Source organism: Cellulomonas sp. NS3 (assembly GCF_024757985.1).
In the GTDB taxonomy this organism is placed as follows: domain Bacteria; phylum Actinomycetota; class Actinomycetes; order Actinomycetales; family Cellulomonadaceae; genus Cellulomonas_A.
On the sequence record NZ_CP103289.1, the window covers coordinates 2,277,512 to 2,333,691 of the forward strand.

The 56,180-nt window shown below is 75.5% G+C and carries 54 protein-coding genes (2 of these 54 running past the window's edge); 19 read left to right on the plus strand and 35 right to left on the minus strand.

What is annotated here, in order from left to right; translation table 11 throughout:
• The 3 genes from NXY84_RS10395 to NXY84_RS10405 form a co-directional block, all read left to right on the plus strand.
• Nucleotides 1–241, plus strand: the end of a protein-coding gene (locus NXY84_RS10395) for an AraC family transcriptional regulator (protein ID WP_258726994.1). It extends 503 nt beyond the left edge of the window; 241 of the gene's 744 nt are visible here — the last part of the coding sequence; its start codon lies beyond the left edge, outside the window; its stop codon occupies nt 239–241.
• A 75-nt stretch (nt 242–316) separates the two neighbouring features.
• Complete coding sequence (locus NXY84_RS10400; protein ID WP_258726995.1) at nt 317–709, plus strand: MerR family transcriptional regulator; 393 nt, start codon at nt 317–319, stop codon at nt 707–709.
• Nucleotides 706–1,716, plus strand: coding sequence for an aldo/keto reductase (locus NXY84_RS10405; RefSeq protein WP_258726996.1), 1,011 nt, complete (start codon nt 706–708; stop codon nt 1,714–1,716). The genes NXY84_RS10400 and NXY84_RS10405 overlap by 4 nt, the downstream gene beginning before the upstream one ends.
• 91 nt (nt 1,717–1,807) lie before the next feature.
• Here the strand turns inward: NXY84_RS10405 and NXY84_RS10410 are convergent, their stop codons facing one another.
• From NXY84_RS10410 to NXY84_RS10430, 5 genes are all read right to left on the minus strand, one after another.
• The gene (locus NXY84_RS10410; protein WP_258726997.1) at nt 1,808–3,949 is read right to left on the minus strand and encodes a 3-hydroxyacyl-CoA dehydrogenase NAD-binding domain-containing protein; all 2,142 of its coding nucleotides are present in this window, start codon (nt 3,947–3,949) and stop codon (nt 1,808–1,810) included.
• A complete protein-coding gene (locus NXY84_RS10415) occupies nt 3,946–5,202 on the minus strand; it encodes a thiolase family protein (RefSeq protein WP_258726998.1) in 1,257 nt (418 codons plus the stop codon). The genes NXY84_RS10410 and NXY84_RS10415 overlap by 4 nt, the downstream gene beginning before the upstream one ends.
• Nucleotides 5,203–5,330: 128 nt before the next feature.
• Complete coding sequence (locus NXY84_RS10420) at nt 5,331–6,617, minus strand: HRDC domain-containing protein (protein ID WP_258726999.1); 1,287 nt, start codon at nt 6,615–6,617, stop codon at nt 5,331–5,333.
• A gap of 121 nt (nt 6,618–6,738) precedes the next feature.
• A complete protein-coding gene (locus NXY84_RS10425) occupies nt 6,739–7,284 on the minus strand; it encodes a helix-turn-helix transcriptional regulator (protein ID WP_258727000.1) in 546 nt (181 codons plus the stop codon).
• Between the two features lie 99 nt (nt 7,285–7,383).
• Complete coding sequence (locus NXY84_RS10430; RefSeq protein ID WP_034627900.1) at nt 7,384–7,968, minus strand: DUF3000 domain-containing protein; 585 nt, start codon at nt 7,966–7,968, stop codon at nt 7,384–7,386.
• Nucleotides 7,969–8,130: 162 nt separating this feature from the next.
• Here NXY84_RS10430 and gndA point away from each other — a divergent pair, with 162 nt between their 5' ends.
• Together gndA and NXY84_RS10440 are read left to right on the plus strand one after the other, a co-directional pair.
• Nucleotides 8,131–9,573, plus strand: coding sequence for an NADP-dependent phosphogluconate dehydrogenase (gene gndA, locus NXY84_RS10435; protein WP_258727001.1), 1,443 nt, complete (start codon nt 8,131–8,133; stop codon nt 9,571–9,573).
• Entirely contained in the window at nt 9,570–10,856 is a 1,287-nt protein-coding gene (locus NXY84_RS10440) for a hypothetical protein (RefSeq protein WP_258727002.1), read from the plus strand. The genes gndA and NXY84_RS10440 overlap by 4 nt, the downstream gene beginning before the upstream one ends.
• A 145-nt stretch (nt 10,857–11,001) precedes the next feature.
• On the opposite strand, the gene NXY84_RS10445 is transcribed toward NXY84_RS10440, so the two are convergent.
• Genes NXY84_RS10445 through NXY84_RS10495 form a run of 11 tightly spaced genes read right to left on the minus strand, consistent with a single transcriptional unit; the run spans nt 11,002 to nt 21,340 of the window.
• The gene (locus NXY84_RS10445) at nt 11,002–11,487 is read right to left on the minus strand and encodes a hypothetical protein (RefSeq protein ID WP_258727003.1); all 486 of its coding nucleotides are present in this window, start codon (nt 11,485–11,487) and stop codon (nt 11,002–11,004) included.
• Entirely contained in the window at nt 11,484–12,293 is an 810-nt protein-coding gene (locus NXY84_RS10450; RefSeq protein WP_258727004.1) for a dihydrofolate reductase family protein, read from the minus strand. The genes NXY84_RS10445 and NXY84_RS10450 overlap by 4 nt, the downstream gene beginning before the upstream one ends.
• Before the next feature lie 4 nt (nt 12,294–12,297).
• Complete coding sequence (cobA, locus tag NXY84_RS10455) at nt 12,298–13,626, minus strand: uroporphyrinogen-III C-methyltransferase (RefSeq protein WP_258727005.1); 1,329 nt, start codon at nt 13,624–13,626, stop codon at nt 12,298–12,300.
• 14 nt (nt 13,627–13,640) lie between these two features.
• A complete protein-coding gene (locus NXY84_RS10460; RefSeq protein WP_258727006.1) occupies nt 13,641–14,537 on the minus strand; it encodes an ABC transporter permease in 897 nt (298 codons plus the stop codon).
• Nucleotides 14,527–15,339 carry an ABC transporter ATP-binding protein gene (locus NXY84_RS10465; protein WP_258727007.1) on the minus strand — a complete coding sequence of 271 codons (813 nt, stop codon included), beginning with the start codon at nt 15,337–15,339 and terminating at the stop codon, nt 14,527–14,529. Before NXY84_RS10465 ends, NXY84_RS10460 begins: the two co-directional genes overlap by 11 nt.
• A 2-nt stretch (nt 15,340–15,341) precedes the next feature.
• Nucleotides 15,342–16,451 carry an ABC transporter substrate-binding protein gene (locus NXY84_RS10470; RefSeq protein WP_258727008.1) on the minus strand — a complete coding sequence of 370 codons (1,110 nt, stop codon included), beginning with the start codon at nt 16,449–16,451 and terminating at the stop codon, nt 15,342–15,344.
• Between the two features lie 45 nt (nt 16,452–16,496).
• Entirely contained in the window at nt 16,497–17,870 is a 1,374-nt protein-coding gene (locus NXY84_RS10475) for a sulfate adenylyltransferase subunit 1 (protein ID WP_258727009.1), read from the minus strand.
• Nucleotides 17,871–17,881: 11 nt separating this feature from the next.
• Complete coding sequence (gene cysD, locus NXY84_RS10480; protein ID WP_258727010.1) at nt 17,882–18,829, minus strand: sulfate adenylyltransferase subunit CysD; 948 nt, start codon at nt 18,827–18,829, stop codon at nt 17,882–17,884.
• On the minus strand, nt 18,826–19,530 hold the full coding sequence (locus tag NXY84_RS10485; RefSeq protein ID WP_258727011.1) for a phosphoadenylyl-sulfate reductase: 705 nt from the start codon (nt 19,528–19,530) through the stop codon (nt 18,826–18,828). The genes cysD and NXY84_RS10485 overlap by 4 nt, the downstream gene beginning before the upstream one ends.
• Nucleotides 19,527–19,685, minus strand: a complete 159-nt coding sequence (locus NXY84_RS10490) for a hypothetical protein (RefSeq protein WP_258727012.1) — start codon at nt 19,683–19,685, stop codon at nt 19,527–19,529. The genes NXY84_RS10485 and NXY84_RS10490 overlap by 4 nt, the downstream gene beginning before the upstream one ends.
• Complete coding sequence (locus tag NXY84_RS10495; RefSeq protein ID WP_258727013.1) at nt 19,682–21,340, minus strand: nitrite/sulfite reductase; 1,659 nt, start codon at nt 21,338–21,340, stop codon at nt 19,682–19,684. The genes NXY84_RS10490 and NXY84_RS10495 overlap by 4 nt, the downstream gene beginning before the upstream one ends.
• Nucleotides 21,341–21,726: 386 nt before the next feature.
• On the opposite strand from NXY84_RS10495, the gene zapE reads away from it, so the two are divergent.
• Nucleotides 21,727–22,803, plus strand: coding sequence for a cell division protein ZapE (gene zapE, locus NXY84_RS10500; protein ID WP_258727014.1), 1,077 nt, complete (start codon nt 21,727–21,729; stop codon nt 22,801–22,803).
• A 57-nt stretch (nt 22,804–22,860) separates the two neighbouring features.
• On the plus strand, nt 22,861–23,883 hold the full coding sequence (locus NXY84_RS10505) for a GNAT family N-acetyltransferase (RefSeq protein ID WP_258727015.1): 1,023 nt from the start codon (nt 22,861–22,863) through the stop codon (nt 23,881–23,883).
• 29 nt (nt 23,884–23,912) lie between these two features.
• Here the strand turns inward: NXY84_RS10505 and treZ are convergent, their stop codons facing one another.
• The 5 genes from treZ to NXY84_RS10530 form a co-directional block, all read right to left on the minus strand.
• Nucleotides 23,913–25,766 carry a malto-oligosyltrehalose trehalohydrolase gene (gene treZ, locus NXY84_RS10510; protein WP_258727016.1) on the minus strand — a complete coding sequence of 618 codons (1,854 nt, stop codon included), beginning with the start codon at nt 25,764–25,766 and terminating at the stop codon, nt 23,913–23,915.
• Entirely contained in the window at nt 25,763–28,282 is a 2,520-nt protein-coding gene (gene treY, locus NXY84_RS10515; RefSeq protein WP_258727017.1) for a malto-oligosyltrehalose synthase, read from the minus strand. Before treY ends, treZ begins: the two co-directional genes overlap by 4 nt.
• Complete coding sequence (gene glgX, locus NXY84_RS10520) at nt 28,279–30,444, minus strand: glycogen debranching protein GlgX (RefSeq protein ID WP_258727018.1); 2,166 nt, start codon at nt 30,442–30,444, stop codon at nt 28,279–28,281. The genes treY and glgX overlap by 4 nt, the downstream gene beginning before the upstream one ends.
• Before the next feature lie 73 nt (nt 30,445–30,517).
• Nucleotides 30,518–31,432 (minus strand): D-hexose-6-phosphate mutarotase, encoded by a 915-nt coding sequence (locus NXY84_RS10525; RefSeq protein ID WP_258727019.1) that lies wholly within the window; start codon nt 31,430–31,432, stop codon nt 30,518–30,520.
• An 8-nt stretch (nt 31,433–31,440) separates the two neighbouring features.
• On the minus strand, nt 31,441–31,707 hold the full coding sequence (locus NXY84_RS10530; protein WP_258727020.1) for a hypothetical protein: 267 nt from the start codon (nt 31,705–31,707) through the stop codon (nt 31,441–31,443).
• Between the two features lie 287 nt (nt 31,708–31,994).
• Here NXY84_RS10530 and NXY84_RS10535 point away from each other — a divergent pair, with 287 nt between their 5' ends.
• Nucleotides 31,995–32,168 carry a CsbD family protein gene (locus NXY84_RS10535; protein WP_258727021.1) on the plus strand — a complete coding sequence of 58 codons (174 nt, stop codon included), beginning with the start codon at nt 31,995–31,997 and terminating at the stop codon, nt 32,166–32,168.
• A gap of 120 nt (nt 32,169–32,288) precedes the next feature.
• On the opposite strand, the gene NXY84_RS10540 is transcribed toward NXY84_RS10535, so the two are convergent.
• Nucleotides 32,289–33,032 carry a hypothetical protein gene (locus NXY84_RS10540; protein WP_258727022.1) on the minus strand — a complete coding sequence of 248 codons (744 nt, stop codon included), beginning with the start codon at nt 33,030–33,032 and terminating at the stop codon, nt 32,289–32,291.
• Between the two features lie 318 nt (nt 33,033–33,350).
• On the opposite strand from NXY84_RS10540, the gene NXY84_RS10545 reads away from it, so the two are divergent.
• Nucleotides 33,351–33,893 (plus strand): SRPBCC family protein, encoded by a 543-nt coding sequence (locus NXY84_RS10545; RefSeq protein ID WP_258727023.1) that lies wholly within the window; start codon nt 33,351–33,353, stop codon nt 33,891–33,893.
• Here NXY84_RS10545 and NXY84_RS10550 read toward each other — a convergent pair.
• Nucleotides 33,836–34,183 (minus strand): hypothetical protein, encoded by a 348-nt coding sequence (locus NXY84_RS10550; protein ID WP_258727024.1) that lies wholly within the window; start codon nt 34,181–34,183, stop codon nt 33,836–33,838. The two genes, NXY84_RS10545 and NXY84_RS10550, sit on opposite strands and share 58 nt — an antisense overlap.
• Here NXY84_RS10550 and NXY84_RS10555 point away from each other — a divergent pair.
• The 4 genes from NXY84_RS10555 to NXY84_RS10570 all read left to right on the plus strand — a co-directional run bounded on the left by NXY84_RS10555 (nt 34,176) and on the right by NXY84_RS10570 (nt 38,170).
• Nucleotides 34,176–35,330: a zinc-dependent alcohol dehydrogenase gene (locus NXY84_RS10555; protein ID WP_258727025.1), complete on the plus strand. Its 1,155-nt coding sequence runs from the start codon at nt 34,176–34,178 to the stop codon at nt 35,328–35,330. The genes NXY84_RS10550 and NXY84_RS10555 overlap by 8 nt on opposite strands.
• Nucleotides 35,327–35,950, plus strand: a complete 624-nt coding sequence (locus NXY84_RS10560) for an SRPBCC family protein (protein WP_258727026.1) — start codon at nt 35,327–35,329, stop codon at nt 35,948–35,950. Before NXY84_RS10555 ends, NXY84_RS10560 begins: the two co-directional genes overlap by 4 nt.
• Nucleotides 35,951–36,078: 128 nt before the next feature.
• Nucleotides 36,079–37,092: an iron-containing redox enzyme family protein gene (locus NXY84_RS10565; RefSeq protein ID WP_258727027.1), complete on the plus strand. Its 1,014-nt coding sequence runs from the start codon at nt 36,079–36,081 to the stop codon at nt 37,090–37,092.
• 10 nt (nt 37,093–37,102) lie between these two features.
• Nucleotides 37,103–38,170, plus strand: a complete 1,068-nt coding sequence (locus tag NXY84_RS10570) for a glycosyltransferase (protein ID WP_258727028.1) — start codon at nt 37,103–37,105, stop codon at nt 38,168–38,170.
• Here NXY84_RS10570 and NXY84_RS10575 read toward each other — a convergent pair.
• A complete protein-coding gene (locus NXY84_RS10575) occupies nt 38,157–39,422 on the minus strand; it encodes a sensor domain-containing phosphodiesterase (protein ID WP_258727029.1) in 1,266 nt (421 codons plus the stop codon). The two genes, NXY84_RS10570 and NXY84_RS10575, sit on opposite strands and share 14 nt — an antisense overlap.
• A 92-nt stretch (nt 39,423–39,514) precedes the next feature.
• Between NXY84_RS10575 and NXY84_RS10580 the strand changes: the two genes are divergently transcribed.
• From NXY84_RS10580 to NXY84_RS10595, 4 genes are all read left to right on the plus strand, one after another.
• Nucleotides 39,515–39,745, plus strand: a complete 231-nt coding sequence (locus NXY84_RS10580) for a CDGSH iron-sulfur domain-containing protein (RefSeq protein WP_258727030.1) — start codon at nt 39,515–39,517, stop codon at nt 39,743–39,745.
• A gap of 167 nt (nt 39,746–39,912) precedes the next feature.
• On the plus strand, nt 39,913–40,161 hold the full coding sequence (locus tag NXY84_RS10585; protein WP_183294897.1) for an acyl carrier protein: 249 nt from the start codon (nt 39,913–39,915) through the stop codon (nt 40,159–40,161).
• A gap of 3 nt (nt 40,162–40,164) precedes the next feature.
• A complete protein-coding gene (locus NXY84_RS10590; protein ID WP_141372558.1) occupies nt 40,165–41,049 on the plus strand; it encodes a manganese catalase family protein in 885 nt (294 codons plus the stop codon).
• A 163-nt stretch (nt 41,050–41,212) separates the two neighbouring features.
• Complete coding sequence (locus NXY84_RS10595) at nt 41,213–41,932, plus strand: GAF and ANTAR domain-containing protein (protein WP_258727031.1); 720 nt, start codon at nt 41,213–41,215, stop codon at nt 41,930–41,932.
• 191 nt (nt 41,933–42,123) lie between these two features.
• On the opposite strand, the gene NXY84_RS10600 is transcribed toward NXY84_RS10595, so the two are convergent.
• Nucleotides 42,124–42,882, minus strand: a complete 759-nt coding sequence (locus NXY84_RS10600) for a GAF and ANTAR domain-containing protein (protein WP_258727032.1) — start codon at nt 42,880–42,882, stop codon at nt 42,124–42,126.
• A gap of 251 nt (nt 42,883–43,133) precedes the next feature.
• Here NXY84_RS10600 and NXY84_RS10605 point away from each other — a divergent pair, with 251 nt between their 5' ends.
• A complete protein-coding gene (locus NXY84_RS10605; protein ID WP_258727033.1) occupies nt 43,134–44,051 on the plus strand; it encodes a glycosyltransferase in 918 nt (305 codons plus the stop codon).
• Nucleotides 44,048–45,034: a UDP-glucuronic acid decarboxylase family protein gene (locus tag NXY84_RS10610; RefSeq protein ID WP_258727034.1), complete on the plus strand. Its 987-nt coding sequence runs from the start codon at nt 44,048–44,050 to the stop codon at nt 45,032–45,034. Before NXY84_RS10605 ends, NXY84_RS10610 begins: the two co-directional genes overlap by 4 nt.
• 150 nt (nt 45,035–45,184) lie before the next feature.
• On the opposite strand, the gene NXY84_RS10615 is transcribed toward NXY84_RS10610, so the two are convergent.
• The 10 genes from NXY84_RS10615 to NXY84_RS10665 form a co-directional block, all read right to left on the minus strand.
• Nucleotides 45,185–46,243 (minus strand): glycosyltransferase family 9 protein, encoded by a 1,059-nt coding sequence (locus NXY84_RS10615; protein WP_258727035.1) that lies wholly within the window; start codon nt 46,241–46,243, stop codon nt 45,185–45,187.
• Complete coding sequence (locus NXY84_RS10620) at nt 46,240–46,968, minus strand: SDR family oxidoreductase (protein ID WP_258727036.1); 729 nt, start codon at nt 46,966–46,968, stop codon at nt 46,240–46,242. Before NXY84_RS10620 ends, NXY84_RS10615 begins: the two co-directional genes overlap by 4 nt.
• Before the next feature lie 9 nt (nt 46,969–46,977).
• Nucleotides 46,978–48,402 carry a PfkB family carbohydrate kinase gene (locus NXY84_RS10625; RefSeq protein WP_258727037.1) on the minus strand — a complete coding sequence of 475 codons (1,425 nt, stop codon included), beginning with the start codon at nt 48,400–48,402 and terminating at the stop codon, nt 46,978–46,980.
• On the minus strand, nt 48,399–49,112 hold the full coding sequence (locus NXY84_RS10630) for a D-sedoheptulose-7-phosphate isomerase (RefSeq protein WP_258727038.1): 714 nt from the start codon (nt 49,110–49,112) through the stop codon (nt 48,399–48,401). Before NXY84_RS10630 ends, NXY84_RS10625 begins: the two co-directional genes overlap by 4 nt.
• Entirely contained in the window at nt 49,109–50,344 is a 1,236-nt protein-coding gene (locus NXY84_RS10635) for a glycosyltransferase (RefSeq protein WP_258727039.1), read from the minus strand. The genes NXY84_RS10630 and NXY84_RS10635 overlap by 4 nt, the downstream gene beginning before the upstream one ends.
• Nucleotides 50,341–51,300 (minus strand): glycosyltransferase, encoded by a 960-nt coding sequence (locus NXY84_RS10640; protein ID WP_258727040.1) that lies wholly within the window; start codon nt 51,298–51,300, stop codon nt 50,341–50,343. Before NXY84_RS10640 ends, NXY84_RS10635 begins: the two co-directional genes overlap by 4 nt.
• On the minus strand, nt 51,297–52,421 hold the full coding sequence (locus NXY84_RS10645) for a glycosyltransferase family 9 protein (RefSeq protein ID WP_258727041.1): 1,125 nt from the start codon (nt 52,419–52,421) through the stop codon (nt 51,297–51,299). The genes NXY84_RS10640 and NXY84_RS10645 overlap by 4 nt, the downstream gene beginning before the upstream one ends.
• A complete protein-coding gene (locus NXY84_RS21745; RefSeq protein ID WP_309485080.1) occupies nt 52,418–54,088 on the minus strand; it encodes an HAD-IIIA family hydrolase in 1,671 nt (556 codons plus the stop codon). Before NXY84_RS21745 ends, NXY84_RS10645 begins: the two co-directional genes overlap by 4 nt.
• Nucleotides 54,085–55,761 (minus strand): carbamoyltransferase family protein, encoded by a 1,677-nt coding sequence (locus NXY84_RS10660; protein WP_258727042.1) that lies wholly within the window; start codon nt 55,759–55,761, stop codon nt 54,085–54,087. Before NXY84_RS10660 ends, NXY84_RS21745 begins: the two co-directional genes overlap by 4 nt.
• 349 nt (nt 55,762–56,110) lie before the next feature.
• Nucleotides 56,111–56,180, minus strand: partial view of a GAF and ANTAR domain-containing protein gene (locus tag NXY84_RS10665; protein WP_258727043.1) — the 3' end only. The gene runs 680 nt beyond the window's last position; only the last 70 of its 750 coding nucleotides appear in the window; its start codon lies off the right edge, out of view; the stop codon is at nt 56,111–56,113.

Sequence of the window (56,180 nt, forward strand, 5' to 3'; positions counted from 1 at the left end):
GCACCTGTCGCTGAGCACGCGGCACCTGCAGCGCCTGTTCGCCGAGCACGTCGGTGCCGGCCCCAAATGGGTCATCCGGCTCCATCGGCTCCGCGAGGTCACCGTGCGTCTCGATGCCGGCGCGGAGGTCCGGTGGGCCGCGCTCGCGGGCGAGCTCGGGTACGCGGACCAGGCGCACCTCACCCGGGACTTCCGGGCGATGTTCGGCGAGAGCCCGACGCGGTACGCGCAGCGCTACTGAGCGGGCCGGGCGACCGGAGAGCCGCTCGCCCGACTCCTTGACTTCGAGTGCGCTCGAACTCCTAGCGTGGCCGTCATGACGAACCGTCACACCATCGGCGAGGTCGCCGAGAAGACCGGGGTCACGACGCACACCCTGCGCTACTACGAGCGCATCGGCCTGCTCGCACCCGTCGCCCGCTCGGCGGGGGGCAGGCGCGCCTACGACGACGGGGACGTCGGCTGGGTCCAGCTCCTGACCCTGCTGCGCGCCACCGGCATGGGGATCCGCGACATGCTCGCGTTCGCCGAGCTGACCCGCGCCGGCGAGCACACCATCCCCGACCGCATCGAGGTGCTCCAGCGGCACCGCGACGTGCTCGACGCGCTCCTGCGCCGCCACACCGAGCACCTGCAGCTCATCGACAACAAGCTCACCTACTACCGCGGCGTCGTCGACGCCGCTGCCACGGAGGACGCACACGCATGAGAGCCCTGGAGATCGGCCGCACCGGCGAGAAGGTCAGCGAGCTCGCGCTCGGCGCGATGCTGTTCGGCACCACGACCGACGAGCCCACCGCGCACCGCATGCTCGACCACTTCCTGGGCGCGGGCGGCACGCACGTCGACACCGCGAACTGCTACTCGTGGTGGAGCGGCCCGCAGTACACCGGCGACGAGAGCGAGGAGGTGCTCGGGCGGTGGTTCGCCCGCACGGGACGGCGCGACGACGTCTTCCTCGCGACCAAGGGCAGCGCCCGGATCCGCGACCTCGACGGCGTGTGGCGCGACGGGAGCGACGAGCCCGACAGCGCGCTCGCGCAGTCCCGCTACGAGGGTGCCGGCGCGCAGACGCTGCGGGACGCGCTCGAGGGCAGCCTGCGCCGCCTGCAGACCGACCACGTCGACCTGTACTACGTGCACGTCGACGACCGGTCGACCCCGCTCGAGGAGACGCTCGAGGTCCTGCACTCGTTCGTCGTCGAGGGCAAGGTCCGGCACCTCGGCTGGTCCAACGTCCGCGCCTGGCGCCTCGAGCGGGTCCGGGCCACGGCGGCCGCGAACGGCTGGACGGTCCCGGTCGCGCTCCAGCAGCAGCACACCTACCTGCACCGGACCGCGGGCCTCGACCACGGGTCGATCGTCGACGACGAGCAGCTCGACTACCTGCGCGCGAACGACGACGTGACGCTGTTCGCGTACACCCCGACGCTGCGCGGCTCGTACGACGACGACGCGAAGTGGGCGACGAACTGGCAGCACCGGTTCTTCGACGCGCCGGCGAACGAGGCCCGTCGGGCGCTCGTGCACGAGCTCGCCGCGGAGGTCGGCTGCACGCCGAACCAGCTCGTGCTCGCGTGGATCCTCGCGCAGCGCGCGCCGCGGATGTCGGCGATCACGGGGGTGCGGACCTGGGAGCAGTACGAGCAGAACATCCGCGCCGCCGAGGTCGAGCTCCCGGCCGAGGTGCTGGCGCGGCTGGACGCCCAGCCCTGACCGCGGGGGCGTCCCGCACGGGACGCCGACCGTCCCCGGGCGAGGGGGCGGAGGGTGGGCGGCGAGCGCCGTCGCCCACCCTCCGGCCGGCTCAGACCGAGGACGCCACCTGCGCCGGCACGTCCGCGCGACCCGGCGGCAGGAACCGGCGGCCCGCCGCACGCTCGGACCAGCCCGTGCGGTCGAGGTACGGCGTGATCCCGCCGAGGTGGAACGGCCAGCCCGCGCCGAGGACCATGCAGAGGTCGATCTGCTCGGGCGTCGCCACGACGCCCTCGTCGAGCATGAGCCCGATCTCCTGCGCGAGGCCCGCGAGCACCGCGTCGCGCACGCCCTGCTCGTCGAGCGCACCCTCGGCGCCGACCGCCGGGAACGCGTCCTGGATCGCCGGGTCGACCGCGTGCTCGCTGCCCCGGCCGTCGGGCTCGGGCACCACGCGACGCCCCGCCTCGGCGAGCCGCGAGAGCCCGGGGGACAGCGGGTAGCGGTCGCCGAGGTCGGCGTGCAGGGACTCGAGCACGTGCAGCGCGACCGGCAGCCCGACGAGCTGGATGAGCGCGAACGGCCCCATCGGCAGCCCGAGCGGGCGCAGGGCGACGTCGGCGACCTGCACCGGCGTCCCGCCCTCGACGGCCCCGGCGACCTCCGCGAGCATCCGCAGCAGGAGCCGGTTGACCACGAAGCCCGGGCGGTCGGCGACGCCCACCGCGGTCTTGCCGAGGCCCTGGGCCAGCGCGAACGCCGTCGCGACCGGCTGGTCGGTCGAGGCGCCCGTGCGGACGACCTCGATGAGCGGCATCTGCGCGACGGGGTTGAAGAAGTGGATCCCCACGACCCGCTCGGGGTGGCGCAGGTGCGCCGACATCTCGGTCACCGACAGCGCCGAGGTGTTCGTCGCGAGCACCGCGTCGTCGGCGACGATGTCCTCGAGCTCGGCGAACACGCGCTGCTTGAGGCTCATCACCTCGGTCACGGCCTCGATCACGAGGTCGGCGCCGGCGAGCGTCGACAGGTCGGTGCTCACCGAGATCGACGCGAGCACCCGGTTGGCCTCGTCGGCCGTGATGCGGCCCTTGGCGGCCTGACCCTCGACGAGCCGGCGGATCCCCGCGAGCCCGGCCTCGACGCGCTCGTCGGACACCTCCCGCATGACCACGGGGACGCGTAGGCGCCGGGCGACGAGCACCGCGAGCTGCCCGGCCATGAGCCCGGCGCCGACGATGCCGACCGACCGCACGGGCCGCGCGAGCTCGGGCGCCGGGGCACCCTCGGGCTTGCGGGCGCGCCGGGTCGTGAGGTCGAACGCGTACAGGCCGGCGCGCAGCTCGTCGGACATGATGAGCTCGGCGAGCGCGTCGTCCTCGGCCGTGAACGCCTGGTCCCGGTCCGCGGTGCGGGCCGCCGCCACCAGGTCGAGCGCGCGGTACGGGGACTGCTTCGCGCCGTGCAGACGCGCGTCGAGCTGGGCCCGGGCACCGGCGACGACCGCGTCCCACTCCTCCTGGCTCTCGATCTCGCGCCGCTCGGGCACGACCCGCCCCGCGAGCACGTCGGCGGTCCACGCGAGCGACTGCTCGAGGAAGTCGGCAGCCGCGAACAGCGCGTCGGCGACGCCCAGCTCGAGCGCCTCGGCCGCCTTCGTCATGCGGTTGTTCGCGAGCGGGCGCGTGAGGATCAGCTCGAGCGCGCGCCGGACCCCGACGAGGTGCGGCAGGTGGTAGCAGCCGCCCCAGCCGGGCACGAGCCCCAGGAAGACCTCGGGCAGCGCGAGCGCGGTCACGTCGGACGCGACGGTCCGGTAGGCGCACGCGAGCGCGACCTCGAGCCCGCCGCCGAGCGCCGCGCCGTTGACGTAGGCGAACGTCGGGACGCCCATCTCACCGAGCAGCCGGTACGTCGCGTGGCCGAGCTCGGCGATCATCCGGGCGTCGGCGGGGTCACTCAGGGACGAGACCAGCGTGAGGTCGGCCCCGGCGGCGAGGTAGTACGGCTTGCCGGTCACGGCCACCGCGACGATCTCGCCCGCCGCGGCCCGCGCCTGCTGCGTGCGCAGCGCGGCCTGGAGCTCGGCCAGCCCGCCCGGGCCGAGCGTCGTCGGCTTGGTGTGGTCGAAGCCGTTGTCCAGCGTGACGAGCGCGAGCGTGCCGGCGCCGCGGGGGAGCGTCACGTCGCGCACGAGCGCGTGCGTCACGCGCTCGGGACGGGGGGCGTTCTCGGTCGTGGGGGTGCTCATCGGGCGCTCCCGGAGGTCGTCGCGGCGGCGGGGCGCACGCCGTCGTAGTCGGGGTGGTGCGGGTTCTCCCAGATCACGGTGCCGCCCTGGCCGAGGCCGACGCACATCGTGGTCAGGCCGTAGCGGACGTCGGGCTGCTCCGCGAACTGGCGGGCGAGCTGCGTCATGAGGCGCACGCCCGACGACGCGAGGGGGTGGCCGACGGCGATCGCTCCGCCGTACGGGTTGACGCGCGGGTCGTCGTCGGCGATCCCGAACGCGTCGAGGAACGCCAGCACCTGGACCGCGAATGCCTCGTTGACCTCGAACAGCCCAATGTCGTCGATGGACAGGCCGGCCCGGGCGAGCGCGCGCTGCGTCGCGGGGACCGGGCCGATGCCCATGACGGCCGGGTCGACCCCCGCGTAGGCGAACGAGACCATGCGCATGCGGGCGGCGAGCCCGAGCTCCTCGGCGGTGTCCTCCGCCGCCAGCAGGCACGAGGCGGCGCCGTCGGTCAGCGGTGCGGACGTCGCCGCGGTGACCCGGCCGCCGGCGCGGAACGGGGTCTTGAGGTCGCGGACGTCCTCGAGCCGGGTCCCGGGACGGGGCGGCTCGTCGGCGGTCGCCAGCCCCCAGCCGCGCTCGGGGTCGCGCGTTGCGACGTAGACGAGGTCGGGGTCGATCTTGCCCGCGGCCAGCGCGGCGGCGTACTTCTCCTGGCTCGCGACGCCGTACGCGTCGGCACGCTCGCGCGTGAGCTCGGGGAAGCGGTCGTGCAGGTTCTCGGCGGTGTTGCCCATGTTGAGGGCGTCGGCGGCGACGAGCCGCTCGGCGACGAACCGGGGGTTGGGGTCGGCGTCGAAGCCCATCGGGTGCCGGCCCATGTGCTCGACGCCCCCGGCGAGCGCGACGTCGAGTCCTCCGACGCCGATGCCCGACGCGACGGTCGTGACCGCGGTCATGGCGCCCGCGCACATGCGGTCGATCGCGTAGCCGGGGACCGTCTCGGGGAGCCCGGACAGCACGCCGACCGTGCGGCCGAGCGTCAGCCCCTGGTCGCCCGTCTGCGTCGTGGCCGCCACGGCGACCTCGTCGATGCGCTCGGGCGGGAGCTCCGGGTGGCGCCGCAGGATCTCCCGGACCGTCTTGACGGCGAGGTCGTCGGCGCGGGTGTGCGCGTACAGGCCGTCGGGGCGGGCACGGCCGAACGGCGTGCGCACACCCTCGACGAAGACGACGGGACGGACGGACCGGGCGGATGCGCGCGGCATCGGACCTCCAGGCGGGACGACGGTGTCCTGCCGACCCAGGCGGGCCGGCGAGGGCCGACGTTACCGGGACGTCCGTCCCGCGTCAGCCAAGTTACCGAACAGTAACATCGCGCCTCCGCGGGAGGCGGTCAGGCCGCCGCCGCCGCGAACGCCTCCACGAGCCGCGGGACGGCGAGCTCGACCTGCCACTCGCGCGCACCGCCGGACCGCAGGGCCTCGGCCAGCGCCACCGCGTCGAGCGTCGGGGGCGGCGACCAGCACAGGCGGCGCAGGAGGTCGGGCTGGAGCAGGTTCTCCGCCGGGACGTCCACCTCGGCCGAGAGCGCCGTCATCACGTCGCGCGCCGCCGTGAGGCGGGCCGCGGCCGCGGGGTCCCGGTCGGCCCACGCGCGCGGCGGCGGCGGAGCGTCGCTCTTGGGCCCGCGGACCGAGGGCAGCTCCGTCTCGGGGAGAGCGAGGGCCTCGTCGATCGCGTGCTGCCACAGCGCGGCGCGGCGCCGGGTGCCCTTGCCCGAGAACGCCGGCAGCGCCACGAGCTGGGGGACCGACCGGGGGAGCGCCTGGGCGGCCGCGACGATCGCGTGGTCGGGGAGCACGCGCCCGGGGGAGATGTCCCGCTGGCGCGCGTTGTCGTCGCGCGTGGTCCACAGCGAGCGGACGACTGCGAGCCGCCGCGCGTCGCGCACCGCGTGCAGCCCCGAGACGCGGCGCCACGGCTCGACGCGCGGGGGCGGCGGGGGAGCGAGGCGCACGGCCTCGAACTCCTGCGCGGCCCACTCGGCCTTGCCGGCGACGGCCAGACGCTCGGCGAGGACCGCGCGCAGCTCCACGAGCACCTCGACGTCGAGCGCGGCGTAGCGCAGCCACTCGCCCGGCAGCGGGCGCGTCGACCAGTCGACCGCCGAGTGCTCCTTGGCCAGGCCGAGGCCGAGCAGCTCCGCCACGACGGCCGCCAGGCCGACGCGCTCGAGCCCGAGCAGGCGGGCGCCGAGCTCGGTGTCGAAGATCCGGGTGGGCGTCATGCCCTGCTCGGCGAGCCCCGGCAGGTCCTGCGACGCTGCGTGCAGCACCCACTCGACCCCGACGAGCGCGCGCGACAGCGACGACAGGTCCGGCAGCGCGATCGGGTCGATGAGCGCGGTGCCCGCACCCTCGCGGCGCACCTGCACGAGGTAGGTCCGCTGGCCGTAGCGGTACCCGGAGGCGCGCTCGGCGTCGACCGCGACCGGCCCGGTGCCGGCCTCGAAGAGCGACACGACGCGCGCGAGCTCCTCCGGGGTCTCGACGACCGGGGGGACGCCCTCGCGGGGTTCGGTGAGTGCGACGACGACCGGTACCTCGGGCACGGCCACGTCGACGGCGTCGTCGGCGGGGACCTGCACCGCAGGGTCGCCGGACGGTCGATCGGGAAGCATGACCTCCACCGTAGGGGTTCCGCGGCCCGCCGCCGCGCTGGCGCGCGCAGCCGGACGGGGCCGAGGTGGTGTGGGGTCGCTCACGGGACCGCCGCAGGGGCGGGCACGTGCGGACGCGCTCTCAGTCGAGCAGGCCCGTCCGGATCGAGATCGCGACGAGCGCGGCGCGGTCGCCGGTGCCGAGCTTGCGGGAGATGCGCGCGAGGTGGCTCTTGACCGTCAGGGCGGACAGGCCGAGCAGCTCGCCGATCCGGCGGTTGCTGCAGCCGTCCGCGACGAGCTTGAGGACACCGAGCTCGCGTGCGGTGAGCTCGGGGCGGTCCCGCACGAACTGCGCGGGCGGCGGGACCTGGGTCAGCGTCGTGTGCGCCTCGGACGCGACGGCGCCGCGCAGGCCCCCCGCGAGGAGGCCGACGAGCTCGCGCCGGCTCGCGCGCCGGGCCAGCAGGATGACCCGGCCGGACCCGCGGCGCCGCAGGTTGCGGACGAGGACCTGTCCGTCACCGTCGGCGAGGTCGGACACGACCACGCACATCTGGCCGAGGGCGCGCCGCTGGGCGGGCGCGCCGGCAGCGCGGTCGGCGCTGACGAGGGATGCGCGCTCTCCGGCACGCGGCTGCACACCCCGCAGGGTGGGCGCGGTGCGGCGCAACGGCTCGATGCTCACGTAGGTCTCCCCGGGGATGTTTCCGGCACGTACAAGACCATCGGCCGCACCATCCCCCACCTTGAGCGGTTCGGCGGGGCTACTTGTTCCGGCGGCGTGTCATCGACGCCTCGGGAGCGGGACGACGCCCGCGGGGAGCGGCGGGAGCCCCGCCGTCGTGCACAGCAGCGTGCCCCACGCCCGCAGGTGCGGGCCCAGGTCCTCGTCGCGCGCCGTCCAGCTCGCCCGCACCTCGAGCTCGACCTGCTCCGGCCGCTCGTCGAGCGCGCCGAAGCTCTGCGACAGCACGCGCGTGACGGTCCCGCCCGCGGCGTGCGCGTCGAGCCCGGCGCTCGCGAGCGCGTCCGCGAACCAGCTCCAGGCGACCTCGGCGAGCATCGGGTCGGCGCCGACCTCGGGCTCGAGCGTCGCGCGCACGAGCGTCACGAGGCGGAACGTCCCGTGCCACGCCTCCTGGCCCTCGGGGTCGTGCAGCACGACGAACCGACCGGAGGCCAGCTCGACCGCGTCGGGGTCGCGCCGGCTCGCGCGCACCTCGGCCGTGAGGGCCGCCGTCCAGGGGGCGATGCGCGCCGGACCGGGCACCTCCTCGAGGCGGATCTCGGGTCGTAGCTGCACGTCACGGAGCGATCGAAGTGCGCGCAGGAACTCCGGTGGAGCGGGCCCTGAACCGGCTGGTGTCACGCGAGCGAGACTACGTGCGGGGGTCCGGTCTTGCCGTTCGGCACGCCGCGTCGCGCGTGTCGTTGCGCCACTAGGCTGACCGGCGCATCAGCACAAACCGGCCCGCCCGTTCGGAGTGCACCTCCCGGCCCGGGCGCCCCCCGACGAAGGAGTACCGCGCGTATGTCCGTAGAAGGAACTGCTCAGATCGGTGTGACGGGTCTGGCTGTGATGGGTCGGAACCTGGCGCGGAACTTCGCGCGGCACGGGTACACGGTCGCGGTGCACAACCGGTCCTGGGCCAAGACCGAGTCGCTGGTCGCCGAGCACGGGGACGAGGGGACGTTCGTGGCCTCGGAGTCGATGGCGGACTTCGTGGCCTCGCTGGCCCGTCCGCGCAAGGTGGTGGTCATGGTCAAGGCCGGTCCGGCCACCGACGCGGTGATCGCCGAGCTGGTCCCGCTCCTGGAGGCGGGGGACATCGTGATCGACGCGGGCAACGCCCACTTCCCGGACACGGTGCGCCGGGAGGGCGAGCTCAAGGCCCACGGCCTGCACTTCGTCGGGTCCGGGGTCTCCGGCGGGGAGGAGGGCGCGCTGCTGGGCCCGTCGATCATGCCGGGCGGGTCGCGGGAGTCCTATGCGGTGCTGGGCCCGATCCTGGAGGACATCGCCGCGAAGGTCGATGGGGTGCCGTGCTGCACGTATGTGGGGCCGGAGGGTGCGGGGCACTTCGTGAAGATGGTGCACAACGGCATCGAGTACGCCGACATGCAGCTCATCGCGGAGGCCTACGACCTGCTCAAGCAGGGCCTGGGCGCCTCGGCCGCGCAGATCGGGGAGATCTTCCGGACCTGGAACGAAGGGGACCTGGAGTCGTTCCTGATCGAGATCACCGCCGAGGTGCTCACCCACACCGACGCGGCCACGGGTCAGGCGTTCGTCGACGTGGTCCTCGACCGCGCGGAGCAGAAGGGCACCGGGCGCTGGACCGTGCAGAACGCCCTCGACCTGGGGGTCCCGATCACCGGCATCGCGGAGGCCACGTTCGCCCGGGCGTTGTCGGGGTCGGTCCCGCAGCGCACCGCCGCCGCCGGCACCCTGGTCGGGCACGCCGAGCCGTTCGAGGTCACCGACCGGGACGCGTTCATCGAGGACGTGCGCCTGGCCCTGTACGCCTCCAAGGTCGTCGCGTACTCGCAGGGCTTCGACCAGATCGCGGCGGCGTCCGAGCAGTTCGGGTGGGGCATCGACCGCGGCGCCATGGCCCGGATCTGGCGGGGCGGGTGCATCATCCGGGCCCGGTTCCTCAACCGGATCACCGAGGCCTACGAACGCGACGCGAACCTGCCGCTCCTGCTCGCCGACCCCTACTTCGTCGGCGCGGTCGGCAACGGCGTGGCCGCCTGGCGCCGGATCGTGGCCGCCGCCGCGTTCGCGGGCGTGCCGACCCCGGCGTTCTCCTCCTCGCTCGCGTACTACGACGGGGTCCGCGCCGAGCGGCTGCCCGCCAACCTCATCCAGGCCCAGCGCGACTTCTTCGGCGCCCACACCTACCAGCGCACCGACCGCGAGGGCACCTTCCACACCGAGTGGACCCGCGACCGCACCGAGACCCCCGCGTGAGCGACACCGCCCGCGAGCCGGTCGCCGCCACCACGGCGTCGACCGGCCCGCTGCAGCCGGTCATCCTCGGCGCCGACATCGGCGTCTACGCCCTCGCGCGCGCGTTCCACGAGGCCTACGGCGTCCGCTCGATCGTCGTGAGCGGCGCCGCGCTCGGGCCCGTCGCCGACTCGCGCATCGTCGACAACGTGCTCGTCGCCGACGGCCACGACCCGCGCCAGCTGGTCGACAAGCTCGTCGAGGTCGCGCGCGGCCTCGCGGGCCGGCGGCTCGTGCTCATGGCGAACTCGGACTGGCTGGTCCGCGTCGTCGTGCAGCACCGCACCGAGCTCGAGCCGTACTACGTCGTGCCGTTCCTCAGCGCGGAGCTGCTCGACCAGATCTCCGACAAGGCGACGTTCGCGGAGATCTGCGAGCGGATCGGCATCTCGGTGCCCCGCACCGTGGTGCAGGACTTCGCCCGTGCCGGTGAGCCCGGGTGGCAGCCCGTGCCCGTCCCGGCCGGCATCACGTACCCGCTCATCGCGAAGGCGGCGAGCAGCGCGGACTACCAGGACGTCGAGTTCGAGGGCAAGAAGAAGGTCTTCGAGATCACCGAGCCCGCCGAGCTCGACCAGCTCTGGGTCTCGCTCGCCGGTGCCGGCTTCCGCGGCAGGTTCGTGGTCCAGGAGCTGATCCCGGGCGACGACACGCAGATGCGCTCGATCACCGCGTACGTCGACAGCCGGGGTCAGATCACGCTGCTGTGCTCGGCGCACGTGCTCCTCGAGGAGCACACGCCGTCGGGCCTCGGGAACCCCGCGGCGATGATCACGACGCGCATCGACCCGATGCTCGACCAGGCCCGGCGCTTCCTCACCGAGACCGGCTACGTCGGCTTCGCCAACTTCGACGTCAAGGTGGACCCGCGTGACGGGTCGTACCGCTTCTTCGAGGTCAACCCGCGCATCGGCCGCAACAACTACTACGTGACGGCGGCCGGGGCGAACCCGGTGCGCTTCCTCGTCGAGGACCGCGTCGAGGGCCGTGCCGTCGAGCCGGTCGTGGTCGAGAAGGAGATCCTCTACGCGATCGTCCCGCACCGGCTGCTGCTCAAGTACGTCGCGGACCCGGCCCTCGCGGCGAAGGTCAAGGGCCTGATCAAGGCGGGCGCCGTCGCGCACCCGCTGCGGTACGCGCAGGACGCCGGTCCCAAGCGGGTCGCGTACGTGACGCTCGCGCTGGTCAACCAGGTGCGCAAGTTCCGGACCCACTACCCGGAGCTGACGGGCACAGGGTTCTGATCGGCCCGCTGGTGCGCCGCTCCGGGTCCTGAGCCGCACCGGGCTGCCGCCCGGGCGCGCACGCACGACGCGACGACGCCGGGCCCCCTCGTCGGGGGCCCGGCGTCGTCGTGTGCGGGACGGGGTGGAGCCGGCAGGTCGGCGGTCAGCCGAGCTCGCTGGTCCCCGAGTACAGGTGCAGGACGGGGACGTCGAGCTCCTCGCGCGCACGGGACGCCCAGTCGCGGTGGAAGGTGTCCTCGACCGCGTGCGGGTAGGTGACGACGACGACCTCGCGGACCGGGCCCTGCGCGATCGCGGCGCGGAGCGCGGGCAGCGGGTCGTCGGACACGACCTCGCCTGCGGCGTCGCGACCCGCCTCCTCGAACGCGGCGAGGCTCTCCGCGAGCTGGTCGGCGGCGGTCGCGCGTGCGACGCGCGGCTCGGGCTCGCGCCCGCGGACCGTGTCGAGGGCCCCGCGCAGCTCGCCCAGGCTGAGCTGGTCGATGAGCGAGACGAGCAGGTTGCGCTCGGTGTCGGCAGGCACGAGGACGCGGTACGCGAGCGTCTCGCCCTCGTGCAGCGACACGATGTGCGCGACGTCGGCGGAGGCGAGCGTGTCCTCGGTCAGGACCAGGATCGTGTCAGTCACGCGGGGGAGCCTAGTGCGCGGCCCGGCGCCGCGAGCGTCCAGCGGCCCACGAGCACGCCGTCCGAGTGCAGCAGGTGCAACGGCGTCGCCCCGACGGCGGCCGGCAGCCACGTGCCCGAGTCGAGGACGCGCGGACCGGGGCCCCCGACCAGCACCGGGCTCGAGGTGAGGCACAGCTCGTCGACGAGGCCGGCCGCGACGAGGTCGGCCAGCAGGTGCGGACCACCCTCGGCCAGCACCCGCACGAGCCCGCGCTCCGCCAGGCCGTCGAGCGCACGGGCGAGGTCCACGTCCTCGTCGCCGGCCACGACCACCCGGTCGTCGCCGACCGACGCGCGCAGCGCCGCGAGCCCGGGGCTGTCGGCCGAGGTGACGACGAGCGGGGCGGACGCCGAGTGCAGCAGGTCCTCGGGGATCCTTCCCGAGCGTGAGACGAGCGCGAGCGCGACGTCCGGGGACTGCCCGCGGCGCACCCGGGCCGCGCGCAGCGGCTCGGGGAGCGGCAACTCGCGGTACCCCTCGGCGCGTGCGGTGCCGGCTCCCACGAGCAGCACGTCCGCGACGGCGCGCTGGACGACGAACGCCCGGTGGTCCGCGGCGTTGTTGATCGTGCCCGAGCGGCCGTCAGGTCCGGTCGCGGAGCCGTCGAGCGTCGAGACCATCGCGGCCCGGACGCAGCTGCGCCGGCCCGGTGCCGGGTCGGGGTGCGCGTAGAGGTCGAGCAGCGCGCACTCGTCGGGGTCGGACAGGAGGCGCTCACCCGCTCGGGCGAGCGGCAGGAGGACGTCGAACGTGGGTGCGGGCACGGCGTCAGTCTGCGGGCGCGCCCGGCTCGGCGCCCGACGGTTCGACCCGCGACGGCTCGGCGCGCGCCGGATCGAGGGCGTCCGGCACCTCCGACCCGGCGCCGGCCGTGCCGCGGCCGGTCTCCGGCGCGCCCGGCACGGCGTCGGGCGCGGCGTCGAGCACGAGGCCGGCGACCTCGCCGATGACGATGACCGCGGGGGAGCGCACGCCCGCCGCGTCCGCGGCGTCCGCGATGTCGGCGAGGGTGCCGCGGGTGGTGCGCTGCTCGGGCGTCGTCCCGCGCTCGACGATGGCGACGGGCGTCGACGCGTCCTTGCCGTGCTCGACGAGGCGCGCGGCCTGGTCGCGCAGCTGGCCGACGCCCATGAGCAGGACGAGCGTGCCCTCGAGCGCCGCGAGCGAGCCCCAGTCCGGCTGCGCCTCGTGCGCCGAGGCGATGGTCACCTGCCGCGAGAGCCCGCGGTGCGTGACCGGGATCCCCGCGGCACCCGGGACGGCGATCGCGCTCGTGACGCCCGGCACGACCTCGACGGGGACACCGGCAGCGACGCACGCGAGGACCTCCTCGCTGCCCCGGCCGAGCACGAACGGGTCGCCGCCCTTGAGCCGGACGACCCGCCGGCCCGCGAGCGCCCGCTCGACGAGGACCGCGTTGATCTGGTCCTGGGTCAGCGTGTGCCGGTGCGCGGTCTTGCCGGCCTCGACGACCTCGACGTCGGGGTCGAGCTCGTCGAGCAGCTCGCGCGGTGCGAGCCGGTCGACGACGACGACGTCGGCCTCCGCGAGCAGCCGGCGCCCGCGCGTCGTGATGAGGTCGCGTGCGCCGGGCCCGCCGCCGACGAGCGCGACGGAGCCGGGGCCGGGCCGGTGACGGCGCACGGGCAGCGCGCCGGTGTCGAGCAGCAGCGCGACGGCGTCCTTGAGGGCAGCCGCGCGACGGGGGTCCCCGCCCGCACCGACGGCGACGGTCACGTCCCCGGCCCGGGCCACCGACGGGGTCCACGCGCGGGACGCTGCGGGGTCACCGCCCTTCGAGCACCAGACGCGGGCGTCCTCGGCGTCGGCTGCGACGCGGGCGTCCGTCTCGGGGTGCCCCGTCGCGGTGTACGCCAGCCACGCGCCCTCGAGGTCGCCCGCGGCGTAGCGCCGGGCCTCGTGCGTCACGGCTCCCCGGGCGGCGAGGTCCGCGAGCTCGTCGACGACCTCGGGCGCGACGACCCGCACCCGTGCACCGGCCTCGACGAGCCCGGCGGCGCGACGAGCCGCGACCGGCCCGCCCCCGACGACGAGGACGAGCCGGTCACGGACGTCGAGCAGGAGGGGGAGCCGCACAGGAGCGGACCCTGTCACTGGCCTGCCAGGCCGGTCAAACCCCGCGCGTGCAGCACGCGCCGCTCGAGCGGGGAGAAGACCAGGAGCTCGATCGCGATGCCGACGGCGAAGATGAGGAAGATCGCCGCGATCACCAGCGACATGTCGCTGAGCGTGCGCCCGAGGTCGAGGACCTGGCCGAGGCCCGTGCCGAGGCGCGGGGCGTTCGTGATGAGCTCGGCGGCCATGAGCGAGCGCCACGCGAACGCCCAGCCCTGCTTGAGCCCGCCGAGGAAGCCCGGGAGCGCCGCGGGCAGGAGCACGAACCGGATGCGGTCCCAGCCCTGCGCGCCGAGCACCCGCCCGACCCGCAGGAACAGCGGCGGGACCTGGTCCACCCCGGTGAGCAGGCCGTTGACGATCGACGGGACGGCACCGAGCAGCACGACCGCGAAGATCGTCGTGTTGCTCAGCCCGAACCAGATGACCGCTGCCGGCACCCAGGCGATGGACGGGAGCGACTGCAGGCCCGTGATCATGGGGCCGATCGCCCGGCGCAGCAGCGGGATCGTCGCCATCGCGACCCCAAGCACCACGCCGACCACGACGGACACGACGAACCCGAGGCCGCCGCGCTGCAGGCTCAGCGCGCTGGCCTTGAGCGCGGTGCCGTCCTGGAGGATGCCGACGAACGTCGCGGCGACGTCCGCCGGGCCCGGCAGCGCGTACTCCGGCTTGACCCTGGCGAGGTACACGACCTGCCAGACCGCGACGAAGACCCCGAGCGCGAGCGCGGTCGGCCAGAACGCCGACCAGGCGGTGCTCCAGGCGCTGCGCCGCGGCGCGACGACGGCGGTCTCGAGCGCGTCGAGGCCCGCCTCGAGGGCGCGGGCGTCGACCGGGGACGCGGTGTGCGTCGTGTCAGCGGCCATGGCGGGAGATCTCCTGTCGGAGGTGGTCGGTGATCTCGACGGAGAGCTCCGCGACGCCCGCGTCCTCGATGCGGCGCGGGTGCGGCAGCTCGACCGCCCACTCCCGCACGATGCGGCCCGGGCGCGACGACAGCAGCACGACGCGCTGGCCGAGCCGGACCGCCTCGCGCACGTTGTGGGTCACGAAGACGACCGACAGCCCCGTCTCGCGCCAGATGCGGGTGAGCTCGTCGTGCATCACGTCCCGCGTGATCGCGTCGAGCGCCGCGAACGGCTCGTCCATGAGCAGGACGCGCCCCTGCTGCGCGAGCGCCCGGGCGAGCGCGACGCGCTGGCGCATGCCGCCCGAGAGCTCGTGCACGCGCTTGGCGTGCGAGTCCTCGAGGTGCACGAGCGCGAGCAGGCGGTCCGCCTCGGCCCGCCGGGCCCGGCGCCCGACGCCCCGCAGCCGCAGCGCGAGCTCGACGTTCTGGCCCGCGGTGAGCCACGGGTAGAGCGCGGGCTCCTGGAACATGAGCGCGGGCCGGCCGTCGGGGACCTCGACCGTGCCGTCGCTCGGGGCGTCGAGCCCGGCCACGAGCGACAGCAGCGTCGACTTGCCGCACCCGGAGGCGCCGAGCAGGCAGACGAACTCGCCGGGAGCGACGGTGAGGTCGATCCGGTCGAGCACGGGCGGGCGGCTGGCGTCGCCGAAGTGCTTGGAGACGCCCTGCAGGCGCACGGCGGCGGGCGTGGCGGCGTGCGCCGACGTGCCCACGGGATCTTCGGTGGTGGCCGCCGCGGCGGTCGAGACGCTCGTCATCGCTACTCCGTCCCGAGCCCTGCGGCCGAGACGGCGGTCTGGCCGCGCTCGGTGAGGACCGCGTTGAGGAGGGACAGGTCGTAGATGCCGTCGAGCTCGACCTCGTCGGAGACGCCCACCGACGCGGCGTGGTCCGCCGAGAGCTGGAGCGAGGACGCGATCGGGTCGTTCGTGATGCGCAGGTTCGGCCAGGCGCGCGCGAGGACGTCCTCGCCGAGCTGCTTGCCCGTGAGCTCCCCGATCGCGGTGTTGGCGACCGTCGCGGCCTCCTCGGGGTTCGCCGCGATCCACTCGTTGGCGGTGACCTGCGCCTCGAGGAGCTTCTTCACGGTGCCCGGGTACTGCTCGAGGAACTCGGTGCGGACGATGAGGTGCGTCGTGACGTAGTCGCCCTCGGGCCACAGCTCCTTCTCGTCGAGCAGGACCTTCGCGCCGCCCTCGAGGACGAGGCGCGAGGCCCACGGCTCGGGCAGCCACGCACCGTCGAGCGAGCCCTGCTTGAACAGGTCGAGCGTCTGGGCGTTCTCCTGCGGGGTGATCTCGACGTCGTTCTGGCCGCCGGTCACGGACGTCTCCAGGCCCTCCTCGAGCAGCCAGGCGCGCAGCGCGACGTCCTGGGTGTTGCCGAGCTGGGGCGTGGCGAGCGTCGCGCCGCGCAGGTCCTCGACGTCGTCGATGCCCTCGCGCACGACGAGCTGGGCGCCGCCCGACGTCGCGCCGCCGACGATCCGGATGGCCTCGCCGTCGGACTTCGCGAACGCGTTGATCGCCGGGTTGGGGCCGATGTAGGTCGCGTCGAGGCCGCCGCTGAACAGGGCCTCGACCGCGGCCGGACCCGCGTTGAAGATGTCGGTGCGCAGCTCGGTGTCGCCGAGCGCCTCGGCGAACGTGCCGTCCGCGACCCCGACGAGGGGCGTGGCGTGCGTGATGTTCGCGAAGTACCCGAGCCGCAGCTCGGGGGCCTCGGCGTCGCCGCCCGCGGTGACGGCCGAGGCGTCGGGCGTCTCGGCGCCGCCGGCGGACGAGCACGCGGCGAGGACGGCGACGAGGGCGGCGGACGCCACGAGGGCGCGGGTGCGGTGGGTACGACGGGCACGTCGGAGGGCGGTCATGGCAGGGGTGTCCTTCGGGGCGAGGGGATGACGCGGGCGCTCAGCTCAGAGCGCGCGACATCGCTCCTCCGCGCCGGCGAGCCCGACGACGGTCGAGGGGCCGACCATCCCGGCCGCGAGCGTCGTGCCGTCGGCGGGGTCGACGAGCAGGAACGCGCCCGTGCGGCGGTGCTCGGCGTAGTCGTCGAGCACGATGGGCTCGGCGAGGCGCAGCTGCACCGTGCCGATGTCGTTGAGCGCGAGGCGGTCGACGCCCGGCTCGACGGTCAGGGTGTCGATGTGCAGTCGGGAGTCGACCGTGCGCAGGATCGCCCGGACGGTCCGGGTGCCCGAGCGCACGAGCACGCGCGCGCCGGGGACGGACGGCGCGTCGGCGAGCCAGCACAGCGTCCCAGTGAGGTCCGCGCCGGTGACCGGGGCGCCCTCGGCCGGGGCGAGCACGTCGCCGCGGGAGATGTCGACGTCGTCGGCGAGGCGCAGCGTCACGGACTGCGGCGCGTGCGCGACGTCGAGCTCCCCGTCGAACGTGTCGATGCCGACGACCCTCGTGCGCCGGCCCGAGGGCAGCACCACGACGTCGTCGCCGACCCGCACGACCCCCGACGCGATCCGCCCCGCGTAGCCGCGGTAGTCGGGGTGCTCGGGCGTCTGCGGCCGGATCACGTACTGCACCGGGAAGCGCAGCGGCTCGGTCGTCGGGTCGCGGTCGACCGGGACGGCCTCGAGGTGCTCGAGCAGCGTCGGCCCGGCGTACCAGGGCGTGCGCACCGAGCGGTCCACGACGTTGTCGCCCGCGAGCGCCGAGAGCGGGATCGCCTGGACGTCGTGCACGCCGAGGCCGGCGGCGTAGAGCGTGAACTCGTCGGCGATCCCGGTGAACGTCGCCTCGTCGAAGCCGACGAGGTCCATCTTGTTGACCGCGAGCACGACGTGCGGGACGCCGAGGAGCGCCGCGATCGTCGCGTGCCGCCGGGTCTGCTCGAGCACGCCCTTGCGCGCGTCGACGAGCACGATGGCCAGCTCGGCGGTCGAGGCGCCCGTGACCATGTTGCGCGTGTACTGCACGTGGCCGGGGGTGTCCGCGAGCACGAACGCGCGCGTCGCGGTCGAGAAGTACCGGTAGGCGACGTCGATCGTGATGCCCTGCTCGCGCTCGGCGCGCAGGCCGTCGGTGAGCAGCGCGAGGTCGACGACCTCACCGCCGCGCGCCTGGCTCGCGCGCTCGACGGCGGCGAGCTGGTCGGCGAGCACCGACTTCGTGTCGTAGAGCAGGCGCCCGATCAGCGTGCTCTTCCCGTCGTCGACCGAGCCCGCGGTCGCGAGCCGGAGCAGCTCGCGCTCGTGGTGCGTCGAGGGCCCGTGCCCCGCCGGGAGCCCGGTCGCGGGGGCGGCGCGCTCGTCCTGGTCCTGCTGCGTCATCGTCGTCCCCATCAGAAGTAGCCCTCGCGCTTGCGGTCCTCCATCGCGGCCTCCGACGCCCGGTCGTCGGCGCGCGTCGCGCCGCGCTCGGTGAGCCGGCTCACCGCGACCTCGGCGATCACGTCGGCGACCGTCACCGCGTCGGACTCGACCGCCCCGGTGCAGCTCATGTCGCCGACCGTGCGGTACCGGACCCGGCGCCGCTCGACGACCTCGTCGCCGCGCGGACCGCCCCAGTCGCCCGGCGCGAGCCACATGCCGTCGCGCTGGAACACCTCGCGCTCGTGCGCGTAGTAGATCTCCGGGAGCGGGATCCCCTCGCGCTCGATGTAGCGCCACACGTCGAGCTCGGTCCAGTTCGAGAGCGGGAACACGCGCACGTGCTCGCCCTTCGCGTGCCGGCCGTTGTACAGGTCCCACAGCTCGGGGCGCTGGCGGCGCGGGTCCCACTGGCCGAACTCGTCGCGCAGGCTGAACACGCGCTCCTTGGCCCGGGCCTTCTCCTCGTCGCGGCGCCCACCGCCGAACACGGCGTCGAAGCCGTGCGCGGTGATGCCGTCGAGCAGCGGGACGGTCTGGAGCGCGTTGCGCGAGCCGTCGGGGCGCTCCCGCACGGCGCCGGAGTCGATCGCGTCCTGCACGCTCGCGACGACCAGGCGCAGCCGGTGCTCGGCCACGACCGCGTCGCGGTAGTCGATGACCTCGGGGAAGTTGTGCCCGGTGTCGACGTGCATGATCGCGAACGGCACCGCGGCGGGCCAGAAGGCCTTGCGCGCGAGGTGCAGCATGACGATCGAGTCCTTGCCGCCGCTGAACAGCAGCACCGGGCGCTCGAACTCCCCGGCGACCTCCCGGAAGATGTGGATCGCCTCCGACTCGAGCGCCTCGAGCTGGGTCAGGGGGCGCGCGAGGGCGGCGACGGCGGGCGCCGGCGCTGTCGTGGTCACGTCCGTGCTCATGTGTGCAGCCCGCATTCCGTCTTGTCCTTCCCCGACCAGCGTCCGGCGCGGGGGTCCTCACCCGGCGCGACCGGGCGCGTGCACGGCGCGCACCCGATCGACGCGTAGCCGAGCTGGCGCAGGGGGTTGAGCAGCACCTGGTGCTCGGTCGCGTACGCGTCGACCTCGTCCTGCGTCCATGCGGCGAGCGGGTTGAGCTTGACCTTGTCCCGCTTGGCGTCCCAGCCGATCACCGTGATGTCGGTGCGGGTCGGGGCGTCCTCGCGGCGCATCCCGGTGACCCAGGCGCCGTACGGCGCGAGCCCGCGCTCGAGCGGCTCGACCTTGCGCAGCGCGCAGCACAGGTTCGGGTCGCGGTCGTGCAGGCGGGGTCCGTGCTCCGCGTCCTGCTCGGCGACGGTGCGCAGCGGAAGGATCGTCCGCAGCCGGATGTCCGTGGTCTCGGCGAACGCGTCGCGCGTCCCGATGGTCTCGGCGAAGTGGTACCCGGTGTCGAGGAAGATCACGTCGACGCCCGGCACCGCGCGGCTCGCGAGGTGCACGAGCACCTCGTCGCCCATCGACGAGGCGACCACGAGGTCACCGCCGAACGTCTCGCCCGCCCAGGAGAGGATCTCGAGCGGGTGGGCGCCCTCGAGCTCGGCACCAGCGCGCTCGGCGAGCGTGCGCAGCGCGTCCTTGTCGTGCACGACCGTGCTCATGACCCCACCACCAGTCCGAGGAACTTCACGCTGAACACCCGGGTGCACCCCCGGCACTCCCACTCGCCGCCGCGCGGACCGGCGGGCCGCAGGTCCTCGCCCGCGCAGAACGGGCAGTAGTACGGCGTCACGTGCCCGGAGTCGGCCTCGCTCATCGCAGGTCCGCCTCGTCCGCGCGCAGCGCCCACTCGGCGAAGGACTCGCCCTCGAGACGCGCGTGGTCGAAGCGGGTCGCGACGCGCTCGACGTAGTCGGGCAGGTCCTCGGCCGCGATCCGCAGCCCGCGCAGCGTGCGTCCGAGGTGGCTGTCGACGCCCAGGCTCCCCCCGAGGTGGACCTGGTAGCCCTCCTCGCCGCCCGCGAGCGCGCCCTTGAGGCCGATGTCGGCGACCTGGATGCGGGCGCACGAGTTCGGGCAGCCGTTGAGGTTGATCGTCAGCGGGTGCTCGAACGTCGGCAGCCGGCGCTCGAGCTCGTCGACGAGCGCCGCGCCGCGCGCCTTGGTCTCGACGATCGCGAGCTTGCAGAACTCGATCCCGGTGCACGCCATGGTGCCCCGGCGGAACGTGGACGCGCTGCGCACCTGGAGCCCGAGCGCCTCGAGGCCGGCGACAAGGGCGTCGACCCGCTCGGCGGCGACGTCGAGCACGACGAGCTTCTGCTCGACGGTCAGCCGCACCCGGCCGCTGCCGGCCTGCTCGACGAGGTCGGCGATCTCGGTCAGCAGCGGGCCGCTGATCCGTCCGACGCTCGGGGCCGCGCCGACGTAGAAGAGGCCGTCGACCTGCGGGTGCACGCCGACGTGGTCGCGGCGCCCGAGCGGGGGAGCGGCGGGCTCGGGCCCGTCGGCGAGCCGGCGGCCGAGGTACTCCTGCTCCAGCACGTCGCGGAAGACCTGCGGGCCCCAGTCGGCCATGAGGAACTTCAGGCGCGCGCGGTTGCGCAGCCGGCGGTAGCCGTAGTCGCGGAAGATGCCGACGACGCCGGCCCACACGTCGGGGACGTCCTCGAGCGGGACGAACGCCCCGAGGCGCTTGGCGAGCATCGGGTTCGCCGCGAGCGCCCCGCCGACCCACAGGTCGAAGCCCGCACCGAGCTCGGGGTGCACGACGCCGACGAACGACACGTCGTTGATCTCGTGCACGACGTCGTGGTGCGGTGAGCCGCTGATCGCGGTCTTGAACTTGCGCGGCAGGTTCGAGTACGCCGGGTCGCCGATGTACTGGCTCTGGATGAGGTCGATCGCGGGCGTGCCGTCGATGATCTCGTCGGCCGCGACGCCCGCGACGGGGGACCCGAGGATGACGCGGGGCACGTCGCCGCACGCCTCCTGGGTCGTGAGCCCGACGGCCTCGAGGCGGCGCCAGATCTCCGGGACGTCCTCGATGCGGACCCAGTGGAGCTGGATGTTCTGCCGGTCGGTGATGTCGGCGGTGCCGCGCCCGAACTCGGTCGACAGCTCGCCGACCGTGCGCAGCTGGGCGAGCGAGAGCCGCCCGCCGTCGCAGCGGACGCGCAGCATGAAGTACTCGTCGTCGAGCTCGTGCGGCTCGAGCGTGGCGGTCTTGCCGCCGTCGATGCCGGGCTTGCGCTGCGTGTACAGGCCCCACCAGCGCATGCGCCCGCGCAGGTCCTGGCCGGGGATCGAGGCGAAGCCCTCGCGCGAGTAGACCTCTTCGATGCGCCGGCGGACGTTCAGGCCGTCGTCGTCCTGCTTGAACTGCTCGTTCGCGTTGAGCGGCTCGCGCTGGTCGAAGGCCCACTGGCCCTCGTTCTTGGTCGCCGGCGGGGCGATCCGAGTCTGCGCCATCGGGCGCTACCTCCGGGGATCGTGGGCGCGCGGGCCACGTCCTGCCGTCGCTGGGGACGGGGTGCCGGGACGGGACGAGCGCCCGGCACAGAAAAGGACGGGTCGACTCAGGCGATCCGCGGACAGCAGCAGAAGGTGCGCAGGTCCGCAGCGCCGCCACAGGGGCGACAGCAGGGACACATCGGCGACTTCAGCACCTGACGAGGATGACCGACGTAACCCGATCAGGGGAGGGCGTGACCACTGGATGAGACGCGATGGTCGCGATGCGGGACGGCGGATGTCGTCATGCGGACCAGGACGGGCGTCCGAGGCCCCGATCGCCCGCTCACCAGCACGTCCGCCCTGCGCGGCGACGTCCCGCGGCCCGCCGTACGCTGGACGTGATGAGCATCCCCGCGCACGACACCGCACCCCCGGCACCCGGCGCCGCACGCGCTCCGGCGTCCGCCGTGACCAGCCTCACGTCCCGCCGGCCCGCGGTGCCGACCGAGCGGCTCCTCGCCGAGCTCGTGCCGCCGCGCCACTTCGCCGACGAGTCGTTCGACACCTACCGGCCCGACCCCGCGCACGCGAGCCAGGCGCGGGTGCTCACGCGGCTGCGGGAGGTCGCGGGGGAGGTCGGCGCGCGCACCGATCGCCCCTGGTGGAAGCCAGGGCGGCGCACCGCACCGCCCGCGGTCTACCTCGACGGCGGCTTCGGCGTCGGCAAGACCCACCTGCTCGCCTCGCTCGCGAAGGAGCACGGCGAGCACGCCGCGTTCGGCACGTTCGTCGAGTACACCAACCTCGTCGGCGCGCTCGGCTTCGGGCCGACCGTCGAGGCGCTCGGGCAGCGCCGGCTCGTCTGCATCGACGAGTTCGAGCTCGACGACCCGGGCGACACCGTCCTGATGTCCCGGCTCCTGCGCGAGCTCGCCGACCGCGGGGTGGCGCTCGCGGCCACGTCCAACACGCTCCCCGGGTCGCTCGGCGAGGGCCGGTTCGCCGCCGAGGACTTCCTGCGCGAGATCCAGGCGCTCGCCGACCGGTTCGAGGTCCTGCGGGTCGACGGCGAGGACTACCGGCACCGAGCCGTCGTGACCGACACCGACCCGCTCGACGACGACGCGGTCCGGGGCGCGGCGGCGCGGGTCCCCGGCGCGAGCCTCGACGCGTTCGACGCGCTGCTCGAGCACCTCGCGACCGTGCACCCGAGCCGGTACGGCGCGCTCCTCGACGGCGTCACGCTCGCCGGGTTCACCGGCGTGCGACCGGTGCCGGGACAGGACGTCGCGCTCCGGCTCGTCGTCCTCGTCGACCGGCTCTACGACCGCGACGTGCCCGTCCTGCTGGGCGGCGGCCACGCCGGCGAGCTGTTCTCCCCGGAGATGCTCGCGGGCGGCTACCGCAAGAAGTACTACCGGGCGCTGTCCCGGCTCGGCGCGCTCGCGGAGGTCGGGCGGACGACCGCCGCGGTCTGAGCGCCGCCGGCGGAAATCGGCTCGGCGTCCCGTGCGCTGCTCGGGGAGCATGGCGTCGTGACCGTCACCGAGCACGCCACCGGCCTGCGGGGTGACCTCGTGCTCGGCGACGACGTGCTCACCCTGCGCTGCCTGCGGGACGCCGACGCGCAGGCGATGGTCGACGGCGACGACCCGGACCAGGTCCGCTGGCTCAACGACGGCCACACGTCCGACCTCGCACGCACGCAGGAGTGGATCGGGCGGAACCAGCGCGAGTGGCGCGACGGCGGGCCGCGGCGGAACCTCGGGATCGTCGACCGGGCGACGGGTGCGCTGGCGGGGACGGTCGAGGCGCACCTGGCCCTGCCGGACCTGCCCCCGGGCACGGTCAACGTCGCCTACGGCGTCTTCCCGGCGTTCCGCGGGCGCGGCTACGCAGCGCGGGCCGTCGGGCTCCTGTGCACGTGGCTGGGCGCGGCGACGGACGCGGCGACCGTGGTGCTGCGGATCGACGCGGACAACGCGCCGTCGCTGGGCGTCGCCTGCGACCCGGGGCTGCGCCGCGCCGGGCTCGTGCGCGTGGGGCCGGGTCCGGACGGCCTCGTCCACCACGCGCTGCCCCTGCGGCGCGCCGCCCGGGTCGCGCTCGCCTGCGGGCCGGCCGGCTCGGGCAAGAGCACGCTCGCCGGGCGGCTCGAGCGCGCCGGATTCGTGCGGCTGTCGTTCGACGAGGAGGCGTGGCGCCGCGGGCACCGGGACCACCCGCTGCCCGCGCACGTCGCGGCCGCCGTCCACGACGTGCTGCGGGCGCGCCTCGTCGCGCACGTGCGGGCCGGGAGGGACGTCGTGGTCGACACGTCCTTCTGGTCGCGCGCGTCGCGGGACTCCTACCGCGCGCTCGTCGCACCGGTCGGCGTCGTGCCGGTCACCTACCACCTGGCGACGCCGCGCGAGGAGGTGCTGCGCCGGCTCGCGGCGCGCACGGGCGCAGGCCCGGACGACGTCGTGGTGCCCGCGGAGCTGGCCCGCGCCCACGTCGACGGGTTCGAGGTGCCGACGCCCGACGAGGGACCGCTCGTGGTGCTCGGGCGCGGCTGACCCCGCGCCGACGCGGTGCCCCGGGGCCGTCAGTCGACGGCGTCCACCACGGCGGTCGTCAGCACCGCGACCCCGCGCGCGGGCAGCACGAGCCGCGTCGTGGGGTCCTCGTCGTCCGGCGGCAGGAGCGTCGCGGGCGACCACGCGGCCGCGACTGTGAACGGTCCGCCCGCACCCAGCGGGACCGTGCGCTCGGCGTGCGCAAGGTTGACCGCCACCCGGGCGCCCCCGCGGTGCACGACGAGCCAGCCCTCCCAGGGGCCGACCGGCTCGTCGGACGCGTCGTGCGCCACCTCGGCGCCGGCGTCCGGGGCGTCGTCCCCCTCGAACCGGACCGACGTCGCCGTGAGGTCGCCCGACGCCAGGTCGGGGTCGCTGCGCCGGAGCGCCACGAGCTCGCGGTACCAGTCGAGCAGCTCGGCGTGCGGCTCGCGGGACGGCTCGGTCCAGTCGAGCCGGCTGCGCTCGACGGTCTTCGGGGACTGGGGGTCCGGCACCTCGACGTCGCCGCCGTACAGCGCCGTCCAGCCGTGCCCGCCGAACTCCCGGCGGCGACCTTCGCGGACGGCCTGCGCGAGGTCCGGCTCCGGGTGGTCCGTGAAGTACATCCAGGGCGTGCGTGCGCCCCACTCCTCGCCCATGAAGAGCATCGGGGTGAACGGGGACAGCAGCACGAGCGCCGCCTCGGCCGCGAGCGCACCCGGGTCGAGCCGCTCCGAGGGCCGGTCGCCGAGCGCGCGGTTGCCGACCTGGTCGTGGTCGGAGGCGAAGACGACGAAGCGGTGACCGTCCGTGCCGGGCGGCACCGGCCGGCCCCACTCGCGGCCCCGGAACGTCGAGTACGTGCCGGCGTGCACGAACACCTCGGTGAGCGCGGTGCGCAGGACCTCGGGGGTCCCGAAGTCGACGTAGTAGCCGTGCCGCTCGCCGGTCACGAGCGCGTGCACGGCGTGGTGGACGTCGTCGGCCCACTGCGCGGTCATGCCCCAGCCGCCCTGGCTCGTCGGCGTGAGGGACACGGTGTCGTTGAGGTCCGTCTCGGCGACGAGCGACAGCGGCCGGCCGAGCTCCTCCTGCAGCGCAGCGACCTCGTCGGAGAGCTGGGCGAGCAGGTGCACGGGGGAGTCGTCGACGAGCGCGTGCACCGCGTCGAGCCGCAGCGCGTCGACGTGGAAGTCGGTGAACCAGCGCAGCGCGCTGTCGCAGATCCACCGGCGGACCTCGTGCGAGCCGCGGCCGTCGAGGTTGATCGCGGAGCCCCACGGCGTCTGGTGCGCGTCGGTGAAGTACGGCCCGAACACACCGAGGTAGTTGCCCGACGGCCCGAGGTGGTTGTGCACGACGTCGAGGCACACCGCGAGCCCGAGCCCGTGCGCGGCGTCGACGAACTCCTGCAGCGCGGCCGGGCCGCCATAGGGCTCGTGCACGCTGTACAGGCCGACGCCGTCGTAGCCCCAGCCGTGCTCGCCGTTGAACGCGGCGAGCGGCATGAGCTCGACCACGTCGACGCCGAGGGAGACCAGGTGCTCGAGCCGGCGCGCGGCGGCGGCGAGCGTGCCCTCGGGGGTGAACGTGCCGACGTGCAGCTCGTAGACGACCGCGCCGCGGACGTCGACCCCGGACCAGCCGGCGTCGCGCCACGTGTGCGCGGACGCGTCGAACACCCGGCTCGGGCCGTGCACGCCCGCGGGCTGCCACGCGCTGCGCGGGTCCGGGGCCGGGTCGCCCCGGTCGACCGCGAACGCGTAGTCGGTGCCGGGGGCGAGGTCCCCGTCCGCAGTCCACCAGTCGTCGTCCGCGCGGGTCATCGACCGGCGCTCGTCACCCAGCACGAGCTCGACCGCCCGCGCCCTCGGTGCCCACACACGTGCCTGCACGGTCATCCCTCCGATCGGACCAGGAGCGCCACGGGGAAGCGGTCGAGCAGCGGGGCGACCTCCTGGACGCCGCCCGCCACCTCGTGCCCGGTGAGCACGTCGTGCCACGTGCCGTCGGGCAGCGCGACCGTGTGGTCCGCCCACCCGCCGAGCCGCTCGAGGCCGACGCCGAGGCGCGTCGCCAGCGTCACGACGCGCGGGACGCCGGCGACGGTCCGGGTGAACGACACGAGGTGGCCCGAGGAGTGCGCGAGCGCGCGGTAGCCGGCGTCGGGACCGGTGAACACCTCGGGCAGGTCGCGGCGCACGCGCAGGGCGCGCGACGTCACGAGCAGCTTCTCGTCGGCGAGGTCGCGGGGGCCGGCGCCCTCGTCGAGCCGCGCGAGCCGGGCCTCGAGGGCCGCGGTGTCGACGGGCCGGCGGTTGTCGGGGTCGACCAGCGCGACCGACGGCACCTCGGTGCCCTGGTAGACGTCGGGGATGCCGGGGAGCGTGAGCTGGACGAGCTTGGTGCCGAGCGTCGCCGCCCGGACCGCGCCCCGCGTGCGCTGCTCCCAGTGCGCGAGCAGGTCGACGCACGTGTCGTCGGTCAGCACGCGCTGGGCCATGTCGAGCACCGCCGCCTCGTACGCCGCGTCGGGCTCGGTCCACGTCGTGCGGCTCTTGGCCTCGCGGATCGCCTTCGTCAGGTACTCGGTGAGCCGGTCGGCGGTGAGCGGGCCCTCGGGGGTCCACGTCCCGGCGAGCGTCTGCCACAGCAGGTTCTCGGTGCGCCCGTCGAGCAGCGCGCCGCGGTACGGGGCCGACGCGGCGCGGAGCCGGTCGACCAGTGCGGACCACTCCACGGGCAGCTCGCTCAGCACGCCGAGGCGGTTGCGGGTGTCCTCGCTGCGCTTGGTGTCGTGCGTCGAGAGCGTCGTCATGCCGAGCGGGGTGTGCGTCTGCGCGCGGGCCGCCCACGTCGCGAGCTCCGTCGGCGTCAGCGCGAAGCGGTCCGGCTCGCCGCCGACCTCGGTCAGCCCGGTCAGGTGCGTCCAGCGGTAGAACGCGGTGTCCTCGACGCCCTTGGCCATGACCGCGCCGCACGTCTGCTGGAAACGGACCACGAGCTCGTCGCGGCGCGGGCTGCGGGTCCGGCCCGCGCTGCCCGCCTCGCGCCCGAGGAGCAGGTCGACGAGCACGTCCATCGTCGCGGCGCGCTCGGGGGCGAGCCGGGCCCGGGCCGACGCGGCGGCGGCCTCCATCGCCTCGAGCGAGTCGGGGTGCACGGCCTCCCCCGGGATGACGTACGCGCGGTACCGGTCGAAGGCGACGAGCAGCTCGACGAGGCAGTCCTGCAGCGCGCGCCACGTGTGGTCGCGCAGGCGCAGGTCCTCGCGGCAGATCGCCGCGGCGAGCTCGGTGAGGCGGAACACCTCCGCGTACAGCGCGCCGTCGACGACCTCGCGCTTGGCCTCGTCGACGATCGAGGGCAGCGAGTCGGACGTGTCGTTCGTCAGGCGGTGCATGGCCGCGCCCAGCACGGCTGCGCCGCCCGGGTCGACGAACGTCTGCTGGATGCGCCACAGCGCCTCGTAGCCCGTCGTGCCCGCGGTGTCCCAGTCGTTCGGGAGCTCCTCCTCACCCTGGAGGATCTTCTCGACGACGACCCACGCGCCGTCCGTGCGCTCGCGCAGCCGGGCCAGGTACCCCGCGGGGTCGGCCAGGCCGTCCGGGTGGTCGATCCGCAGGCCGTCGAGCGTGCCGTCGGCGAGCAGGTCGAGGATCAGCCGGTGCGTCGCGTCGAAGACCTCGGGGTCCTCGACGCGGATCGCCGCGAGCGTCCCGACGTCGAAGAACCGCCGGTAGTTGAGCTCCTCGTCCGCGACCCGCCAGTACGCGAGCCGGTAGTGCTGGCGCTCGAGCAGCTCGGCGAGGGGCAGGGCCTCCGTGCCGGCACGCACCGGGAACACGTGGTCGAAGTACCGCAGGACCGTCGTCGTGCCCTCGGTGCCAGGGACCTCGACCTCGTCGAGCGACAGCTCGTCGCGGGCGAGGACCGCCCCGATGCGGTCGCCGAGCACCGGCATGAGCACGGCGCCGTCACCCGAGGCCCAGTCGACGTCGAACCACGCCGCGAACGGCGACTCGGGTCCGTCGACGAGCACCGACCACAGCGCGCGGTTGTGCCACACGGGCGTCGGGACGGCCATGTGGTTCGGCACGATGTCGAGGACGAGCCCGAGCCCGGCGCCGTGCGCGGTGTCCGCGAGCCGGCGCAGCGCGGGCAGCCCGCCGAGCACGGGGGAGACCTCGTCGTGGTCGACGACGTCGTACCCGTGCGTCGAGCCCGGCGCGGCGCGCAGGATCGGCGACAGGTACACGTGCGTGACGCCGAGCGCGGCCAGGTACGGCACGCGCTGCGCGACGTCGTCGAGCGTGAGGTCCTCGCCGAGCTGGACCCGGTACGTCGACACGGGGACCGGGTGACCCTCGCCGACGAGCCGGCGCGCCGGTGTCCCCGGTCGGGGCGACTCGCTCACGCGCCCGCCCCAGGTGCCGCCGCGGGCGTCCCGGCGATCGTGCGCGGCCGGGCCGTGGGGGGCCGGGTCAGCATGACGAGCGAGCGCTGCTCGGTCTCGAGCGTCGCACCCGCCTTGAACGTGTCGCCCTGCTGCACGGTCGTGTCGGTGTCGAGCACCGCCGTCCACTCCTCGCCGTACTCGAGCGGGGGCAGCGTGAAGGTCGTCCTCGTCGGCTGCGCGTTGTACAGCACGAGGAAGCTGTCGTCGACGATCGGCTCCCCGCGCAGGTCGGGCTCCTCGATGCCCTCGCCGTTCAGGAAGACCATGACCGAGCGCGCCTGCTCGGCGTGCCAGGCGTCGTCGCGCATGTGGGTGCCGTCGGGCGCGAACCACGCGATGTCGTGCAGGTCGGACTCGCCGCCGTGCTCCGCGGAGCCCTCGAAGAACCGGCGCCGGCGCAGCACGGGGTGGTCGCGGCGCAGGTGCACGACCTGGCGCGTGAACTCGAGCAGGGCCTCACGCGGCTCGTCGAGCTCCCAGTCGACCCAGGACAGCTCGTTGTCCTGGCAGTAGACGTTGTTGTTGCCCTGCTGCGTGCGCCCGAGCTCGTCGCCGTGCGCGAGCATCGGCACGCCCTGGGAGAACAGCAGCGTCGCCAGCACGTTGCGCTGCTGGCGCCCGCGGAGCTTGAGGATGTCCGGGTCGTCGGTCGGGCCCTCGACTCCGCAGTTCCAGGACCGGTTGTGGCTCTCGCCGTCGTTGTTGTCCTCGCCGTTCGCCGCGTTGTGCTTCTCGTTGTACGAGACGAGGTCGGCGAGCGTGAAGCCGTCGTGCGCGATCACGAAGTTGACCGACGCGATCGGGCGACGCCCGGTGTGCTCGTACAGGTCCGACGAGCCCGACAGCCGGCTCGCGAACTCCGCGAGCGTCGACGGCTCGCCGCGCCAGAAGTCGCGCACCGTGTCGCGGTACTTGCCGTTCCACTCCGACCACAGCGGGGGGAACCCGCCGACCTGGTAGCCGCCGTCACCCAGGTCCCACGGCTCCGCGATGAGCTTGACCTGGGAGATGATCGGGTCCTGCTGGACGATGTCGAAGAACGCCGAGAGGCGGTCGACCTCGTGGAACTGGCGCGCCAGGGTCGCCGCGAGGTCGAACCGGAAGCCGTCGACGTGCATCTCGGTGACCCAGTAGCGCAGCGAGTCCATGATCAGCTGCAGCACGTGCGGGGAGCGCATGAGCAGCGAGTTCCCGGTGCCCGTGGTGTCGAAGTAGTGCGCGGGGTCCTCGTCGACGAGCCGGTAGTAGCTCGCGTTGTCGATGCCGCGGAACGACAGCGTCGGGCCCAGGTGGTTGCCCTCGGCGGTGTGGTTGTAGACCACGTCGAGGATGACCTCGATGTTCGCGGCGTGCAGCGCCTTGACCATCGACTTGAACTCCTGGACCTGCTGGCCCTCGCCGCCGTACGCCGCGAAGCCGTTGTGCGGCGCGAAGAAGCCGATCGTGTTGTAGCCCCAGTAGTTCGACAGGCCCTTGTCGACGAGGACCGGGTCGTTGACGAACTGGTGCACGGGCATCAGCTCGATCGCCGTGACGCCGAGGCTCGTGAGGTGCTCCACGATCGCGGGGTGCGCGAGGCCCGCGTACGTCCCGCGCAGCTCCTCGGGGATGCCCGGGTGCTGCATCGTCAGGCCGCGCACGTGCGCCTCGTAGATGACCGAGTCGTGGTACTCGTGCTGCGGCGGGTGGTCGTGGCCCCAGTCGAAGAACGGGTTCACGACCACCGACGTCATCGTGTGCGCGGCGGAGTCGTCGTCGTTGCGCGCGTCCTCCTGGCCGAACTGGTAGGAGAACAGCGACGGGTCCCCGTCGATCTGGCCGTCGATCGCCTTGGCGTACGGGTCGAGCAGCAGCTTGTTCGGGTTGCAGCGGTGGCCCTGCGCCGGGTCGTACGGCCCGTGCACGCGGAAGCCGTACCGCTGGCCGGGCTGGAGCGCAGGCACGTAGCCGTGCCAGACGAACGCGTCGACCTCGGGCAGGTCGACGCGGGTCTCGGTCCCGTCGGGGTCGAACAGGCACAGCTCCACGCGCTCCGCGACACCGGAGAACAGGGCGAAGTTGGTGCCGGTGCCGTCGAACGTGGCACCGAGGGGATAGGGACGACCGGGCCAGATGCGCATCTGCCCAGAGTGCCAGGGAGCGTGCGGGGTCCGCCTCCCGGGAGGACCTGGTCGCCTGCTCAGGTGACGAGCGTCACGCGGTGTCGCCCGCCCCGGTGGCCACGACCAGCGACTGCACGAGCCGATGCGTCGCACCGGGTGCGAGGTGCACCGCCGCCGCGCCGACGTTCGCGGCCTCGACGCAGACCATGCCGGGCCACTCGTCGTCGCCGAGGTCGGCCATCGCGCGGGCCTTGCCGACCCACGGGTTCCACACGACCGTCGAGCCCGAGCCGTCCTTGGCGACGGTCACGGTGCGGTCGAGCGCCGGGTCCACGACGCGGACCGTCGCTCCGCTCGCGTACACCCGGTCGGTCTCCGCGGTGAACCGCACGGGCTCGTCGCCCTGGCGCGCGTCCACCGGTCCTCCGGAGGCGGGCGCCTTGTCGACGTAGGACGCCCCCTCGAGGCCCTCGACGGTGACGCCGCGCACGTCGCCCACGGCGAGGTAGGTGTGCAGCGCGTCCGTCAGCGTGACGGGGGCGTCGTCGTGGTTCGTCACCGCGAGCTCGAGGCGCAGCGTCCCGCCCACGGTGACCCGGTACGTCGCTGCGAAGCGGTGCGGCCACGCCGAGGCCCGGGTGGCATCCGAGTCCGCGAGCCCCAGCTCGAGCGTCACGTCGCCCGACGCGTCCTCCGCGGCGCCCCGCAGCTCCCAGGCCGTCGTGCGCGCCCAGCCGTGCGCCGGTGCGTCCGCCGCCGCAGGGTGCGCGCCGAACCACGGGAAGCAGATCGGCACCCCGCCGCGGATCGGCGCGCCCGCCTCGAAGCGGCTCGCCGCGCTCGTCCACAGCACCGGCTCCTGGCCGCTCGGCTGCCAGGCCGTCACGTGCGCGCCGTGCAGGTACACCTCGGCGGTCGCGTGCGGGGTCTCGACGCGCACGCACGCGAGGCCGCCGCGGCCCTCAGCGAGCCGGACCGACGGGGGCAGGGCGGGAAGGGCAGGCATGACGCTCCTCAACGGGCTGGGCGGGCGCGGCCGGCGCTCGCGGGCGCCGGTGCCCCGACGTCCACCCGGGCCGCGCCGGGTCGTGCGACGAGCGTACTGAGCGCCACCGGACCGGCGGGGCCCGGCGGGCTGCTCGAGCCTGCCGGGGCGCCCGAGGACGGCGCGGGCGGGAGGCGGGCCGCGAGCGGGCGCACGGGGCGGATCGCGGCCACGAGGGCGAGCACGTCCGCGGAGCGCGGGTCGCCGGTCAACGGGCTGCCGTCGAGGTCGCTCATCGTCCGGCCCGCGCGGGCTCGGCAGCGGCCGGGGCGGTGCCTGTGCGTCGGTCCACGGTGGTGCTCCGCTCTGCTCGGTCCTCGTCCTGGGAGGAGCCACGACGACGTGCCCTGATGCGTCCGCGCGCCCGGCGTCTTCCGGGTGCAGGGGTCCGCGGCACAGGCCACGGCGGACGGACGGATCGACCCTCGGCGGGGACCGGTTCCGGCCGACCGTCCGACCCCTCCGGTGGCGCGCCCACCAGTGCGCTCGTACGGTCGAGGGACACGACCGGAGGAGGTTCGTCATGGGACTCGACGACAAGATCGGCAACGCGGCCGAGGATCTGCAGGGCAAGGGCAAGGAGGCGGCGGGCCGCGCGAGCGGCGACCGTGACCTCGAGGCCGAGGGCCGCACGGACCAGACGAAGGCCGACGTGAAGCAGGCCGGCGAGAAGATCAAGGACGTCTTCAAGAACTGACGCCGCCCGCACGACACCCCGGGCCGGTCGCTCCCACGGAGCGGCCGGCCCGTCGTCGTGCACGGGCGACGTGCCCGGGGAAGGGGAGGCCGTACCCGTCCCGGCGACGTGGGAGGGGCGTCAGCCTGCCACGTGGTGCGTGCGGGCCGCGGCGTACGACGGCTCGCGCAGCCGCGCCGCCCAGGGCGCGAGCGCCAGGCCCGGCAGCGGGTGCAGGACCGCGTCGAAGCGCAGGACGGAGTCCACGGTGGCCTGCGCGGGGCCGCCGACGACGAGCTCGCCGAACTCGTGCCAGCGTCCCGTCGGTGTCGCGTGCCCGAGCCGCAGGTGCCAGGGGTCCGCCGCGAGCTCGCGCGCGAGCGTGTCGAGGTCGGCGGGCAGGACGCGGGGCCCGGGCTCGGCGACGAGCAGGACGGGGCCCGACGGCGTCCGGTAGGGCAGGAGGCTCCCGTAGGGCCCGCCCGAAGGGGCGCGGTGCGGCGTGAGCAGGAACCTGCCGACCCGCCCGAGACCCGTGGTCGACAGGAGCAGGTCCGACGGGCCGTCCACGCCGTCGAGCCGCAGCGCGAGGCCCTGGACGTCCGGCAGCGGTGCGGGCACCCCGCCCGACCGCGACACGCGGGCGATCCCGCGGTCGGTGCCGGGCTCGTCGAGCCAGCGCGCGCCGGTCGGACGCGGCGAGCCGAACCGGATCACGGTGGCCTGCAGCGTCGCACCGTCCGGGTGCAGCGGCCGCGCGCCCCGCAGCGCCGTCACCGCGCGCGTGAGCACGCCCAGCGCCGCGCCGGCCAGGGAGGCGCCGGCAGCCGCGCGCGGCACGGGAGCGGGCAGGGTGCCGTGGTCGGCGTCGTCGAGCGGGCGCATCCCACGATCGTGGCGCTCGCGGGCGTCGGGCGCACGTCCAGGTCGGGACCGTCCACGGGGACGGCGGTCTGCGCGGGAGGCGGTCGACGCGGCGCCCGGCGCGCCGTCGGGCCCCCTGAGCAGGCGTTCCGATTGCCGGTGCCGCCGTTCGGGCGCAGGCTCGGTGTCCAGGAGGCGTCCGCGTCTCCCGGAACCGGTCGGGCCGCTCCCGGTGGCAGAAGCACCCGACCCGTCCCGTCCGACCCGGACCGCGACCGACCGGTCACGGAACCCGCACCCCCGGCGACACGTCCCGCGTCGTCGGTGACAGGAGGCCCCATGAGCGTCCACGCCGCGATCACCGTGCGCCGACCCCTCGACGAGGTCTACGCGTACTGGTCCGACTTCACGAACTTCCCCCGCTTCATGGCGCACGTCGAGCAGGTCACGCTCGCGCCCGACGGCACCTCGCACTGGCGGGTGTCCGGCCCGATGGGCACGCACGTCGAGTGGGACGCGCGCGTGGTCGAGGCCGACGCACCGCGCCTGCTGCGCTGGGAGTCGGTCGGCAGCGCCGACGTCGAGAACTCCGGCAGCGTGCGCCTGACGGAGGCGCCGGGGGACCAGGGCACCGAGGTCCGCGTCGAGATCGACTACCGCACACCCGGCGGCAAGGTCGGCGAGCTCGTCGCCCGGCTCTTCGGGGAGCAGCCGCGCCAGCAGGTCGAGGACGACCTGCGCCGGTTCAAGCAGGTCCTCGAGACGGGCGACATCGTGCGCTCCGAGGGCAGCCCGGGGGGCACGCGCGCGGGCAACCAGGCGCGTCAGCGGACCGCGGAACCCGTCGAGCAGGCGCCCGAGGGCGCGCTCGGCGCCGGCTGACCCGCCGGGCGCCCCGACGGGCCGCGGCGGCGATCCGCACGCTGGGCCGGCAGCGACGCACGACCGTGCACGACGAGCACCACGACGAGCACGACGACGAGCACGACGACGAGCACGACGACGAGCACGACGACCAGCACGACGACCAGCAGGCACGAGCAGCACCCCGTGGGCGCGCCGCGGCCGGCCCCGCACGGGCCGCACCCGGACAGCGAGCCCCGCGGGCACACCGCGGGACCGCGGGCCGACGACGAGAGGGACGAGATGCGCGCGAACAGGTGGATGGGCAAGGGAGTCGTCGAGGTCGGGGAGGTCCCCGACCCGCAGATCCTCAGCCCGCGGGACGCGATCGTGAAGGTCACGTCGACCGCGATCTGCGGGTCCGACCTGCACATGTACGGCGGCTTCATCCCGACGATGGAGAAGGGCGACGTCGTCGGGCACGAGTTCATGGGCGAGGTCGTCGAGGTCGGCAGCGCGGCGGGGAACCTGCGGGTCGGCGACCGCGTCGTCGTGCCGTTCCCGATCTCGTGCGGGGCGTGCACGCAGTGCGTGCGGCGCAACTACTCCCTGTGCGAGAACTCCAACCCGAACGCCGGCATGGCCGAGAAGGTCATGGGCTACTCGCCCGCCGGGATCTTCGGGTACTCCCACATGCTCGGCGGGTTCGCCGGGGGTCAGGCCGAGTACGTGCGCGTGCCGTTCGCGGACGTCGGCCCGCTGAAGATCGAGCACGACCTGACGGACGAGCAGGTGCTCTTCCTGTCCGACATCTTCCCGACCGCCTACATGGGCGCCGAGATGTGCGACATCAGGCCCGGTGACGTCGTCGCGGTGTGGGGCGCCGGGCCGATCGGCCAGCTCGCCGTCGCGAGCGCCTACCTGCTCGGCGCCGGCAAGGTCGTGGCCATCGACCGGTTCGACTACCGGCTGCGGATCGCGCAGGAGAAGGCCGGCGCCATCCCGGTCAACTACGAGGAGCAGGACGTCAAGGAGGCGCTCCTCGACATCACCGCGGGCCGCGGCCCGGACGCGGTGATCGACGCCGTCGGCATGGAGGCGCACCACCACGTCGGCGCGATCAACGCCTACGACAAGGTCATGCAGGCCGTGAAGCTCGAGCCGGACCGCGCCGGCGCTCTGCGCGACGCGGTGCTCAACGTGCGCAACGGCGGGGTCGTGTCGGTCGTCGGGGTCTACGGGGGGTTCGTCGACAAGTTCCCGATGGGCGCCGTCGTCAACCGCTCGCTGACCCTGCGCTCGGGCCAGTGCCACACGCACCGGTACATGCAGCCGCTGCTCGACCGTATCGTCGCCGGCGAGATCGACCCGAGCTTCGTGATCAGCCACCGCATGACGCTCGACGAGGCCCCCGCGGGCTTCGAGATGTTCCGCGAGAAGGCGGACGGCTGCAACAAGATCGTGATGACGCCGTGAGCGCGGCAGCCGGTGACGGCGACGCCACGACGGACAGCACGACGCACGGGGCTCGCGAGACGCACACCCGTTCCGGTCCGCTCAGCGGCGGCATGGCCGTCGTGGAGCGGCGGGTCGGCTGCGCCGCGGAGGTCGTCGTCGAGGTCCTCGAGGACGGCTGGCTGTACGCCGGCTGGGTCGTCGGCGCGTCGCGCATCCGCGAGGTCGACGCGCACTGGCCGGAGCCGGGCGCGGCGATCCACCACTCCGCGGGCGTGTGGCCGTTCGTCCTCAACGACAAGACCGTCTCGCGCCGCTGGGACCCCCGCGGGCGCCTCGAGCTGCAGGCCCACGGGTGGCCGCTCGGCGAGGCGCGCGTCGTCATCGACGTGCGCCCGGAGAGCCCCACCTCGTGCCGCGTCGTGCTCGCCGAGGATGCCGTCAAGGGCCCGGGCGCGCTCGTCCCGCGCCCGCTGCGCAAGGCCGCGATCGTCCCGCGCAACAAGGAGGCGCTCCATCGCCTCGCCCTGATCGCCGAGGGGCGGGCGCGCGGCGACGGCGTCCCGCCGGGCCGGTCCGCCGGGGCGCCACCGGCCGGCTCGTCGGACGCTTCCGCAGGTGAGGGGGCCGGAACGCGCTGACGCCACGGGATGCGGGGGCGCAGGGGCCGGTGCACGCTTGTCCGGTATGACCCCCCGTGGCCCGCGGCCAGGCAGGCGCCGCGGACCTTCCCCGGCGAGCCCACCGGCTCAGACGAGGTGCCCCGCACATGATCCTCCCCACCCCTCGTGGACCGCTGAGCTCCGCCCTCGTCCCGCTGCTGCGGGGACCCGTGCCCGGCGACGACGACCCCGCACCCGCGCTCCCGGTCGCGGACGCGCTCGCGGCGTCCACCGACCTGCTCGAGGACGACGACGTCCAGCTCGCCCTGTTCTGCCTGTACGAGCTGCACTACCGCGGGTTCGAGGACGTCGACGACCGCTGGGAGTGGGAGCCCGGGCTCCTGCGCGCCCGCCGGCGCCTCGAGGACGCGTTCGAGACCGAGCTGCGCGAGCGCGTCAAGGTGCCCGACGCGCACGGGCTCGACGAGACCGGCGTCGCCGAGACGCTGTTCACCATGGCGGCCGCGGAGACGGGCCCCGGGCTCGCCCGGTACGTCGGCAAGAAGGCCTCCGAGGGCCAGCTCCGCGAGCTGCTCGTGCAGCGCTCGCTGTACCAGCTCAAGGAGGCCGACCCGCACACGTGGGCCGTCCCGCGGCTCTCCGGCGCCCCGAAGGCCGCGCTCGTCGAGATCCAGGCCGACGAGTACGGCGGCGGGGACCCCGAGCGCATGCACGCCGCGCTGTTCGCGCAGACGATGCGCGGCCTCGGGCTCGACGACGCGTACGGCCGGTACGTCGAGGAGCTCCCCGCGATCACGCTCGCGTCGCTCAACGCGATGTCGCTGTTCGGGCTGCACCGGCGCCTGCGCGGCGCGGTCGCCGGGCACCTCGCGGCGTTCGAGATGACGTCCTCGCTGCCCAACCGCTTCTACGGCAACGGCTTCCGCCGGCACGGCCACGGGCCCGAGACGACGCTGTACTTCGACGAGCACGTCGAGGCCGACGCCGTGCACGAGCAGATCGCGGGCCGCGACCTCGCCGGGGGTCTCGCGCGCGACGAGCCCGGGCTCACCGCCGACATCCTCTTCGGCGCCGCGGTCTGCCTCGCGCTCGACGACGCCGTCGCCGAGCACATCATGACGGCGTGGCAGGCGGGCCGCTCGTCGCTGCGCGCCGCATGAGGGCCGTGCCGTGGGACCTCACCGCCTGCGCCTGACCTACGTCCTGCCGCTGCGCTGGACCGACGACGCTGACCTCGACGAGCTGACCGCGTACCTGCACGGGCTCGCGGGGCTCGTGCAGGAGGTCCTCGTCGTCGACGGCTCGCCGCCCCCGCTCCTGGCCGCGCACGCGCGCGCCTGGCACGGCCTCGTGCGCCACGAGCGCCCCGACGCCTGGCCCGGCTGCAACGGCAAGGTCGCGGGCGTCATGACGGGCGTGCGCCTCGCGCGTCACGAGCACCTGGTGCTCGCCGACGACGACGTGCGCCACGACGCCGGCACGCTCGCGGCGATCGACGCGCTGCTCGACGAGGCCGACGCCGTCCGCCCGCAGAACTACTTCGACCCGCTGCCGTGGCACGCGGTCTGGGACTCGGGGCGCACGCTGCTCAACCGGGCCCTCGGCGCCGACTACCCGGGCACGCTCGGCGTCCGCCGCTCGACGCTCCTGGCCGCGGGCGGCTACGACGGCGACGTGCTCTTCGAGAACCTCGAGCTCCTGCGCACCGTGCGCGCGGCGGGCGGTGCGGAGGTGATCGCCCACGACGTGCTGGTCGCGCGCCGCCCGCCGACCGCGCGGCACTTCGCGGGGCAGCGCGTCCGGCAGGCGTACGACAGCCTCGGGCAGCCCGTCCGGCTCGCCGTCGAGCTCGCCCTCGCACCCACGCTCGTGTGGGCCGGGCGCTCGCGGGTGCGGACCGTGGGGGTGCTCGCCGCGGTGCTGGCGCTCGCGGAGCGCGGCCGGCGCCGGGCGGGCGGGGCCGAGCGGTTCCCCGCCCGGTGCACGCTCGGCGCGCCGCTGTGGGTGCTCGAGCGGGCCGTGTGCGCGTGGGTCGCGCTCGGGATGCGCGTGCGCGGGGGCGTCCCGTACGCCGGGCAGCGGGTGCGGCGCGCGACGGCACCCGGCCGGGTCCGGCGCGCCCGGTGCGCGGCGGCCCGCCGGGAGCGGGCGCTCGCCGAGCCGGGACGGCCGGGCGGCACGCGCAGCACGGCGCGGGCGGTGCCGGTCCGGCCGGCTCCGGCCGTCAGTCGACGCTGAGCCGGCGCACCACGGCCCGCGCGGCCGCGGTGACCAGCGCGCGGTCGTGCGTCACGACCATGTCGAACGGGCGGTCCCCGTCCGCGTCGGCGTGCCCGGCCGCGCGTGCCACGAGGGCGCTCGCCGCGTGCGCGCCGAGCACCAGCACCGTCCACTCCTCGACGAGGGGGTCGTGGGCGTCGAGCGCCCACCCGCGCACCCCGGGTGCCGGCTCCGCCGGCATGTCCTCGCCGAGCGCCGCGACGAACGGCAGGCGCTGCGCGAGCCCGGCGTAGCGGCGCGCCGTCGCGGGGGTGACGTACCGCTCGTGCTGGAAGCACGAGAGGACCATCGGCGGGACGAGCGAGTGCTGCGCCGCGAGCTCGAGGGTCGTCGAGAGCGGGACGAGGAGGCGCTTGGGGACGCGCTGGACCGTCCGGACGGCGGCGGCGAGGTCGAACGGCGTGGTGCGGTGCTGCGAGGGGACCGGCGCGTGCGCCGCGAACCGCCCCGGGAGGTGCTGCGCGGCGCCGGGGACGGGGCCGGGACGACCCCAGTACCAGCCCTGCCCGAGCGTCGCACCGAGCACGACCGCGCGCGTGAGGTCGTCGGCGTCCTCGACGCCCTCGGCGACGACCTCCGCGCCGGACTGCTCGGCGTAGTCGCGCACCGCGCCCGCCACGACGACGGTCTGCGGGTCCTCGAGAGTGCGCAGCAGGCCCAGGTCGAGCTTGACGACCTCGGGGCGCAGGAGGGGGACGAACGCGAGCGACGCAGGCCGGGCCCCCACGTCGTCCAGGGCGATCGCACAGCCCGCGGTGCGCAGCCGGTCGGCGGCGGCGAGGATCCGGGCGGGCTCCGCCGCGAGTGCGCGCTCGGTGATCTCGACGACGACCTGCAGCCCGTCCGGGCGCCGGTCGAGCAGCTCGAGCACGGGTTCGAGGTGCTGGGTCAGGGTCTGCGGCTCGACGTTGACGAACAGCGTGGCGGCCGCGGCCGGGTGGTCGCCGGCCGCTCCGGCGAACGCCGCGGTCAGCGACGCGCGCTCGAGCTCGACGAGCCGGCCGGCCGCGCGAGCGTCCTCGAGCAGCGTGAGCGGCGAGGACCACGGGGTCCCCGCCGGACCCCGCAGCAGCGCCTCGTGCCCGAGGGTGGCGCCGGTGCGCAAGTCGACGAGCGGCTGGTACACGCTGTGCAGCGCGCCGCTCGTGAGGACGTCGTCGAGCGGGGACCGGGTCGGTGTCGCCGTGCGGCGTGACGGTGCAGAGGTCACGGGTGCCCCATCGGACGCACGGGGCCCGGTCTGACGGGTTCCGCGGGGCCGACCGGGTGCGGGGGTCCGGGGCCGGCAGCAGACTGACGACCATGCTCGACGACCCCGACCTCCCGCCCGTCCCCCGCGCGCCGCGCCCGGCCGTCATCGTGGCGTGCCCCGACGGGCCGCTCCTCGTGCGCGGCGACGCGGAGATCCGCGACGCCGCGGGCGAGCTCGTGCCGCGCCGCCGGGCCACCGTCGCGCTGTGCCGCTGCGGGGCGTCGGCGATCAAGCCGTGGTGCGACGGCAGCCACAAGGCGACCGGTTTCACGACCCGCTGAGCAGCGCGACGGCGGGCGACGAGGCGGTCGTCGCCCGCGCGCGGTTGCGGTGCCGGGAGGCCGGGTTAGCGTGGACGAGCGGTCCAGCACAGGGCCTCTCTAGCCGCCCGGCGCGAGAGTCCTGGGCGGCAGCCGGCTGCGGCCGGCCACCAGGAAGGGCCATCACCATGGCAACTGGAGAGACCGGGTTCGACGACGTCACGTTCGACCTCATCTCGCTGCAGTACCACTCGCTCAAGGCGGGTCACGACTACGGCCAGTACGTGCGCGACGCACGCAACGCCGGCCGGGACGACATCGCCGACTTCTTCGAGCAGGTCATGCGCGAGGACTCCGAGCGGGCGCAGCGCTGTCACGCGTTCCTCGGCGAGCTCACCCAGCACGGCACGTCCGCCACCAGCCCCCAGGGAGCGTGATCCATGTTCTTCCACCGCCAGGAGCTCCAGCACAAGGCCACCCCCGACAAGCCCGACGCCGTCTACGCGCGCAAGCTCCAGGAGGTGCTCGGCGGCCAGTACGGCGAGATCACCGTCGCGATGCAGTACGGCTTCCAGTCGTGGAACGCCCACATCCCCGGCAAGTACCGTGACCTGCTCTTCGGGATCGGCGCCGAGGAGTTCGGGCACGTCGAGATGCTCGCGACGATGATCGCCCAGCTCCTCGAGAAGGCGCCCATCGGCATCACCGAGGACGCCGTGCAGAACGACCCCACAGTCGCCGCGGTCATCGGCGGCACGGACCTGCAGCACGCGATCGTGGCGGGTGCCGGCGCGCGGCCCGTCGACTCCATGGGCAACCCGTGGTCGGCCGGGTACATCACCGCGAGCGGGAACCTGCTCGCGGACTTCACGGCCAACGCGAACGCCGAGATGCAGGGCCGGCTCCAGGTGGCGCGGCTCTACCACATGACGGACGACTCGGGCGTGCGGGACCTCCTGAGCTTCCTGCTGGCGCGCGACACGATGCACCAGAACCAGTGGATGGCCGCCGCGGCCGAGCTGCGCGAGGAGGGGTACGAGGACTTCCCCGTGCCGAGCAACTTCCCGATCCGCAAGGAGGAGCGCGACGTGTCGTACGACTACATCAACTTCTCCAACGGGGAGCACGCGTCCGAGGGACGGTGGGCCAGCGGCCCCACGCCGGACGGCAAGGGCGAGTTCTCCTACCGGGACGCCTCGACGGAGACCCCGGTGCCCATGCCGCCGCCGACGCGCCCCGACTCGCGCCTGTACGGCACGACGGACCTGCCGAACCGCGTCGAGAAGATCGCCGGCGCCGTGCAGGACGCGCTGCACAAGGAGTGAGCGGACCGGTGGGGGCGGCGTCGGTCGCCGCCCCCCACCCGGCCGTGGGTCGGCGAGGCACGCTGCGCGGGAGCCCGGCGATCACCGGTCGGCCCTCGACGTCGGAGGACGAGCCGGTCGCGAGCAGCGTGCACGGCCGGCGACGGACGAGAGCGGGGTGGCGGTGGAAGGGCAGACGGACCTCCTCGCCCGGCTCGCGTCCGCGGTCGCGGGCGCACCCGAGCACGAGAGCTTCACCTGGCGGCTGTGCGAGGCCACGCGCAGGCTCCTCGGAGCTGACGGCGCGTCCCTCACGGTCGACAACGCCTCGACGAACCGCATCACGCTGTGCGCGACCGACGAGGTCGCGGCGCAGCTCGAGAACCTGCACGACGTGCTGGGGGAAGGGCCCGCCACGTCGGCGTACCTCACGGGCGAGCCCGTCGTCGTGACGCTCGCGCAGGCCGCGGAGCGCTGGCCGATGTTCGCGGAGTCCGCGACGCGTCAGACCGGGGCCGGCCAGCTCTACGCCCTGCCCATGCGCCAGGGGTTCGCGGTCCAGGGCGTCCTGACCCTCTACCGGCGCACCGCCGGTCCGCTCTCCGAGGACGAGGCGGCTGCGCAGTTCCTCGCGGACGCTCTCGCCGCCGCGCTCCTGCAGGACGCCGGCGTGCTCTCCGACCTCGGCCCCGGCGGGTCCTGGTCGAACCGCGCGCAGGTCCACCAGGCCACCGGGATGGTTGTCGCGCAGCTCGCGGTCGGAGTGCGGGACGCCCTCGCGATCCTGCGGGCCCACGCGTTCGCGCTCGACCAGCCCCTCGCGCAGGTCGCGCAGGCCGTCGTGGCCCGCGAGCCGGTGTTCCGCCGGAGCGACGACGGAGGAGCGAGGACCGCGCCCACGTGACCGCCAGCATCCCGGCCGAGAGGCCTTCCCGATGACCGGACGCAGCCCGACCCGCGCGGCCGCCGACGTGCCCGTGGCCCTCGGCCTGTTCCTCGCCGCCGCCTCGGGGGCCGAGGAGAGGCCGCGGGTGGGGTCACCGCCACCGGTGCACCGGGCGGGGTCGGCCGGTCCCGGTGCGCCGACGTGGCGCGTCAGCGGCTCGAGTCGCGGAACTCCGGGGGAGGGCTCGCCGGCTGGCCGGTCACACCCTCGATGATCGCGACGGCGACGTCGCGGAGCTTGGTGTTGCGGTGCTGCGACGCGGTCCGCAGGATCGCGAAGGCGTCCTCCGCGCTGCACCGGTTCTGGGCCATGATCACGCCCATCGCCTGGTCGATCGTCGCGCGGGAGGCGAGCGCGGCCTTGAGGTGGGAGTTGACCTCGGCCTGGCGCTGCGCCGAGCGGCAGACCGTGAGGGCGTGCGCGAGCTCCTGGGCGTAGCCCACGGCCGTCGCGAGGGCGGCGCCGTCCCAGGCGTCGGGCGTGGGGGAGTAGAGCGTGAGCAGCAGCTGGGCCTCGCCCTCGAGCCGCCCAGGGACGGCGACGACGGACCGGAAGCCGCAGGCGCGCGTGGCGTCGGCCCACCGGGGCCACCGCGTGTCGTCCTCGACGTCCGGGACGACGACCATCCGGCCCTGCCGCCGCGCGGCAGCCGAGGGCCCTTCGGCGCGCTCGTCCGCCGTGCGCTCGCACGCCTCGGCGGCGGGGTCGCTCGAGGCGACCGTGCGCATCACGTCACCGTCCTGCACCGAGATCACGACGTGCGCCGACGGCACCACGCGTTGCAGCGCCGCGACCGGGAGCTGCTCGAGGAAGCGCTCGACGCACCCCGTCCCCGTCACCGCGTGCTCGTGCTCGTGCCCGTCGACCTCGTCGGCCGCGATCGTGAAGTCGTCCTTGGTCGTGGTCATGCCGTTGCTCACCCCTGAACGTCCGGCTCGTGCCGCGTGCGTCCTCGCGCGCCCGTGTTCCCCAGGCGCAGTGCGAGCCGCTGCCCCAGAGCGGGCACGGCGGACCCGCGGAACCAGCATGAATCGCCCATGCCGACCACGCAACAGGAGGCTCTCGTCGCCGCGCGCGTCGTGGCTGGTCGTGGCATCCTTCGGGGGTCCGGCCGAGCCCAGTGCCGACGTTCCCGAGGGACCGACGGGGGAGCGCGCGCATGCAGCCGCACCAGGGCACGAGCCGGGTCGTCGAGGACGACCGGGTGACCGTCGTCGTCGTGAGCCGCGACCGGCGTCGCGAGCTCCTGGACTCCCTCGCCCGGCACCGCGCCCCCGTCCTGCTGCTCGACAACGCCTCCGGCGACGGCACGGCCGAGGCGGTGCGGGCGTCGCTCCCCGACGTCCAGGTGACCGGCCTCGACCGCAACCTCGGTGCGTACGCCCGGACCCTCGGCGTGCGAGCCGCGCGCACGCCCTTCGTGGCGTTCGCCGACGACGACTCCTGGTGGGCGCCCGGTGCCCTGCGCCGCGCCGCCGACGTGCTCGACGCGCACCCGGACGTCGCCGTCGTGGCCGCCCGGATCCACGTGGGTCCCGAGGAGCGGCTCGACCCCTTCTGCGACGAGCTCGCCCGCTCGCCGCTGCCGCGCCGGGCGGGGCTGCCGGGGCCGGCGGTCCTCGGCTTCGTCGCGTGCGCCGCGATGGTCCGCGCGGACGCGTTCACGTCCGTCGGCGGGTTCGACGACGTGGTGCGCTTCCCCGGCGAGGAGGAGCGGGTCGCGCTCGACCTCGCCGCGGACGGGTGGCAGCTCGTCTACGTCGAGGACGTCCTCGTCCACCACCACCCGTCACCCGCCCGGCACTCGCCCGACGCGCGCGTGAGCGCCGTGACCCGCGCGCGCGTCCTCACCGCGGTGCTCCGGCTCCCGGCCCGCGACGCGCTGCGGACCGTGACCGGGGCGTGGGCCGGCGGGCCCGCGCCTCGCGCCGGGCTCCGCGCCGCCCTGCGCGACGTGCCGCGCGCGCTGCGGGCACGCCGGGTCGTGCCGCGCCACGTGCGGACCCTGCGCGCCCTGCTGCGCGACGAGCCCCCGCCGTCGCGACCCCACCCAGCCCTGCGACAGGAGACACCATGACGAGAAGCCTGACCGCGCCCGGACCCGTGCACACGTCGCTCGGCCGGGTGGTCGTCACCGGAGGCGCCGGGTTCCTCGGCAGCCACCTGTGCGAGGAGCTGCTCGCCCGCGGCAGCGAGGTCGTGTGCCTCGACAACTTCCTCACCGGCTCGCCCGCGAACGTCGCCCACCTCATGAGCGACCCCGCGTTCCACCTGCTGCGCTGCGACGTCACCGACTACGTGCACGTGCCCGGCGACGTCGACGTCGTGCTGCACTTCGCGTCGCCCGCCTCGCCCGTCGACTACCTCCATCTGCCCATCGAGACGCTCAAGGTCGGCTCGGTGGGCACGGCGCACGCGCTCGGCCTCGCGAAGGACAAGGGTGCCCGCTTCGTGCTCGCCTCGACCTCGGAGGTCTACGGCGACCCCCAGGTGCACCCGCAGCCCGAGGACTACTGGGGCCACGTCAACCCCGTGGGGCCGCGCGGGGTGTACGACGAGGCCAAGCGCTTCGGCGAGGCCATCACGACCGCGTACCGCACGACCCATCACGTCAACACCGGCATCGTGCGCATCTTCAACACCTACGGACCGCGCATGCGGCCGAACGACGGCCGCGCCATCCCCACGTTCGTCCGGCAGGCGCTCGCCGGGGAGCCGCTGACCATCGCGGGCGACGGCTCCCAGACGCGGTCCGTCTGCTACGTCTCGGACCTCGTCGAGGGGATCCTCGCGATGGCGGCGAGCACGCACCCTGGTCCGGTGAACATCGGCAACCCGACGGAGCGGACCATCCTGCGGATCGCGCAGGACGTGATCGCCGCGACCGGCTCGTCGTCGACCGTCGAGCTCGTGCCCCGACCGGTGGACGACCCGGAGGTCCGGCGCCCCGACACCGCGCTGGCCCGCCGGGTGCTGGGCTGGAACCCGCGCGTGTCGTGGGACGAGGGGCTCGCGAGCACGGTCGAGTGGTTCCGCTCGGTGGTGACCGTCCCGGCGTGAGCGGGCGGGGCCGGCGCCGGTGCACCCCGCCGAGTGAGCGCCGGTGCCGGCGCCGTCGCGCCGCCGTCCGGTGCCGGGTGTCACCAGCGCCGCCCTACGGAGCTGTCGGGCTCGCGGCTCGGCGCGCGGCGTGCGCGGGCCCTCGCGGGCTCAGTGCGCGCGGGCCAGGAGCGCGCGGGCGGCGGCGAGGACCTCGTCGGTGGTGACGCGGGCGAGCGCCGGGTCGAGGGTCGCGCCGTGGGGGTCGCCCGGGGCGTCCGGGGCGCCGTGCCACAGCACGGTGTGCCGCTCGGTGTCGACCGCGGGCCCCCACCGGGCGGGCGCGACGGGGCCGAACAGGAGGACCGACGGCGTCCCGGTCGCGGTCGCGACGTGCGCGACGCCCGTGTCGCCGCACACGACGAGGCGCGTGCGGGCCACGAGCGCGACGAGCCCGGGCAGGTCGAGCGTCCCCGCGGTGCGGTGCACGTGGCCGGGCGCGGTCGCTGCCTCGGCGACCTGGTCGACGAGGTCCTTCTCGCCGGCCGAGCCCGTGAGCGCGACGGTCAGCCCGCGTGCAGTGAGGTCGTGCAGCACGGTGCGCCAGCGCGCGGCGGGCCAGCGGCGCGAGGCCGACGCGGCTCCGGGGTGCAGCACGACGTCGGCGCGCGGGACGGCGGGCGCCGCGTCCCCGGCCGACCCGGCGGACCCCGCCGACGGGACCGGGAGCCGCAGGTCGCGGGAGTCGCAGGGCCCGCCCGCGTCCGCGACGAGGCGGCACCACCGGGCGACCTCGTGCTCGGCGTCGTCCCACGCGGGCCCGGCGTCGTGACCGGCCTCGGGGCACGCGAACGCCACGAGACGGTCCGGGTCCGTGCGGAGCAGGACATCGTGGCTCTGCGGCCCGCGGCCGTGCAGGTTGACCGCGACGTGCCCCCGCGCGTCCCACGGCAGCGCGGCACCCGGCGCGACGCCGCGGGCGGAGACCCCGGTGGCGTCGGTCTCCAGGACGGCGTCCACGACACCGAGGTCGCGCAGCAGCCCGGCCTCGGCGCGGGGTGCGGCGAGCACGAGCCGGCGGTCCGGCCACGCCCGCCGCACCCCGCGCAGCGCGGGCACCGCGGTCAGCGCGTCCCCGAGGCCGAGCGCCCGCAGCACGAGCACGTCGCCCCCGGGGCGCGCCGACCCGGCTCCCGGACGGCCCGGTGCGCCGCCGGGTGCACCGGTCACGGCCAGGAGCCCTCGCCGGAGGCCATGACGAGCATCTCGCGGATCTCGCAGCCGACGGGCTGGCGCAGCGCGGTCAGGACGGCGGCCGCGGTGTCGGCGGGGTCGTTGAGGTCCGCGTCGGGCCCGGGGCGGTACTGCTCGGTGCGCCCGTCGAAGAACGGGGTCCGCATCCCGCCGGGGACGAGCAGCGTGACGCCGACCCGCCCGGCGAGCTCGGCGGCGAGCGCCTGGCTGAAGCCGCGGACCGCGAACTTCGACGCGCAGTACGCCGTGGCGTCGCTCACGCCCTTGAGCCCGAGGGTCGAGGCGACGGTCACGACGGTGCCGCGCGACTCCTCGAGGTGGGGCAGGCAGGCCCGGACGACCGCGACGGTCCCGAACAGGTTGACCCGCACGACGCGCTCCCACGTCTCGGGGTCGATGTCGGCGAGCGTCCCGCACGCGTCGGTCCCGGCCGCGGTGACGACGGCGGACGGCGGGCCGACCTGCGCGACGAGCTGCTCGACGGCGGCCGCGGCGGCGGTGCTGTCCGACAGGTCGACCTGGACGTGCGGGACGTCGGCCGCGGGCGCGCTCACGTCGAGCACCGCCGGACGCCCGCCGGCCGCGGCGACGGCCTCCACGACGGCCGCGCCGAGGCCGCTCGCGCCGCCGGTCACGAAGACGGTGCCGATCTCACGCGGGGCCCGGGCGGCGGGTCGGGTCGAGGTGTCGAGCTGGGTCACGAGGTCTCCTCACTGGTGGTCCGCGCGGGCGAGCCCCGAGCGGCGGATCATGGTGCTGGTCGAGCGCCCGTCGAGGTAGGGCAGGAGGACGACCCGCCCCCCGTGCCGCTGCACGACCTCGGTCTCGGGCAGGTCCGCGCCGCCGTAGTCGGCGCCCTTCGCCCACACGTCGGGGCGCAGGGCCTCGAGCGCGGCGCGGGGGTCGTCCTCGTCGAACACGACGACGGCGTCGACGCAGTCGAACGCGGCGAGCACGCGCGCCCGGTCGGCCTCGGTCACGACGGGTCGGCCCTCGCCCTTGAGCCGGCGCACCGACGCGTCGGAGTTGAGCAGCACGACGAGCGCGTCGCCGAGCCGGCGGGCCGACTCGAGCATGGCGACGTGCCCGGCGTGCACGAGGTCGAAGCAGCCGCCGGTCGCGACGAGGGTGCCCCCACCGGTGCGCAGGCGCGCAGCGACGTCGGCGAGCGCGACGTCGCGGTGCTCGACGGCGTCGGGCTGCGCGGCGGCGGACCCGTCGGCGGTCGCCGCCTCGGTGACGGCCCGGAACGCGTCGGCGCCGCCCCCGCGCACCCACGCGGTGGCCTCGGCGACGGCGGCCTGCACGGCCTCGGTGAGCACGGCGCCGCGCGCGAGGGCGACGGCCGCGGTCGCGGCGAACCGGTCGCCGGCCCCGCACGGGTCCCCGCCCTCGACGGACGGCGCGGGCACGAACAGCGGCGCGCCGCCGGTCGGCGCGACGTACGCGCCCTGCGCGCCGACGGTGACGCACACGGCGCGGGCCTGCCACGTCGCGCGCAGCCGGCCCGCGAGCTCCTCGGGTGAGTCGCCGCCGGGCCCGTGGTCGCCGGCGGCGGCCGCTCGGGCCTCCCCGAGGTTCGGCGTCACGAGCGTCGCGCGGGGCACGGGGGCGCCGCCCCGCGGGTGCGGGTCCCACACGAGCAGCCCGCGCGCGGCCCGCTCGGCGAGCAGCGAGCGCACGTCCTCGTCGCGCGTCGTCCCGGCGCCGTAGTCGCTGACCAGCACGACGTCGGCGCTCTCGAGCGCGGCGCGCACCGCCGCGACCTCGACGTCGCGGGGGGTCCCCGGGCCGCCGTGGTCGAGGCGCACGAGGGACTGACCTCCGCTGCGCACGCGCTCCTTGAGCCGCGTGGGCCCGCGGTGGCCGAGCGCGAGAACCCCGACGTGGGGCTCGAGGGCGGCACGCAGCCGGCGGCCCTCGGGGTCGTCGGCGATCGGGGCGACGAGCGTCACGCGCGCCCCGGAGGCCGCGCACAGCAGCGCGGTGAGGCCCGCGCCGCCGGGGCGCTCTCGCACGTCGGACACGTCGACGACGGGCACGGGTGCGTCGGGGCTGAGCCGGTCGGAGCGCCCGTGGACGTCCCGGTCGAGGACGACGTCGCCGACGATGACGACGTGGGGGCGGGCGGTCATGCGCGCGCGCCGGTGCCGTCGAGGGACCGGCGGTCGAGCGCGGGTGCGGGCGGACCGGGCACCGCGGGCCCTGGGGGCGCTGGGGGCGGTCCCACCACCGCGGCCGACGGGGCATCCACCCCGGCGAGCCCCGCGTCGTGCTGCTCGACGCGCGCGTCGAACGCCGCGCACAGCGCGTGGATCGCGACGAGGTGCGCGGCCTGCACCGCGGCCGTCGACGGCGCGGGCACGGCGAGCGCCTCGTGCGAGCGCCCGACCAGCGGGTTCGGCGCGACGCCCGTCAGCGCCCACACGCGCAGCCCGAGCGCCTGGCCGCGCTCGGCCGCGCGCAGGATGTTCGGGCTGCGCCCCGACGTGGAGAGCAGCACGAGCACGTCGCCGGGGCGGCCGTGCGCCTCGACCTGCCGGGCGAACATCTCGTCGGCGCCGTAGTCGTTGACGATCGCGGTGACGCTCGAGCTCTCGGCGCACAGCGACAGCGCGGAGAACGGCCGCCGGTCGGCGAGGAAGCGCCCGACGAGCTCGCTCGTGAGGTGCTGCGCCTCCGCGGCGCTGCCCCCGTTGCCCGCCACGAGCACGCGGTGCCCCGCGACGAGGCGGTCGGCGAGCTCGGCGCCCCAGCGCTCGACGAGCCAGCTCTGGTCCCCGAGCCAGCGCAGCGCGCGCGTGAGCTCGCCGGTGTGCTCCTCGATCCACGACTGCGTGCTCATACGGCCTGCTCCTCGACGACGTGGGCCACCCGGCCGGCGGACAGAAGCTCCCGGTACACGCGTGCGGTCTGCTGCGCGACGCGGTCCCACCCGTACCGGCGCACGGCGCGGCGCCGGGCGGCGGTGCCCAGCTCGACGGCGTGCTCGGGGTCGTCGACGACGCTGCGGACCGCCCGGGCGAGCGCGAGCGCGTCGCGCGGGGGGACGAGCACGCCGGTGGTGCCGTCCTGGACGGTGTCGAGCATCCCGCCGACGGCGCTCGCCACGACGGGTCGCCCGCACGCCGCGGCCTCGAGCGGGACGATCCCGAACGGCTCGTACCAGGGGGTCGCGACCACGACGTGCGCGGACCGCAGCACGGCCGGCATGTCGTCGTGCGCGACGCGCCCGAGGAACCGGACCCGGTCCTCGACCCGCAGGTCGACCGCGAGCTGCCACAGGCGCCGGCCCTCGGGGTCGTCGCGCACCTCCTCCTGCGCGGGCCCGCCGACCACGGCGAGCTCGACGTCGGGCAGGAGCGGCAGCGCGCGCACGGCGTTGTCGACACCCTTGCGCTCGACGAGCCGGCCCACGGACAGCATCCGGAACCGCCCGTCCTGCAGCGGCGGGACGGCGTCCTCCGGTCGCGGTGGCCGGAAGTGCGTGACGTCCACGCCGCACGGCACGACCGACACGCGCGAGGCGGGGACGCCGAGCCGCACGAGCTCGGCGAGCTCGTCGGTGCACGTCGCGACGACCCGCGTGACGGTCCGGGCGATCTGGGCCTCGACGTCGGCGCGCCCCGCGGGGCTCGTGTCGCGCTCGCCCTGGTGACGGCGCTTGACGGACCCGAGCGCGTGGAACGTCTGCACCACGGGCGGGCCCGTCACGGCGGCGGCCCGCAGCGCGGCGAGCCCGGACATCCAGAAGTGCGCGTGCACCACGTCGGGTGCGCCGTGCTCCCGCCACTCCCGCGCGAGCTCGTCGCCGAGCTCGGTCATGTAGGGGAGCAGCTCGTCCTTCGGCAGCGCCCGCGCCGGCCCCGCGCTCACGTGCACGACCCGCACGCCCGGGCGCATCTCGACGACCCGCGGCAGGGACGCGTCGTCGCGCCGGGTGTACACGTCGACCCGGTGACCCAGCCTCGCGAGGTGCTCGGCGAGCGCGGCGACGTGGACGTTCTGCCCGCCGGCGTCGACGCCACCGAGCGTGGCGAGCGGGCTGGCGTGCTCCGACACCATCGCGATCCTCATCGGACGACCTCCTTGAGCAGGACTTGCCAGTCGGACAGGAAACGGTCGAGACCGAAGCGCTCGAGCGCGTGGGCGCGGGCGGCCCGGCCGTGGGCGCGGGCCTCCTCGGGGTCGTGCAGCCAGCGGCGTGCGGCCGAGACGAGCACGTCGGGGTCCGAGCTGACGACGCCGGCCGACGGCGGGACGGCCTCGGGCGCCGCCGTCGTCGCGAGCGCGAGCACCGGCATGCCGATCGTCATCGCCTCGACGAGCGCGAGCCCGAGGCTCGTCCAGCGGAACGGGTGCAGGTAGGCGCGTGCCCCGGCGAGCCGCGCGTGCATCCGGGCCTGCGGGACGTCGTCGTGCAGGTGGCCCGCGAGGCCCGGGACCAGGTCCGCGAGCCCCAGGACCCCCATGCCGTACACCTCGACCGGGACCCGCCCCGCGGCGTGCACCAGCAGGTCGGTCCCGGCGACCCGCCCACGCCGCACGGGCTCGTTCACCACGACCGCGACCCGCTCGCGCTCCCCGGTGTACAGCGGGCCCGGGTCGTGCACCCCGTGGTCGACGACCGTGGTCGGTGCGCGCCCGCAGTCCCACATGAGCGCGTTGAACGCGGTCACGTGCGCGACGGGGATGTCGGAGCGGTCCGCGAGCGGGTGCCGGGTCGTCGCCGCCGGGCCGGCGGGCGTGTTGTGCTCGACGTACACCGCCGGCACGTCGAGCCCCGCGCGCAGCCCCGTCCAGCGCTCGAGCAGCTCGATCTCGTGCGGGCGCTGGAGCACCACGACGTCGGGCTCGGCCGCCCGCAGCGCCTCGGGGGCGACCTCGCGGGCGCTCGCGGGCCACGTCCAGGTCCGCGCGCGACCGCGACCGTCCGGCCCGCGATCGGGCACCACGGGGATCAGGTACTCGTCCGGGCCGGCGACGAACGACGTCTGCCACGAGCCGTGCACGTGCCACACGAGGACCCTCATGCGCTCACCCCCGCCCCGAGCGCGGACCCGGTGGCCGCGCCGGCGACGGCGGCTCCCGCCGCCCCGGAGGCGCCGGCGAGGACGGCCGAGGGGCTGCCCGGCACGTGCGGGGCAGCTGCGGCGACCAGCGCGGCGACCGCGTCCACGACCTCGGCCGGGGAGATGCCGGTCAGGCACGGGTGGCCCGCGACGGGGCACTCCCGCGCCCGGGAGCCCCGGCACGCCGCCCCCTGGTCGCCCAGCAGCCGGACCGGGACGCCGTAGGGCGCCCAGCGCTCCGCGGGAACGACGGGGGAGAACAGGGAGACGACGGGTGTGTCGACGGCGGCCGCGAGGTGCGCCGGGCCGGTGTTGCCGGTCACGACGCACGCCGCACCGGCGAGGAGAGCGGCGAGCCGGTGCAGGTCGGTACGGCCCGCGACGGGCGTCCCGGTGCTGCCCGCGACCTGGGCGGCGAGCTCGTGCTCGGACGCCCCGCCCGTGACCAGCACCCGCCAGCCGGCGTCGGTCAGGGCCGCGACCATCGCCGCGGCGTGCTCCGGTGCCGGCGCGCGCGAGGGCACCGACGCCGACGGGTGCACCACGACGTACGGGCCGTCGGGCACGAGGTCCGCGACCGGGGGCAGCGGCTCCCGGACCCGCAGGCGCCCGTCGTCGCCGGGGGCGAGCTCGCCGCCCGCCGCCCGCGCGAGCCCGAGCGCCGCCTCCACCTCGTGCAGCCCCTCGGGGCGCGGGTGCCGCACGTCCAGCAGGGCCCCCGGGTAGTCGTGGCTCGTCGCGCCGACCCACCCGATGCCCGCCATCCGCGCGAGCAGCGCCATGGGCAGCGGGCTCTGGTGGTCGGACGTGAACACCACGGCGCGGTCGTACTGGTGGGCGCGCAGGCGCGCGAGCAGCGCCTGGACCGCGCCCGTGCTGAACTCCGGCGGCCGGTACCCGCTCCACGGGGCGTCGAAGCGCAGCACCTCGTCGACGCCCGGCAGCAGCCGTGCGGCGGCCTCGCCCGACCCCGACACGAGCAGGTCGACGCCCGACGCCGTCGCGGCGAGGGCCCGGACCGCCGGACCCGTCAGCAGGACGTCCCCGACGTTGTCGAGGCGGACCGCGAGGACCTTGCTCACCGGTCACCACCGCCGACCGTCGACAGCGACGCCGGCGCGGGGCCGGTCGGCACCCGCGGGGCGTGCGCTCCCGTGCGGGCGTGCTCCGCGCGGGTGCGCTGCTCCGGGGACGGGGGAGTCGTCCCGGCGAGGCGCTCGCGGACCAGCGCCACGGCCTCGGTCAGGCTCACGGCGACGAGCGGTGCTGCCGCGACCTCCTCGGGCCGCGTCACCGGCGTGGGCACGAGCACCGCACCCGCCCCGGCGGCGATCGCGGCGCCGACGTCCGCGCCGATGTCGCCGACGACGACGCACTCCGCGGGGCTGACCCCGAGCCGCGCCGCGGCGCGCAGCACGAGACCCGGCTGCGGCTTGCGGCACGTGCACCCGTCGGCGGGGGTGTGCGGGCAGCGCACCCACACGTCGAACGGCCCGAGCTCGGCCTCGATCCGCGCCTCGACGGCCTCGACCTGCGCGAGCGTGAGCAGGCCGCGCCCGAGGCCGGACTGGTTCGTCACCACCCCGACCTTGATCCCGCGGGCGCGCAGGTCGTCGAGCACCGCGCGCGCGTCGTCCACGACCCGCACCCGGTCGGGGTCGCCGTTGTAGGGGACGTCGTGCACGAGAGTGCCGTCCCGGTCGAACAGCACCGCCTGCACCGGGACCGGCCACGGGGGCGCGCCGGCGCGGTGCGCCAGGGCGCCCGCGAGCCGGTGCCGCACCGCCGCCGCGGGGATCACGACGCTCGTCCACACCATCGTCCGCCGCTCCGCGAGCCAGCCGTCCTCGCCGCGCGCGGGCCCGGGCGCGATGCGGCGCCGCGCGAAGTCCGCCGTGAGCGCCGCCCACGCCGCACCCGCCAGCGCCGCGGCACCGCGCCGCCCGAGGACCGCCGCCCCGAGCGCGCACACCCCCGCGCCGACGGTCGCGACGTGCCACGCGAACCGCCCCCGCCCGGTCTCGGCCTCCTCGCGCCACCGGGCCCCGTGCAGCGCCCGCATGAGCGCGTCGTCGCGCGCCCCCGCCTGGACCCGCACGCTGACCCGCGGGTCCGCCGGACGCACCGGGTGCTCCGTGGCGCGCGACCCGCGCACGAGCCGCCAGTCCTGCCGCCGTGCCCGCAGGGCCAGGTCCGCGTCCTCCCGGTACGCGCGCGGGAACCGCTCGTCGAAGCCGCCGAGCCGCTCGAGCACCTCGCGCCGGTACGCCATGTCGGCCGTCGCCCACCGCGCGCCCTCGAGCCCCGCGGTGTTCCGCTCCCAGTCGGTCGGGCGCCGGTGCCCGGGCAGCGGGACCCGCAGGCGCGCCTGGATGCCGGCGACGTCCGGCCCGGCCGCCGCGAGGTCCGCGGCGAGGTGCTCCGACCAGTCCGCGGGCAGCACGACGTCGTCGTCGAGCAGCACGACCCACTCCGCGCGCACCGAGCGCCACCCGGCGTTGCGCGCCGCGGCCGGGCCCCGCCCGCCCGAGCGGACGACCCGCACCGGCACGCCCGCCCGGTCCAGACCCGTCAGGTCCGGCAGCACGAGCGCCCCCGGGGCGGCCTCGAGCGACCGGTCGTCGCACACCACCACCTCCACGGGCGCCGGGCGGTCCTCGCCGAACCGCTGCGCCGCGAGGCTCTCCAGCAGCACCCCGAGCGACGGACGCCCGATCGTCGGGACCACGACCGCGTACGCCGCCCTCATCGGGCGGCCACCCCGGCGGACGCCCCCACGCGCGCGAACATCGTCGAGCGCCGCACCAGGTACGGGCCCACCACCAGCAGGTCCACGGGCGCCGACCCGAACAGCTCGAGCGCGTCCCGCGGGTCGTCCACCATCGGGCGCCCCGCGGTGTTCAGGCTCGTGTTGATCACGACCGGCAGCCCCGTGCGGGCCTCGAACGCCCGCAGCGTCGCGCCCAGGCGCGGCTGCACCGCCGGGTCCACCGTCTGGATGCGCGCCGTCCCGTCGACGTGCACCGCCGCCGGGATCCGCTCCCGCCACGCCGGGCGGACGCTGTGCACGAACAGCATGTACGGGCTCGGGATCGGCCCGTCCGTGAAGATCTCCTCCGCGCGGTCCGCGAGCACCATCGGTGCGACGGGGCGGAACTGCTCGCGGCCCTTCACGTCGTTCAGGCGCTCGAGGTTCTCCGCGTGCCCCGGGTGCGCGAGCAGCGACCGGTGGCCGAGCGCTCGCGGGCCGAACTCGCTGCGGCCGTCGAACCAGGCGACCACGCCGTTGCGGGCCAGCACGTCGGCGACCTCCGCGCCGAGGTCGGCGGGCTCGCTGAACGGGACGGCCGCGCCCCGCAGCCACGCGGCGAGGTCGTCGTCGCTCCACCCGCGCCCGAGGTCGGCGCCCGGCATGGGCGCGAGCTCCTCGCCGCCGTCGGCCGCGACCTGCAGGGCCGCGCCGAGCGACGTGCCGGCGTCCCCGGCGGCGGGCTGGACCCAGACGTCCTCGAACGGGGTCTCGCGCCAGATCCGGGAGTTCGCGACGCAGTTGAGCGCGGTGCCGCCGGCCATCGCGAGCACCCGGTCACCGGTCTGCTCGTGGATCCAGCGCGCGAGCTCGACGAGGACCTCCTCGAGGCGCGCCTGCACGGAGCACGCGAGGTCGGCGTGGTCGCCGCCCCAGGTGCCGTCGTCGACCCGCCTGGGCGCCCACCGCGACCAGTCGGGCGCCTCGGCGACGAACCCGCCGTCACCCGTCGGGTGCACGACCTCGCGCAGCTCCTCGAGGAAGCGCGGCTTGCCGTAGGACGCGAGCGCCATGACCTTGTACTCGTCGCTCGAGCGCAGGAAGCCGAGGTGCTCGGTGAGCGACTCGTAGAGCAGCCCGAGCGAGTGCGGCAGGGCCTGGCTCGCGAGGACCTCGAGGCGTCCGCCGCGGTAGCGGCCCGCGAGGTGCGACGCGCGCTCGCCGCGGCCGTCGAGGACGAGGACGCTGCAGTCGCGGTGCGGGGCGGCCAGCGCGGCCGACGCGGCGTGCGCGACGTGGTGCGGCACGTACCGCACGAGCGCGGGGTCGACCTCGCCGCCGAGCGCGGTCGAGATGAAGCCGGGGGCCTTCTCGGCGTACGTGGTGCGCAGGTGGTCCCACGGGTCGTGCAGGCCGAGCTGCTCGGCGGGGACCACGAGGCCCGGGTCGAACGAGTACGCGATCGCGTCGAGGTCCTGCGGCTTGAGGCCCGCCTCGGCGAGGCACCAGCGCATCGACAGCTCGGGCAGCTCCCACGCGGAGAACGGGACGGGGCGCTTGCCGTGCTTGCGCCGGCTGAAGCGTTCCTCCTCGGCGGCGGCGACGGTGACGCCGTCGACGACGAGGGCTGCGGAGGGGTCGTGGTAGATGGCGTTGACGCCGAGCACGCGCATGCAGGCCGACCTTTCCAGGGGTCAGTCGGGGGAGCGCGTGGCTGTGCTCGAGGGACACTCTGTTCCCCTCGAGCACTTCTCGCACCTCGAACCGCTTCTCGGCGGTTGTCCGGTTCGTTCCGAACCGCGAGCGTCTGACCTGCGGTATCGGTTCCGGGCCTTGTCGCGTGACGCGGACGGCGCGGGTGCCGAGGGCCGCCTCCCCCGGGCTCGACGCCGCCCGTCGGGGCGGTCCTGGAGCCGGTCCTGGAGCCGGTGCGGGAGCAGTCCGGACGGGAGCCCGGCGCCGGTCCCGGGCGGTCCGGACGACAGCCTGGCGCCGGTGCGAGGGCGGTCCCGGGCGGCGGTGTCAGGGCGTCGGACGGCGCTCCGCGAACTCGGTGCCGGGCTGCGGGGCGACGCCGGTGACGTTCTCGATG

Bases quoted from the DNA above. Each gene is read 5' to 3' on its own strand.
- NXY84_RS10590 (WP_141372558.1), top strand. From the start codon at position 40,165: ATGTTCTTCCACCGCCAGGAGCTCCAGCACAAGGCCACCCCCGACAAG.
- NXY84_RS10625 (WP_258727037.1), bottom strand. From the start codon at position 48,402: ATGACCGCCCGCCCCCACGTCGTCATCGTCGGCGACGTCGTCCTCGAC.
- NXY84_RS10420 (WP_258726999.1), bottom strand. From the start codon at position 6,617: ATGCTTCCCGATCGACCGTCCGGCGACCCTGCGGTGCAGGTCCCCGCC.
- NXY84_RS10565 (WP_258727027.1), top strand. From the start codon at position 36,079: ATGATCCTCCCCACCCCTCGTGGACCGCTGAGCTCCGCCCTCGTCCCG.
- NXY84_RS21745 (WP_309485080.1), bottom strand. From the start codon at position 54,088: ATGAGGGCGGCGTACGCGGTCGTGGTCCCGACGATCGGGCGTCCGTCG.
- glgX (WP_258727018.1), bottom strand. From the start codon at position 30,444: ATGCGCATCTGGCCCGGTCGTCCCTATCCCCTCGGTGCCACGTTCGAC.
- NXY84_RS10460 (WP_258727006.1), bottom strand. From the start codon at position 14,537: ATGGCCGCTGACACGACGCACACCGCGTCCCCGGTCGACGCCCGCGCC.
- NXY84_RS10605 (WP_258727033.1), top strand. From the start codon at position 43,134: ATGCAGCCGCACCAGGGCACGAGCCGGGTCGTCGAGGACGACCGGGTG.
- NXY84_RS10635 (WP_258727039.1), bottom strand. From the start codon at position 50,344: ATGAGGATCGCGATGGTGTCGGAGCACGCCAGCCCGCTCGCCACGCTC.
- NXY84_RS10555 (WP_258727025.1), top strand. From the start codon at position 34,176: ATGGGCAAGGGAGTCGTCGAGGTCGGGGAGGTCCCCGACCCGCAGATC.
- NXY84_RS10465 (WP_258727007.1), bottom strand. From the start codon at position 15,339: ATGACGAGCGTCTCGACCGCCGCGGCGGCCACCACCGAAGATCCCGTG.
- NXY84_RS10610 (WP_258727034.1), top strand. From the start codon at position 44,048: ATGACGAGAAGCCTGACCGCGCCCGGACCCGTGCACACGTCGCTCGGC.
- NXY84_RS10640 (WP_258727040.1), bottom strand. From the start codon at position 51,300: ATGAGGGTCCTCGTGTGGCACGTGCACGGCTCGTGGCAGACGTCGTTC.
- NXY84_RS10630 (WP_258727038.1), bottom strand. From the start codon at position 49,112: ATGAGCACGCAGTCGTGGATCGAGGAGCACACCGGCGAGCTCACGCGC.
- NXY84_RS10490 (WP_258727012.1), bottom strand. From the start codon at position 19,685: ATGAGCGAGGCCGACTCCGGGCACGTGACGCCGTACTACTGCCCGTTC.
- NXY84_RS10530 (WP_258727020.1), bottom strand. From the start codon at position 31,707: ATGAGCGACCTCGACGGCAGCCCGTTGACCGGCGACCCGCGCTCCGCG.
- NXY84_RS10660 (WP_258727042.1), bottom strand. From the start codon at position 55,761: ATGCGCGTGCTCGGCGTCAACGCCATCTACCACGACCCCTCCGCAGCC.
- NXY84_RS10545 (WP_258727023.1), top strand. From the start codon at position 33,351: ATGAGCGTCCACGCCGCGATCACCGTGCGCCGACCCCTCGACGAGGTC.
- zapE (WP_258727014.1), top strand. From the start codon at position 21,727: ATGAGCATCCCCGCGCACGACACCGCACCCCCGGCACCCGGCGCCGCA.
- NXY84_RS10470 (WP_258727008.1), bottom strand. From the start codon at position 16,451: ATGACCGCCCTCCGACGTGCCCGTCGTACCCACCGCACCCGCGCCCTC.
- cysD (WP_258727010.1), bottom strand. From the start codon at position 18,829: ATGAGCACGGACGTGACCACGACAGCGCCGGCGCCCGCCGTCGCCGCC.
- NXY84_RS10585 (WP_183294897.1), top strand. From the start codon at position 39,913: ATGGCAACTGGAGAGACCGGGTTCGACGACGTCACGTTCGACCTCATC.
- gndA (WP_258727001.1), top strand. From the start codon at position 8,131: ATGTCCGTAGAAGGAACTGCTCAGATCGGTGTGACGGGTCTGGCTGTG.
- treZ (WP_258727016.1), bottom strand. From the start codon at position 25,766: ATGACCGTGCAGGCACGTGTGTGGGCACCGAGGGCGCGGGCGGTCGAG.
- NXY84_RS10580 (WP_258727030.1), top strand. From the start codon at position 39,515: ATGCTCGACGACCCCGACCTCCCGCCCGTCCCCCGCGCGCCGCGCCCG.
- NXY84_RS10485 (WP_258727011.1), bottom strand. From the start codon at position 19,530: ATGAGCACGGTCGTGCACGACAAGGACGCGCTGCGCACGCTCGCCGAG.
- NXY84_RS10495 (WP_258727013.1), bottom strand. From the start codon at position 21,340: ATGGCGCAGACTCGGATCGCCCCGCCGGCGACCAAGAACGAGGGCCAG.
- NXY84_RS10535 (WP_258727021.1), top strand. From the start codon at position 31,995: ATGGGACTCGACGACAAGATCGGCAACGCGGCCGAGGATCTGCAGGGC.
- NXY84_RS10415 (WP_258726998.1), bottom strand. From the start codon at position 5,202: ATGCCGCGCGCATCCGCCCGGTCCGTCCGTCCCGTCGTCTTCGTCGAG.
- NXY84_RS10600 (WP_258727032.1), bottom strand. From the start codon at position 42,882: ATGACCACGACCAAGGACGACTTCACGATCGCGGCCGACGAGGTCGAC.
- NXY84_RS10475 (WP_258727009.1), bottom strand. From the start codon at position 17,870: ATGACGCAGCAGGACCAGGACGAGCGCGCCGCCCCCGCGACCGGGCTC.
- NXY84_RS10405 (WP_258726996.1), top strand. From the start codon at position 706: ATGAGAGCCCTGGAGATCGGCCGCACCGGCGAGAAGGTCAGCGAGCTC.
- NXY84_RS10525 (WP_258727019.1), bottom strand. From the start codon at position 31,432: ATGCCTGCCCTTCCCGCCCTGCCCCCGTCGGTCCGGCTCGCTGAGGGC.
- NXY84_RS10410 (WP_258726997.1), bottom strand. From the start codon at position 3,949: ATGAGCACCCCCACGACCGAGAACGCCCCCCGTCCCGAGCGCGTGACG.
- NXY84_RS10400 (WP_258726995.1), top strand. From the start codon at position 317: ATGACGAACCGTCACACCATCGGCGAGGTCGCCGAGAAGACCGGGGTC.
- NXY84_RS10540 (WP_258727022.1), bottom strand. From the start codon at position 33,032: ATGCGCCCGCTCGACGACGCCGACCACGGCACCCTGCCCGCTCCCGTG.